42 protein-coding genes are annotated in these 57671 nt (G+C 35.6%); 17 read left to right on the top strand and 25 right to left on the bottom strand.

Features of this window, described 5'->3' with window-relative positions; genetic code table 11:
* Nucleotides 1–551: 551 nt before the first annotated feature.
* Together F6K18_RS24310 and F6K18_RS24305 are read right to left on the bottom strand one after the other, a co-directional pair.
* Nucleotides 552–695: a hypothetical protein gene (locus F6K18_RS24310; protein WP_287524906.1), complete on the bottom strand. Its 144-nt coding sequence runs from the start codon at nt 693–695 to the stop codon at nt 552–554.
* Between the two features lie 323 nt (nt 696–1018).
* The gene (locus F6K18_RS24305) at nt 1019–1222 is read right to left on the bottom strand and encodes a hypothetical protein (RefSeq protein ID WP_287524905.1); all 204 of its coding nucleotides are present in this window, start codon (nt 1220–1222) and stop codon (nt 1019–1021) included.
* A 161-nt stretch (nt 1223–1383) separates the two neighbouring features.
* On the opposite strand from F6K18_RS24305, the gene F6K18_RS24300 reads away from it, so the two are divergent.
* The 8 genes from F6K18_RS24300 (at nt 1384) to F6K18_RS24265 (ending at nt 11067) form a co-directional block, all read left to right on the top strand.
* A complete protein-coding gene (locus F6K18_RS24300; protein ID WP_287524904.1) occupies nt 1384–1587 on the top strand; it encodes a hypothetical protein in 204 nt (67 codons plus the stop codon).
* A 600-nt stretch (nt 1588–2187) separates the two neighbouring features.
* Complete coding sequence (locus tag F6K18_RS24295; RefSeq protein ID WP_287524903.1) at nt 2188–4428, top strand: YCF48-related protein; 2241 nt, start codon at nt 2188–2190, stop codon at nt 4426–4428.
* A gap of 45 nt (nt 4429–4473) precedes the next feature.
* A complete protein-coding gene (locus F6K18_RS24290) occupies nt 4474–4638 on the top strand; it encodes a hypothetical protein (RefSeq protein ID WP_287524902.1) in 165 nt (54 codons plus the stop codon).
* Between the two features lie 695 nt (nt 4639–5333).
* On the top strand, nt 5334–6314 hold the full coding sequence (locus F6K18_RS24285; protein ID WP_287524901.1) for a glycosyltransferase family 2 protein: 981 nt from the start codon (nt 5334–5336) through the stop codon (nt 6312–6314).
* 6 nt (nt 6315–6320) lie between these two features.
* Nucleotides 6321–8240 (top strand): glycosyltransferase family 39 protein, encoded by a 1920-nt coding sequence (locus F6K18_RS24280; RefSeq protein ID WP_287524900.1) that lies wholly within the window; start codon nt 6321–6323, stop codon nt 8238–8240.
* Between the two features lie 68 nt (nt 8241–8308).
* A complete protein-coding gene (locus F6K18_RS24275) occupies nt 8309–8734 on the top strand; it encodes a hypothetical protein (RefSeq protein ID WP_287524899.1) in 426 nt (141 codons plus the stop codon).
* Nucleotides 8735–9191: 457 nt separating this feature from the next.
* Nucleotides 9192–10682 (top strand): glycosyltransferase family 39 protein, encoded by a 1491-nt coding sequence (locus F6K18_RS24270; protein WP_287524898.1) that lies wholly within the window; start codon nt 9192–9194, stop codon nt 10680–10682.
* A gap of 253 nt (nt 10683–10935) precedes the next feature.
* Entirely contained in the window at nt 10936–11067 is a 132-nt protein-coding gene (locus tag F6K18_RS24265; protein WP_287524897.1) for a hypothetical protein, read from the top strand.
* A gap of 231 nt (nt 11068–11298) precedes the next feature.
* Here the strand turns inward: F6K18_RS24265 and F6K18_RS24260 are convergent, their stop codons facing one another.
* Nucleotides 11299–13149, bottom strand: coding sequence for a DUF6798 domain-containing protein (locus F6K18_RS24260; protein ID WP_287524896.1), 1851 nt, complete (start codon nt 13147–13149; stop codon nt 11299–11301).
* Nucleotides 13150–13861: 712 nt separating this feature from the next.
* Between F6K18_RS24260 and F6K18_RS24255 the strand changes: the two genes are divergently transcribed.
* A complete protein-coding gene (locus F6K18_RS24255) occupies nt 13862–15457 on the top strand; it encodes a hypothetical protein (RefSeq protein WP_287524895.1) in 1596 nt (531 codons plus the stop codon).
* A gap of 38 nt (nt 15458–15495) precedes the next feature.
* A complete protein-coding gene (locus F6K18_RS24250; protein ID WP_124146507.1) occupies nt 15496–16452 on the top strand; it encodes a lysylphosphatidylglycerol synthase transmembrane domain-containing protein in 957 nt (318 codons plus the stop codon).
* Nucleotides 16453–17137: 685 nt separating this feature from the next.
* Here F6K18_RS24250 and hpnH read toward each other — a convergent pair.
* The 3 genes from hpnH to F6K18_RS24235 all read right to left on the bottom strand — a co-directional run bounded on the left by hpnH (nt 17138) and on the right by F6K18_RS24235 (nt 20912).
* Nucleotides 17138–18166, bottom strand: coding sequence for an adenosyl-hopene transferase HpnH (gene hpnH / locus F6K18_RS24245; RefSeq protein ID WP_287524894.1), 1029 nt, complete (start codon nt 18164–18166; stop codon nt 17138–17140).
* A gap of 773 nt (nt 18167–18939) precedes the next feature.
* Nucleotides 18940–19551 (bottom strand): hypothetical protein, encoded by a 612-nt coding sequence (locus tag F6K18_RS24240; RefSeq protein ID WP_287524893.1) that lies wholly within the window; start codon nt 19549–19551, stop codon nt 18940–18942.
* Between the two features lie 311 nt (nt 19552–19862).
* On the bottom strand, nt 19863–20912 hold the full coding sequence (locus F6K18_RS24235; RefSeq protein WP_287524892.1) for a Fe(3+) ABC transporter substrate-binding protein: 1050 nt from the start codon (nt 20910–20912) through the stop codon (nt 19863–19865).
* Between the two features lie 1352 nt (nt 20913–22264).
* On the opposite strand from F6K18_RS24235, the gene F6K18_RS24230 reads away from it, so the two are divergent.
* Nucleotides 22265–25675 (top strand): ExeM/NucH family extracellular endonuclease, encoded by a 3411-nt coding sequence (locus F6K18_RS24230; protein WP_287524891.1) that lies wholly within the window; start codon nt 22265–22267, stop codon nt 25673–25675.
* 269 nt (nt 25676–25944) lie between these two features.
* The gene (locus F6K18_RS24225) at nt 25945–26496 is read left to right on the top strand and encodes a hypothetical protein (RefSeq protein WP_287524890.1); all 552 of its coding nucleotides are present in this window, start codon (nt 25945–25947) and stop codon (nt 26494–26496) included.
* Nucleotides 26497–26773: 277 nt separating this feature from the next.
* On the opposite strand, the gene F6K18_RS24220 is transcribed toward F6K18_RS24225, so the two are convergent.
* Nucleotides 26774–27526, bottom strand: coding sequence for a cobalt-precorrin-6A reductase (locus F6K18_RS24220; RefSeq protein ID WP_287524889.1), 753 nt, complete (start codon nt 27524–27526; stop codon nt 26774–26776).
* Here F6K18_RS24220 and F6K18_RS24215 point away from each other — a divergent pair.
* Nucleotides 27525–27716 (top strand): hypothetical protein, encoded by a 192-nt coding sequence (locus F6K18_RS24215; RefSeq protein WP_287524888.1) that lies wholly within the window; start codon nt 27525–27527, stop codon nt 27714–27716. The genes F6K18_RS24220 and F6K18_RS24215 overlap by 2 nt on opposite strands.
* A gap of 144 nt (nt 27717–27860) precedes the next feature.
* Here the strand turns inward: F6K18_RS24215 and F6K18_RS24210 are convergent, their stop codons facing one another.
* The 13 genes from F6K18_RS24210 to F6K18_RS24145 form a co-directional block, all read right to left on the bottom strand.
* The gene (locus F6K18_RS24210) at nt 27861–29879 is read right to left on the bottom strand and encodes an ATP-binding protein (RefSeq protein ID WP_287524887.1); all 2019 of its coding nucleotides are present in this window, start codon (nt 29877–29879) and stop codon (nt 27861–27863) included.
* Nucleotides 29880–30227: 348 nt separating this feature from the next.
* The gene (locus F6K18_RS24205; RefSeq protein ID WP_287524886.1) at nt 30228–30434 is read right to left on the bottom strand and encodes a hypothetical protein; all 207 of its coding nucleotides are present in this window, start codon (nt 30432–30434) and stop codon (nt 30228–30230) included.
* A gap of 53 nt (nt 30435–30487) precedes the next feature.
* Nucleotides 30488–30937, bottom strand: coding sequence for an extracellular solute-binding protein (locus F6K18_RS24200; RefSeq protein ID WP_287524885.1), 450 nt, complete (start codon nt 30935–30937; stop codon nt 30488–30490).
* An 86-nt stretch (nt 30938–31023) separates the two neighbouring features.
* On the bottom strand, nt 31024–31149 hold the full coding sequence (locus tag F6K18_RS24195; protein WP_287524884.1) for a hypothetical protein: 126 nt from the start codon (nt 31147–31149) through the stop codon (nt 31024–31026).
* Nucleotides 31150–31322: 173 nt separating this feature from the next.
* Nucleotides 31323–31463, bottom strand: a complete 141-nt coding sequence (locus tag F6K18_RS24190; RefSeq protein ID WP_287524883.1) for a hypothetical protein — start codon at nt 31461–31463, stop codon at nt 31323–31325.
* Between the two features lie 430 nt (nt 31464–31893).
* On the bottom strand, nt 31894–33444 hold the full coding sequence (gene lnt, locus F6K18_RS24185; protein ID WP_287524882.1) for an apolipoprotein N-acyltransferase: 1551 nt from the start codon (nt 33442–33444) through the stop codon (nt 31894–31896).
* Nucleotides 33445–33657: 213 nt separating this feature from the next.
* Nucleotides 33658–34545, bottom strand: a complete 888-nt coding sequence (locus tag F6K18_RS24180; RefSeq protein WP_287524881.1) for a metal ABC transporter permease — start codon at nt 34543–34545, stop codon at nt 33658–33660.
* Between the two features lie 1112 nt (nt 34546–35657).
* Nucleotides 35658–36200, bottom strand: coding sequence for a flavodoxin domain-containing protein (locus F6K18_RS24175; protein WP_287524879.1), 543 nt, complete (start codon nt 36198–36200; stop codon nt 35658–35660).
* Nucleotides 36201–36494: 294 nt separating this feature from the next.
* Nucleotides 36495–36719, bottom strand: a complete 225-nt coding sequence (locus tag F6K18_RS24170; RefSeq protein WP_287524877.1) for a DUF433 domain-containing protein — start codon at nt 36717–36719, stop codon at nt 36495–36497.
* 266 nt (nt 36720–36985) lie between these two features.
* Nucleotides 36986–37636 carry an SH3 domain-containing protein gene (locus F6K18_RS24160; protein ID WP_287524875.1) on the bottom strand — a complete coding sequence of 217 codons (651 nt, stop codon included), beginning with the start codon at nt 37634–37636 and terminating at the stop codon, nt 36986–36988.
* 684 nt (nt 37637–38320) lie between these two features.
* Nucleotides 38321–39538, bottom strand: a complete 1218-nt coding sequence (locus F6K18_RS24155) for a M20 family metallopeptidase (protein WP_287524873.1) — start codon at nt 39536–39538, stop codon at nt 38321–38323.
* 126 nt (nt 39539–39664) lie between these two features.
* Entirely contained in the window at nt 39665–40366 is a 702-nt protein-coding gene (bioD, locus tag F6K18_RS24150) for a dethiobiotin synthase (RefSeq protein ID WP_287524871.1), read from the bottom strand.
* Between the two features lie 1123 nt (nt 40367–41489).
* Nucleotides 41490–41705, bottom strand: a complete 216-nt coding sequence (locus F6K18_RS24145) for a hypothetical protein (RefSeq protein ID WP_287524869.1) — start codon at nt 41703–41705, stop codon at nt 41490–41492.
* 882 nt (nt 41706–42587) lie between these two features.
* On the opposite strand from F6K18_RS24145, the gene F6K18_RS24140 reads away from it, so the two are divergent.
* The gene (locus F6K18_RS24140; RefSeq protein WP_287524867.1) at nt 42588–42719 is read left to right on the top strand and encodes a hypothetical protein; all 132 of its coding nucleotides are present in this window, start codon (nt 42588–42590) and stop codon (nt 42717–42719) included.
* Between the two features lie 638 nt (nt 42720–43357).
* Here the strand turns inward: F6K18_RS24140 and F6K18_RS24135 are convergent.
* Nucleotides 43358–44482: a mechanosensitive ion channel family protein gene (locus F6K18_RS24135; RefSeq protein ID WP_287524865.1), complete on the bottom strand. Its 1125-nt coding sequence runs from the start codon at nt 44480–44482 to the stop codon at nt 43358–43360.
* 1082 nt (nt 44483–45564) lie between these two features.
* Complete coding sequence (locus F6K18_RS24130) at nt 45565–45726, bottom strand: hypothetical protein (protein ID WP_287524863.1); 162 nt, start codon at nt 45724–45726, stop codon at nt 45565–45567.
* Nucleotides 45727–45830: 104 nt separating this feature from the next.
* Here F6K18_RS24130 and F6K18_RS24125 point away from each other — a divergent pair, with 104 nt between their 5' ends.
* Nucleotides 45831–48071 carry a Cache 3/Cache 2 fusion domain-containing protein gene (locus F6K18_RS24125; protein ID WP_287524862.1) on the top strand — a complete coding sequence of 747 codons (2241 nt, stop codon included), beginning with the start codon at nt 45831–45833 and terminating at the stop codon, nt 48069–48071.
* Between the two features lie 468 nt (nt 48072–48539).
* Here F6K18_RS24125 and F6K18_RS24120 read toward each other — a convergent pair whose 3' ends face one another.
* Nucleotides 48540–49637 carry a PstS family phosphate ABC transporter substrate-binding protein gene (locus tag F6K18_RS24120; RefSeq protein WP_287524860.1) on the bottom strand — a complete coding sequence of 366 codons (1098 nt, stop codon included), beginning with the start codon at nt 49635–49637 and terminating at the stop codon, nt 48540–48542.
* A 448-nt stretch (nt 49638–50085) separates the two neighbouring features.
* Here F6K18_RS24120 and F6K18_RS24115 point away from each other — a divergent pair, with 448 nt between their 5' ends.
* Complete coding sequence (locus tag F6K18_RS24115) at nt 50086–50862, top strand: hypothetical protein (RefSeq protein ID WP_287524858.1); 777 nt, start codon at nt 50086–50088, stop codon at nt 50860–50862.
* 860 nt (nt 50863–51722) lie between these two features.
* Here F6K18_RS24115 and F6K18_RS24110 read toward each other — a convergent pair.
* The gene (locus F6K18_RS24110) at nt 51723–52076 is read right to left on the bottom strand and encodes an STAS domain-containing protein (RefSeq protein ID WP_287524856.1); all 354 of its coding nucleotides are present in this window, start codon (nt 52074–52076) and stop codon (nt 51723–51725) included.
* Nucleotides 52077–52205: 129 nt separating this feature from the next.
* Nucleotides 52206–52847, bottom strand: a complete 642-nt coding sequence (locus F6K18_RS24105; protein WP_124145447.1) for a helix-turn-helix domain-containing protein — start codon at nt 52845–52847, stop codon at nt 52206–52208.
* Between the two features lie 2690 nt (nt 52848–55537).
* Here F6K18_RS24105 and F6K18_RS24100 point away from each other — a divergent pair.
* Entirely contained in the window at nt 55538–57163 is a 1626-nt protein-coding gene (locus F6K18_RS24100; protein ID WP_287524854.1) for a SpoIID/LytB domain-containing protein, read from the top strand.
* The last annotated feature ends 508 nt before the right edge of the window (nt 57164–57671 follow it).

The raw sequence follows: 57671 nt of genomic DNA, 5'->3' as shown, positions 1-57671 counted from the left end.
GGCGATCGCTGTAGAGCTTCAAAAGCAGCAGATGGGTAGCAAAGAAAGGGCGTAGTATCTGGTGATGGTGCCTATGATATAGCTGCCGCACTTGCTCCACCAACAGCGCAATTGCTACCAGGAGGCCAAAAACAGAGGTGCAAAACCAATCATACCACCTCGTAAAGATGCCGTGCCACAGCACAGCATGGCAAGAGCAAAGCTTCACCCCATCCCAGGGATGAAAACCTCAGACAGATTCATTTTGTAAGGTGGGGTGAAAGAAATGGAAGCGCAAGAGTGGTTACTATCGACGTTCCCTATCTGTTTGCGCAGCATTCCGTAGGAAAACTATACTGAAACAAAAATGGTTATTCTTAAGTTGGATAGCAGTTTTTATTACCACCAGCTTTATATAAGCAGCGATTTTGCCGCGATTAAATACCGACTTTGTGGGATTTATAAATCATAAAACAAGATGCTTGTCAATCCCATAAAATCAACCCATTTTGAAAAAAAAGTACACCTTTCCTCTTAGACTTTAGACAGTAATGGATATGTCCCTTTTATTTCTATCGCAAGATAAATGTTCCTTTGGGGAGGGGCATAAATCCGTGAAAGTAACTTCCTGCCAGGCGTTCGCGCCTCGGTAAAGTAAAAAAAAGAGCGATCGCTTCTATCCTGGGGCGATCGCTCTTACTTATAGCGGTTTTCACAAAGGTAGACTACAGAAAAATATAAGTATGTTTGAAGTTTGATAAGTTACAAACTTGATAGCTGTATTCTATGTTAATGAAAACCGCTATAATAAGCGAAACAGGCGAACACTCCCCCAATCGAATCGGTTTCTCGGCATCACCAGCAAAAGCAAAGGCGATTGCTCCCCAATGCGATCGCCAGTTTGTATATCTTTTTTTCATAATCGCTGATACGGCGGTTATGATTCATCGCTTGTGACAAAAGAAAAGGTGGGTCTAAGATTGCGATTAGTAACCGTAACCTTGGGGTTTTAATGCAGAAACATAGCCTTAATTTACTTCTACTGAAAAGTAAGCAAATAACTCCGTACAAGTTGATGTACGTCTAAACCAATACACTCAGAATTGCTTTCACATAAGTTAGAACATTCTTGTGGGCCATAAACTGTAGTAGTATCAAGCTCTCGACCTCGGATAAATACATCAGGCGACAAGGGTCTCATGTCTGCAAGAGCTGGCGTTACATTATATTGGGTGTTTTTCAAAAAGGACTTCCAGGCCATTTTTACCTGTCCCTCAGATGAAGACCTTTTTCTCTAATATTTTCTTAATTTTTCCTTCTCAGCAGCTTTAGCAATCTAACAACTACAGACAATAGATGAGGGATTGCCGAGTTATATTGCTTCAAAGTAAAGCTTATTTATTGATGATAAATGTTATTCATAACGATGAATGTTTGGTAATGAAAAGAAGTCCCGAACCTTTGAGGAAGACAGCTAATATTTTAGATAAATTAGGTTTTTTGCAATCTGGTTTACTCAAGAGTAAAAATATTCAAGATATTGTACAACAGCCAAAATCAGATTTGGTTTATGGTTATTTTAATACAGCCAATCCAATTGATAATTAGACTTATATTGCTAATGGTTGGGCAATATTACCAGAAAAAGGCGAAGTTGCTGATGGAGTAATTTTAACTTATGAAAACTTTCTGGGTGACGCAATAATATTTAAGTTAATTAATCAAAGGATGCCGATACCTAGTGTCAGAGAATATTTTAATAATTAAACTTATTTATATTCTGGTTGGCAAAAATATTTTTCGGTTCAGGAAATTTCCCAAAGAACAGTTAAACTTCAAGCCTGGGATTTTGATACGGACACTGACAAAGCTTTTTTATTGAACAAATACTCAAATAATATTTTCGAGCAATTAACAAAGCAAAAGTCGTTATCGATCAAGACAGAATTCAGGAGGTAAGAGTCCATAGTCAGATAAGGATGCAAATAATCAGTTATACCAATGGGAAAAAAGTTTGGTAAATATTCGGAGAAGGGAATTGTAATAAGCAGAATTATCAGGCTTTCCTACTTCTGATTTCTGCCATTCCGCAAGCAGATAAGAGTCTTTGATCGAAATGGTATGATCCATAATATGTTAAGATAATGTTCTAAAAATAACTGTATTTTTGAGCAGATAACTTTTATGACTCAAAGCCTTTCCCGAATCATGAAATTTTTTAGATTAGTATTAGTTGCCTTCCTAATGGCAATACTTGTGAATATGGGTATCTCAGTGGCGCATCGCCCACATGATGTTGTCACACATGTTGAAGTATCACCAAATTATCAACAAGATCAAACAGTATTAATTGTTGTGAGAAATAACCTGTATCGTTCATCTGATGGAGGCGCTTCATGGCAGCGTATTACTAAGGGTTTAGATTATTCTAGTTTGTTTATCACAGATCTGGAATTGAGTCAGCAAAATGATGGTTTGGCATTTCTGGGAACACTTGGAGATGGAATCTACCGATCATCAGACAAAGGACTTACCTGGCAAAATACCAGTGAAGGTTTAGATGAACTTGCTATAGACCATATAATCGTTTCACCAACTTCATCAAAGATTGTTCTAGCAAGTATCTCTGATCGACTCTACTTAACTCAAAATTCTGGGGAGAGTTGGCAACAGGTCTTCCAAAGTAAAAGTCCTATTGAAGCTCTGGGTTTTTCTAATGATGGCAAATTAGTCATTGCTGCCAATACAAACGAACTCTTAGTCTCTCGCGACAGCGGAGCAACTTGGCAAGCTAGCGATCGCGCTGCATCTGGCCTACCACTAGATAGTCCAATTGTTGCTATTGAGTCTATGCCAGGTGGAGCAGTAGGTTCAATGTCGCTGGCGACTGAAACCCAGGGTATTTTTCAAACTACTGACCAAGGCAAAACTTGGACAAAACAGGCAATTCCGATCGCCAATGAGCTTATTAAAGATATCAAAATTATTCCAGGGTCGCAAAATGCACCACAACTGTTTGTTTCCACGGCAAATACTGGGTTATTTTACTGGGATGGCCAAGAATGGCAGCCAAGAACTCAGGGACTCATAATTGATTCTCAAGCTAAGGGTATGAAGCAACCTAGCTTTACTGAGCTAGAGTTCTCTCCAGATGGCAGCGTGAGTTTCCTAGCAGGTTTTGATGGTCTCTTCAAGTCTGAAGATCAGGGGCAAAAATGGCAAGACTTAGAAACCATACTCAGGAGTACGGTGGTTGCAATGGCAGTTTCTAATAATTCAACTTTGGCGACTGTGGACTACGTTGGTAACATTAATATCAGTAGCGATAGCGGTCAAACTTGGAAGATCGCTCAAAGAGGTCTCCAAGAACCTTGGTTTACTAGAAAGTGGGAATCACTACCACCCAACTACGATCCTCGTCGCTACTTTGATGTTGCTTTTTCTCCAAACTACGATCGAGATCAAACATTATGGGCATCATTCCTCTGGACAAAGGTAGCAAGAAGTCAGGATGGGGGTATCTCCTGGTCAATTGCTTCTATGCCTAAAGAAGAACGTGGACTCACAATAGGTGTTTCTCCAGACTTCTCAAACGATAGGACTGTTTACATCCTAGCTCAGAAGGGTAATGTCTATCGCTCTCAAAATGCAGGTAAAGACTTCTCAAAAGTTGGTCAGGTTCCATCTCTTCAAGGCAACAATGGTCCGTCTATTGCCATATCCCCTAATTTTGCTAGCGATAATACTCTCTATGTAACTGGAGAAAAGGGAATCTACAAGAGTACGGACGGTGGGAAAAACTGGGAAGCAATAAGTGAAAATACAGATTTAGAGAAAGCAATAAAAATGCAGATAGTTATTTCTCCAGACTTTGCACGGGATCAAACTTTATTTGTTAGTACCAGGAGTCGAGGTCTTTTTGAATCACGGGATGGAGGAAAAACTTGGAACCAGCGGCTAACTATACCTGGATTAGGTACTGACTCGCCTGAGTTGGAAGCTATTGCTATTTCACCAAACTATGAAAACGATCAAACACTTGTGTTGGGTGTGCTAGGTCTTGGGTTATACAAAAGTGAAGATGGAGGGCAATCATTCAAACAAATTGCAGATGGTTCATTACCCGTATCAAGAATAGGCAATGTGCCTTCATCAGGAAAGCCAATTGTTTTTTCACCAAACTATGTTAATGATAGGACTATCTACAGCTTTGGTTCAGCCAGTTTGGAAATATTCAAGTTAACAACAGATAATGGAAAGACCAAGGAAACTTTAGCTATTCAAAATTCTGAGTCAATGGCAGAACCAAATTTTCTCAGCAATATTCGGTTAGCTTTATATATCTATCAAAGTTTATTGAAAAAAGCTTTAGTCGTGTTAGTCGCGGTGGTAGGAGGGATAATTATTTACCTAAGGTTAATCAGAAAACATCTTCAAAAGAAACTTTAGCTACTCAAAATTCTGGTTGTTGCATTATTAAGGGATGATTTTGATATGTGGCCAAAAATTTGGCGTTGCTTAAATGTAATGATAATTAGACATTTACTCCATATGCGTGGAGTAGCGAGTAGGCAGCTTTGCTGTAGGGAACCCACCCCTCGCCCCTCCCCCTCCCTAGAGGGGAAAGAATTGATAATTTCTTTGGGATATAGATATTGATTTTTGATTCTTGGAGATGTCTATGAACGGAAGGTAAAATTGAAAAACTGATGTTTTGCGCCCAAAGTTAATCTCAAAATCATTACCACTCAGCAACGCCAAAAATTTAGCCTGATCGATCAAAAGTTTTAGCTTCTGCTAATTTAATTATCATCCCATTGAATACTTTACTTACGAGGAAGGAAGGCAGCTATGCTGAGGGCAGCTATGCTGTTTGTGCAGCATTCCGTAGGAAAGGGAATATTGGTTCAAAGGGAGAAGGTTTTTTGTTTGCTGGTGAATAACTCACATTAACGCGGAGCGCGGAACGGAGTTCTATCGCGCTCTTATCAGGACATGATATAAACCAGTTACAAAGAGAAATGCTATATCTTTCCATCTAGCTCAAGTTCATCAGTATCAGCAAACTGAACTCTTTATGCAGATTAGTGGGAAAGTTTTGATCGTTTTTATACTGGTATTGCCTATCTTTTTATCCTTCGCTAACTTAGATCAAAAGCCTGACAATGCTGATGAAGTTCAAAGCTTTGATCGAATGGCAGGTTAGACTCGCACTCAAATTAAAGAAGTTGATAAAAAGCAGAAAAAAGAGTAAACTTATATGTCAGGTAGCCATAGATGAGTTGAGCAAGTGGACTACTGAAAGCAGACAAACTAGGCTAGTGAGACAACATAAACAAAGGGAAAAAAGATTAATGACTAAACTAATTATACAAATCCCCTGTTATAACGAAGAAGCTACTTTAGGAATGACTCTAACTGAATTACCTCGAGAACTTCCTGGTATAGATAAGGTAGAATGGTTGATTATTAATGATGGTAGTATTGACAAGACCTTAGAAGTAGCTAAAGCCTCAGGAGTCGATCATATTGTTAATTTTGAATATAATCAAGGATTAGCAAAAGGTTTTATGGCGGGAATAGAAGCCTGTTTGCAACATGGAGCTGATATTATTGTTAATACCGATGCTGATAATCAATATTGTGCAGCAGATATACCTAAACTAATAGAACCAATTTTAGATGGAAGAGCAGAAATAGTAATTGGTGCTAGACCAATTCAACAGATTAAACATTTTTCACCAATCAAGAAATTTTTACAAAAAATAGGTAGTTTAGTGGTCCGTATTGCTAGTGAAACAAATATTGCTGATGCTCCTAGCGGTTTCCGTGCTATGAGTCGTAATGCAGCACTACAATTAAATGTTTTTAATGAATATACTTACACACTAGAAACTATTATCCAAGCTGGGCAAAAAGGAATGACAATTATTTCTGTCCCCATTAGAACTAATGGTTATTTACGACCATCCAGATTAGTTAAAAGCATTCCAGCTTATATCCAAAGATCGATTTTTACGATCGTTCGGATTTTTATGACTTATAAACCTCTAAAGTTTTTCTCAATTTTAGGGACTATTCCCTTGAGTTTTGGTTTCATTTTATGTGTACGTTGGTTCATTCTATACTTGAGTGGCACTACGAGGTCTCATGTCCCTAGTTTAGTCTTAGCTGCAATTTTAATTTTAACGGGATTTCAGCTATTTATTTTTGGTCTAGTTGCTGATTTGATGTCAGTTAATCGTAAGCTTTTAGAAGATATTCAGTTAAAGTTACGTCGTAATTTTTTGGCTAACTCATTAGAAAATAACCCTAAAAATTCTAATTTTGATTAGCTTTTTTTGGTAAAAATTTGCTGGACTTTTTCAAAAATATTTATTATTGAAATATTAAAAATGATAATTCTTCCTATCTTATCTTTCGTTTTAATTTTTGCTCAATTATTAACTCAAAAAAATGATTGGCGTGATAGTTTCTTTAAAGCAATTGTTTTATGGGGAATAATTTTAACAATAATAACTGAATTACTAAGTTTATTTGGTTTATTTCAGTATTTTTGGGTAATAGCAGCTTGGCTATTAATAAATTGTTTATATATATTTTTACTAACAAAATATTCGTTAAAAAAACATATAAACAATCTTAAAATATGGGGCAAAAGCTTACTGGGATTATCACCAATGTTAATACTTTTGCTCACCTGTATAACAATTATTGTGTTCTTAATTGGTATAAATGCAATAATCGCTGCACCCAATCACTCCGATTCAATGGAGTATCATTTACCTCGTATATATTATTGGATTCAAAATCATACTGTCGCTCATTATCCTACCTATAATTTATTTCATCTCTATCAAAATCCTTGGTCAGAATATGCCATGGCTCACTTTCAAATTCTCAACAAAAGCGATCGCTTTGTGAATACGATCCAATGGGGTAGCATGGTAATGAGTGTCTTGGGTGTTTCTATTCTTGCTAAACAGTTAGGTGGTAATATTCGCGATCAAATTCTGGCTAGTGTTTTTGCTGTAACTATTCCTATGGGAATTCTACAAGCTTCTGGTACTAATAACGATCTTGTAGTTACTTTTTGGTTAATTTGTTTTGTTTATTTTACATTTACAACCTTAGAAAACGGTATATCTAAAAGTAATATTTTGTTTTTAGGGTTTAGTTTAGGTTTAGCTATTTTAACAAAAGGTACGGCTTATATTTATGCTTTCCCATTTTGTATTTGGTTATTGTTGTGGGGAATTAAGAATTTAAAGTGGCAAGCTATTAAACCTATAGTTATTATTTTATTAATAGTATTAGCCATTAATTTAGGACATTATTTAAGAAATTATGCTCTTTTTGACTCGGTATTAGGGTTGGCGGCGACGGGAGAAAGAAATAAAGAATTCGGTGTATTGATTTCTATTTCAGGAATATTAAAAAATTTATCATTGCATGCTGATATTGTCAGGAATCTACAATTAGAAAAAATTATTTCTCCTACTACGGGTTTAACTAATAAAGTATTAGAAATTATTCACGGAGTATTAGGAATAGACTTATCCGATCCAGCTTTAACTAGCCCTAAAGCCAGGAAATTTTATGTTCCTGGCTTATCTACTAATGAAGATGTTGCAGGTAATCCTTTGCATTTATTATTAATAATAGGGTCATTTGTTGTATTAACTATTAATCAAAAAATATGGACAAATAAACTTTTAATTAAATATGGGATAGTTCTAGTTTTAGGTTTTGTTTTATTCGCAAGTCTTTTAACATGGTCTCCTTATCGTTGTCGATTACATTTACCTCTATTTATATTGTTTTCTCCTTTTGTAGCTATTGTATTTTCTAAATCTTTGCCGAAACAAATAAGCTATTTCTTAGCAATACTTGTTTTATTTCTTTCTTACAAATGGGTTCTATTTAATTCAGTCAGACCATTAATTGGGGAGAACAATATTTTTCAAAATTCAAGAGTAGAACAGTATTTTAAAACTCAACCAACATATCAACAATTTTATTTAGATGAAGTTGTGAGAGTAGAATCAAATCAATGCAAAAATATAGGGTTGACTTTTAAAAGTTCTTCTTTTGAGTATCCTTTATTAGTTCTATTAAATGAAAATTACGCTAAAGAAATTAAACATATAAATGTGGAGAATGAATCTCAAGTATTAATCAAGAAAGATTCTAACTCTAATTTTCAAAACTTAAATAATGATTGTATTATCAATATAGATAGAAATAAATTAAAAAATTAAGAGAATTAATAATGAAAATGAGCGACAAAAAGTTATGATTTTATTCATAATTTTAAGGTAATGGATGGATGAAAGATTATGCTCATTTTCTAAAAATATTCGGTGTAGTTGTTATTTCTCAATTAACAGTGGTATTTACTATCAATCTATTAGTAGATCCTGATAAAATTTATCGGATTATCAACATTGAGTATTTTAACCAAGAAAAATCTTTGATTGAAAAACAAGGGATGCGTAAAGTTAAGAGTCTTGATATTGAACAAGGTAACTATGAAATTCTCTTATTAGGAACATCAAGGGTACAGAATGGATTAAATCCTCGTTCTCAAGTTTTTGGTTCTAAGAAAACATACAATGCGGGATTACCTTTAGCAGGAATCTATGAACTTCATCAAATTATAGATTTTGCTCGAACTAGAAAAAACTCCAGTCTGAAAACAGTGATCTTAGGGTTAGATTTTTTCTCTTTTAATAAAAAAAACTATTGGTGGTGACTTTAAGGAATCAAGATTCGCTATTGAAGAAGGAGACAGGAGACAGGAGACAGGAGACAGGAGGAAAATTACATGGGGATTCTCACCCCAAGTAATTTTGAACACCGTGTAGACGGTGGGGTATTAAACCCACAAAGAAAATGATAAAAATGTTTTTATTACTAGTATTCCTGACTTACTTTCTCTGGAAACTTTACAATCATCTATTGATACTCTAAAATTTAATTATAGAGGAAATAAAGCTAATTATTACAGTGAAGTAACTTAAAAAAATTAACATAATCTACATTTGTTAATTATGTCTAAATATCATCGTTTTTTTTTGTATTAGACTTCTCCGGAAACTAAGTTTTAGCCTAGTAAATTTAAATATTTGAGATTAATTTTCCGAGAAGTCTATTTTACTCTTAACAACATGACAAGGACTATTTCACTTAGATATTTTCACCATATGAATTTGACTACAGCAGTAATTTTATTAATTGGAGCTACCCTAAGAATTTATCAGTTCATTTTCAACCGTCCACTTTGGCTAGATGAAGCAATGTTGGCGGTAAATGTAATTGATCGTTCCTATATTGACTTACTTGAGCCTTTAGATGCTCGTCAAAATGCGCCCATATTATTTTTGTTTCTGGTTCGTACTTCTATCAATTTATTCGGACCAAATGAATATGCTTTGAGACTTCCTACTTTAGTATTTGGATTAATTTCTCTTTGGCTTTTTTATTTAGTCTCTAAAAAATATAATAGTCCTAGGACTGTTCCATATGCTTTACTTTTATTTGCAATTTCTAATTCATTAGTTTATTATTCCTCAGAATTTAAACAATATTCTATTGATGTTTCAGTAACTCTATTTATATACATTCTTGCTCTAAAATTATACGAAAAAAAGATAAGTTACCCCTGGGCATTTCTTTATGGTTTTTTGGGGGCTTTATCATTATGGTTCTCTTTTCCGGCTATATTTGTTCTAGCATCTGTTGGTTTTTCATTGATTCTTTGCAGCTTACTCGAAAGAAAAAAGATTGATTTCATCAAGTACGGTATTATTGCTTTTTTAATCTTAATAAGTTTTCTATTGATATTTCATTTGGTTATTAATAACTCCGTCGGAAGTGATGGTCAGTTAGCAGCATGGGCGAGGAAAGGATATTTCGCTCCTAATCCATTGACCTCCTCGCCAAAAGATACTATTAGTTGGTATTTAGATGCATTCAAAAATATATTTATTAATCCTGGAAGTTTGGGGATATATGGTCTATCTTGGGTTCTTTTTATCTGTGGTTGCACACAAAAAATAGTACAACAAAAAAGGTTTCAGCTTTTTGTATTAGTTCTGCCAATTGTAATAGCACTGATAGCTTCTATTCTTCAAAAATACACGTTTACAACTTGGTCGAGCTTGGATTATATTTCAAGAGGAAGATCGCTTCTATTTATTGTACCATCCTTGCTTTTATTGGTTGCTGAAGGTCTAGATTATCTCAAGAAAAGGGTTCACAAATTTGTATATATAGGTATAGTTTTTGTCCTTTTTCTTAATCCAGTCTTAATCGGATTGAACAATCTCAAGAACCCGATAGTAGGAGAAAATATTAGGCCAGTTATTGAATATATTTTTGATAAGTCTAAATCCAATGACAAAGTCTATTTATTCTATAGAACAAAGCATCAATTTGATTATTATCAGCGTCGATTTCAGAATTCAAAAAATTTAGAAACTATTAGGGGAGTTGCAGGTAAAAATAGTTTTGTCCAAAACATCGAAAATTTACGCGGTAATTCAAGGGTGTGGTTTTTGTTTTCCTACAGCTGGGAAAGAAGCTTAAAAGTCAAAGAATTTACTTTAGATTATATTCAAAGCTTGGAGTGTTCACTGGAATTAGATCGTTTGGAAAAGAAAGGTGCATCAACTTATCTTTATGACTTGAATAGATGCTAGAAAGTCTCTGATACCTCAGGTTCATAAAAACACCTTTCATTAAAACAACCCAGTCAGTATGGTAAGCAGATGAATTTAGGCTTTATGTCAATGCTTGTATAGCTCTATAATAAGGTTTGGTGAAAAAGTCTTTTTAAGGAGAAGGAGTAGGAGAGTAGGTAGGGACTTTGCATGCAATGTCCCTAAAGGGGAATTGCCAGAAAACGATCTCTCAATTCTGGGATAGGACAATTCATAACGGTTTGTAGCGACTTTGAAGAAGGAGACAGGAGACAGGAGACAGGAGACAGGAGACAGGAGACAGGAGGAAAATTACATGGGGATAGTCAACGAAGGGCCGCTCCGCGTTTACGCTCCCCCAAGTAATTTTGAACACCCCCGTTGACGGTGGGGTATTAAACCCACAAAGAAAATGATAATAAACAGGACTTACGCAACGGCACTAATTACAGTGACAATATCCAGAAAAATGCTGAGATTATACAATAGTTGTACTGCGTAAGTCCTGATCAATCAAGATTTGTTAATAACAATATTTTTCTTAAGACTATTCCTGATACTATTCCTGACTTACTGCCTCTCCAAACTTTACAATCATATATTGATACTATAAAATTCAATTACACTTGTAAATAACCCATTTTTCATCTTCTATCAGTTTTTCTAATGGTAGATTTGAATGCCAATTAGTTTTAGTTAAGATATATTCAGCACCAAAATCTTTCGCAATTCTGATGATTTCTTCATTACTTAAATTCTGATATTTTAAATCTAAATTACGGGAAATAATTCTTTTTTTCCACTCTAAATCCACTAGAATATTATAAAGTTCAGACCATTGTTTTATTCCTTTATCAGTGTAGGGAAAACTTTTGAAACTAAAAACTACAGACCTTTGAGAATAAAGGCGAAATTTATGTTGAGAAGGAGGAATCAAAATTAAGGAATCTTTGGTAGTAAGATTTCTAAAATTCAATGCAAGACGATTGCTTGGGAGCTGAGAATAATTAATTTGGGGTAATCTTTTATGTAAGAGTTGGAAAAAACCTAAATAAAAATAGATCAGAGAAAATATCGCTGAAGTATAAATAGTTGCATTAATCCTTACATTAAGTTTTTTTAGTAGTAATTGCTTTTCTTGTAATAAAAAAGGAATTGATAAAATTCCTAAAGAAAGTAATTGTAGACAGATAATTTCTAATATTGTTGAAATTGATGTTAAAGGAGCATTGAAAATAATCCAACTTAATAAGCAAATAATTGCTAGAGAGGTAAATAATCTGGTTCTTGTTAACTTTAATAAATCAAAAGTTTCCAAAATTACAATTATTAAAACTACTGAAAAAAACAGCATTCCGTTATTCTTGGTAGTCGGAATAGTCGGAATAAAAAGAAGCAGTAAACAAATTGCTAGATTCCCTTTTTGATAGTATTGAGTAACTGCAACACTGATAACGATAAGTGTGACAATTTTTGCAAAAGGAGTTGTTCTAGCTAATTGCAATTTTGCAAATAAAGATAAGGGATAAACTTCAACAAAAACATAATTAACAGCAAGTGCCAACAAAGTTAAATATATAATGATACAAAGATTTTTTCGATCATCAGAACTTAATAAATCTGAGGTTTTAATTAATAAAAAAGTACCAATAATATAAAAAATAAAACTATTCCATTCTTGAATCAGAAACCGAGAAGGAATTATATGGTGAGGATGGCGAATATAACCATACCAATAAATAAATTCTGAGTCACTCAGAATCCCACTATTAGTTGCTCCTGTTAACTTCATGGGAACATAAACTAAACAAGCAAAGCCGACAAATATTACCAAAGAAATTATTAAAGTTTTCAGAGAATGATTTTTATGTGCATATCTCAATAATATAGGAATAAACAAACACCCTGGTAAAAAACCAACTAAAAATTGTAAAAGACAGGCCAATCCAAAAAATAAGTACCCTCTAAACCAGTTATTACAAAAGCAATAATAAATTCCCCAAATTGCCAATCCCATTGCGAAAATACTAGGAGTTGGTTCAGTTCTAAAAATGCTTGTATATCCAACTGTTGCTTCTAAGTTATGTGTATTTAAAACCAAAAAAGCCAGTAGTGCTCCTGATAAAATAGAATGACCAAACTTTTTCCCTATAAGATACAAGCCTGTTACAAGGGAGGAAAAAGCCATTATATAGTAAAGTAAGTAGGTCAAGGATAAACCTAAACCTAAGCTAGCTGTTAAAGATATTAATTTTTGATGGTAGTATCTTGGTGTAAAGTTTAAGAATTCTTGAACATAAAAATCTTTACTATAAATTTCAGGATCGATGAAAACTTGAACATATGGAACGTCAAGTGCTACATTTTGGGAAGAGTTAAAAGAATAACCATAAAGAATCAGTGAACCAGTAATTACAAATATATAGATAGCAACTTGTCTTGGTAAATTAGTTTTTGTGAATATCATTGATATATATGTGTCTAAATCTAATACAATTTTACTAAATGCCTGTCATACATAAAGCCTCTATTTGTGATATTTTTAAAGTAAAATGGTATAAAATAATGGATATTGTATGATAATATCATCTTAAATCTTGTATAAAACTCTGATGCTGATTCTCTAGTGCTAGTATTACTAATTGAGGTGAACAAAAATCTTTTGAATAGACAAAGCATCGATGTCCTATATTAAGCATTATCGCGCTGTTTAAGCCTCTAATCAGCTTTGTTTATGGTGAGCGTTATCGCTGGTGAACCGTAAATCTTACATCCAGATGATGCAGGGAGAAGCTCAAGAAGCAGAAAAATTAGGACGTATGAGAGTCATAGTATAGGATAATGGCCTAATACACAAATGTCAGGAAGTTCAAAAGTTATGGTTAAAGTAGAAATATTAGGGTTTATACATCTTTAATTTCTGCCTAAATATTGTTCTGAGATCAACCCAATTGAATTGGAGTGGCAATATCTCAAAAAAGAGAACTGTCGCGACAAATGTTTGACAACTAGTTAGACCTTGCTTATGGAATTTATGGATGGAGTGACTGCGAGGCTAGAAATAGGACAATACAGTAGAGAACCGATTAAATTAAACTCTAGTTCGAGAGTTAAATTTTTCGTCACATACTTATAAATTTCCCTGCCAACCTACTTAAAATTAGATTGATATATTATTAATGAATAGAAATATATTTGCTCAAGAGGCGATCGCCCAAATACCTAAAATATTGACTTTAATGGATCGAAATGTTCATAGCTATAATTATGGCTGTTTTGATCGAAATTTTTGGCAGTATAAAATTATAGATTTTCCCAGTGGAATGAGCCAAGAATTTGTTTTTCCTCTAGCTTTAGCTTATAAAACCAACATTCCTGAAAATCATTTTTATGGTCAAGAAATTATTAGAGATTGGGTAGAAGCGGGAATTTTATTTGCCGCCAAAAGTGCTCATAAAGATGGCTCTTGTGATGATTATTTTCCATTTGAAAGAGCAGGAGGAGCAGCAGCATTTTCTTTATTAGCTTGTATTGAGAGTTATAAGTTAATGGAATTAGATAATCCAAATGCTTTAAGATTTTTTGAAAAAAGAGCTGATTGGTTAGCACATCATCAAGAAAGTGGCAGACTGACAAATCATCAAGCATTAATTGTTTTATGCTTAGAGTTACTTTCTGATTTATTAAAAACTGATAAATGGAATCAAAGTAAACAAGAGCGTTTAGAACAAGTTTTATCATGGCAAAACCATGAAGGTTGGTTTCAAGAGTATGAAGGATGCGACCCAGGCTATCATACTTTAACTATCTCTTGTTTAGCATGGATTTATGAACTTAATCCTAATATCGATCTAAAAGGTGCTTTAGCGAAAGCTGTAGCTCTTGCTAGTCATTTTGTTCATCCAGATGGCTCTTATGGTGGAGAATACACCAGTCGTAATACTTATAATTTCTTTCCCTATGGCTTTGAATTAGTGGGCAAATGGATGCCAGAAGCATTGAATATTAACGATCGCTTTTTAAAGGGTTTAGAAAAAGGATTAAATCCTTGTTATGCGGACGATCATATAGTAGGACATCATACTTGGAATTACCTTTTAGCTTGGCGTGATTTTGTTGAAGTTCGACCTGATTTATCCCCTCGCCCTCAGGGAAGATTTCATTTAAAAGAAGGAGGTATTTTAATAGATAGGAGGGAAAATACTGAACTTTATCTTGCTCTTAATAAAGGCGGAGTTTTCAAACTATTTCGTGACAATAAATTAATTCTTTCTGATACTCAATTTTCTCTGTTAATCAAGGAAGGAAATAAAGTAAAAAATGCAGTAGCTCATTTAGTTAGCTCTCGTTACAAAATTGAACTAGGGGAAAATGAAATTATTATTCAAGGTTCTTTAGGTTGGGCAAAACAAAAACAAATGACTAGCTTTAATTTAATTGTTTTAAGAATAGTTATGTTTACACTAGGACGTTTTTTCCCAAATTTAATCCGTAAAACTCTGCAAAAAATACTGATTACTGGTAAGAAAAATGCTCCTTTTGGATTCTATCGTTCTTTACAGTGGGATAATGGCAATTGGGTTGTTTACGATCAATTAACTGCAGAATCATGGGATTCCGTTATTGCAGGGGGAATAGGTTGCGATCAAACTTCTATATATGTAGTTATGAGTCGAACTTTTCAAGAAGGACAACTACAACGTTGGCTCGATCTTACTCCACAAATAAAACAACTTGAACCAAAGCAAAATTTAACATTAGAAAGAAAATTATAAGTAACTAAATAGCCATAATTAATCATCTAATAAATCCCATGAAAAAATATATTTCGATTGCCGTAAGCGTTGCTATTCTACTAATTATTTACTCTAAAATTGACCTACAAAATTTAGCCAAAGTTTTTGCTAATTGTGATGGTTTAATCATGTTTTTATCCTTAGCCATGGTAATTCCTATTACTTTATTTACCTCATGGCGATTACAACAATTAATGCCTAAAGGAAGCAGTTTAGATTTTCTGGAAGCAAATCGTTTGATTTTAGGTGCTAGTGTTTTGAATATGGTTTTACCATCAAAAATGGGTGATATTGCTAAGGCTTATTTTATGAAAGATAGAGGACATTTAAGTGGTACTCTATCTCTCTCTTTAGTAGTCTTTGAAAAAGCCTGTGATATGTTATCACTACTTTTATGGTGTGTATTTGGCTTGATAGTTTATCCTGACAAGAATTCTCTTTTCTGGTTGATGACTATAGGAGTAGGAGTAGGTTTAATATTAGGTTTAATTCTCTTAGGTTCTAGAAAATTTGCTATTGTTTTTTTTGACATTGGGATTAAGATTTTACCTAAAAAAATAGGGAAAAAATTAGAGAGTTTAAAAGAATCATGGTTAGAAATGCACGATTATTTCTGGGAGGATAAAAGACAATTAATTAAAGTTTCTACTACTTCTATTTTTATTTGGTTTTTACATTTATTTCAAATCTGGTTATTTATTTTAGCTCTTAAAGCAGATGTTCCTTTCTTGACTAATTTAGCCTTATCTCCTCTAGCAATTTTAGCTGGTTTATTACCACTTACTTTTGCTGGAGTGGGTACTCGTGATGCTGCTTTGATTTTATTTTATCAACCTTATTTTGGAGAAGCTACAGGAGCAGCTTTAGGTTTATTATGCACTTCTCGTTATTTTCTTCCTGCGATTATTGGTTTACCCTTTTTAGGAGAAATGATGGCAACAGTTAAACAAATGAACAAAAATCAACAGTTTTGATATTTAAGATTGAGTCAACAATAAATGCGGTTAAAGTTTTTGAAATCATGGGGTGACAAGCAGCTCAAAACTATTGTTGGATAAGGGTTTAAAGAATATAAGCAGCGGTAAAAAATTGACAGGTTTTGTGAGAATGACAATCATTCTTGTTGGTGGTGTGGATGCAGCTTTTCCTATTAATTAATTAGGGTTTGCTGAAAAAGTCTTATGGGTGAGGGTAGGAGGACCGAGTCAGGAGAAATGGGAATTATAGAGGAGGTAGGAGGAAGAATAGTCCCTTGATTTTTCTGCGCAACTATGCGCCTAAAATGCTAATTTTTTGAACCTAAGCGACCTAAAAGCTGGGACTTTTTTTAACTAAAAAATGCTAAAACCTTTATATGTCAATACTTTTAGATTTAATCAGCAAACCCTAATTAAATCAAAAGTTGCCCGAATATTTGAAAAAGGCAGATAAAATTTATTATCGCTTGGGAGGTGATCACCACTTTAACGAAATTGTTGGGCGTAATTCTGGTTTTTACGCTCTTGACATTCCTCTGTTCCCTTACCACCAAAAATTATTGTCCTAACCAAAAGACGTAGTGCTATCCTTTTGAAGAAGGTTGTCAGTGGTAGTCGAAAAAAGTTTACCCTAATCCCTACAACTGCCAAAAAATCGGAGCGTAGACACAATAACTTTTATTTAACCCCCAATTTTCAACAAAGAACCCAAAACTTGAGGAATATTTTCTAACTCCATTGCTGCTATTGCTGCTGTCGGTTCATAACCACAATGAACCATACAATCAGCACATTTAGAATTCCCACTTTTATAACCGTAATTATCCCAATTAGTTTCTTCTAAAAGTCCTTTAAAAGTAGCATAATATCCTTCATTCATTAAATAACAAGGTTTCTGCCAACCAAGCACACTATAACTAGGACTACCCCAGGGAGTACAATCATAATCTTTATCTTTTTCTCCCATCAAAAAATCTAAAAATAGAGGATTATGATTAAAATTCCAATTCTTTTTACCAGTTTTAAAAGGAGCAAGAATTTCTCTAAATAATAACTGTGTTTGTTGGCGTTTGAGAAAATGTTCCTGGTCTGGTGCCCACTCATAACTATAACCAGGAGAAATCATCATTCCATCAATATTTAAACTTTCCAAAAAATCAAAAAATTCCTGCATTTGTTTCGGGTCTGTTCCCTCAAATACAGTAGTATTGGTAGTAACTCGAAATCCTTTTGCTTTAGCAGCGCGAATTGCTTTAACTGCTATTTCAAACACTCCTTGTCGGTCAACACATTTATCATGAGTTGCTTGTAAACCATCAAGATGAATACTAAAAGTTAGATAAGGAGAAGGTTTAAATTTATCTATATTCTTTTCAAGTAACAAACCATTAGTGCATAAATAAACAAATTTTTGGCGATCGACTAACCCCTGCACAATTTCAGCAATTTGTGGATGCAATAAAGGTTCGCCTCCAGGAATAGAAACCACTGGAGCGCCACATTCTTCTACAGCAGTAAAACATTCTTGAGGTGTGAGGTTTTGCTTGAGTATTTCCTTCGGATGCTGAATTTTTCCACAACCAGGACAGGCTAAATTACATCTGAATAGAGGTTCCAGCATTAAAACTAGGGGAAAACGTTTACGCCCTTTGAGACGTTGAGTCAGGAGATATTTTCCTACTTCTAGAGCTTGTTGGAGTTGAATTGCCATGAATAACATCTTAATGTAAGTAATCTATTTATTTTTACACAATAGACATCTCCAGAAAAGAAGGAGTAGGGAGTAGGGATTAGAGAGTAGGGATTAGGGGGAAAGAATTGATAATTTATGTGCCATAATTAATTTGATTTTTTATTATTGGAGATGTCTAATAGTTATTACTTATATCATTAAGAGAAGAAAGGCAGAGGGCAAAGGGCAGAAGTCAGAAGGCAGAAGGGAAAGAAAGGTTCAAAGGGAGAAAGTTTTTTGATCGCTGATTATCCGGACATGATATAAATACTGGCAATAGTCAATATAATTAAAACTCATGTTTTCTGGGGACTAAAGAATAATTTTATTCTCTAATAATTTAGAGATTTTGTGTAGTTGGTCATTACACTTTCTGATAATTTAGGTTAAGACAAGTCGTGGAATATTGTCACTGGCATGGAAGTCCTATTTATCTGGGAACGCAGAAAATTATATCTCAGCTCTCTAGTGTAGGCACAAAATACTAAGCTACATATAGCGTCTTTGAGTAAGTCCTGTTCATATTCAATTTCAATAGAACCTCTATTTTTCGCGATCGCGAAAAACAGGGTTTGCGGAGCAGTCCGGAACGGAAAGCAATCTCAAATCCTAGTTTTTCGGGTAGTCCTGCATAGTAATGGTGAGGATATATATTTTTTAATTTCTCCCACTCTCCCCATCCCCTCATCTCCCCAAACTACCGTTTTTCCTGCCTCATGCGTAAGTCCTGAAAATCCCAAAAACCCATCCATTCAAACAAGTCTAGCTAATAAAATCCTGATTATAACCTCCAATTCCTCAGTAACACGGTAAAGATTAATTCCTTCACAGATAGATTTTGCTTGACGATCTAAAACACCAAACTGCCAAATATTACCAGTAGTTACAGCCCCTAAAATTTCAGTTTGTGGAGAGTCGATCCATCGGTCGAGGGCAATCATTTCCGTCGCTAATTGAGTAAAACCTCGATTAATATCCGCTTGTTTAGCTTCAATAACAATCAAATTCGTTGTCGAACGTAACAAGTAATCTAATTTTCCTTGCAATCTGTTATCAACTTGAATGGAATATTCTATTCTTAACTTAGCGTGAGAATAATAAATTAAATCTGAGATCATGGGCGCAATGAGCATTTCCCTACGGGTAGCCTCATTCTCTAAATCTACATAAGGTAATATCTCCTCAATACGCTCTTTTAAATCAGTGATTCGGTCTAATTCATCAGGATATTGTGGTAAAGTGAGAAATTTTCGCTCAAATGAATAACCAAATTCAGCAACCAAATCATCTACCGTAAATCCCAACTCAAAATAATTGCTGAAAGTATAAGAACGATTAGGATCAAGTAATGGCTGACGAGTCATTGTTTTTCTCCATTAAATAATATCCAATCCGTTTAATTCGGTATAAAAAAAATTTTCATCTTCACCCATTAACAAATCTTTCTAAATTCTCTTCCCTTCTGAGTCCTGACTCCTGAGTCCTGAGTCCTGACTCCTAATTAACTATCTAATTATACCAATGCTACCGGATTTGATATAATCTAGGACTTACGCAGTAAAACGTATTTCCGTCATTGCAACCCACAGGGTTTGCGGAGCATTCCGGGACGGAAAGCAATCTCAAACGCTACTTTTTCGTGCTTCGTGCGTAAGTCCTGATGATATTATCGTTACTATTTCCAGCCCACACGATCCATTAATTTAATCGCTTCAGCATTCAACTTGCCATAAGTAGCAACATTCATAGAATCGCTCTTGAAGTTGCCATAGGTTGTCAACACGCTAGGAACACCTACACCTTCAACTACAGGATATTCATTGTTACCCTCAGAGAATATTTTTTGAGCTTCTGGGCTGGCCAAATGTTCGAGAAACTTAATTGCACCCTCTTTATTAGGGGCAGTTTTAACTACGCCACCACCACTAATATTAATGTGAGTACCCCGCCCATTTTGGTTAGGGAAAAACATTCCTATTTTCTGAACAACTGCTTTGTCTTCTGCTTTGTCAGATTTTGCTAAACGGCCTACATAGTAACTATTAGCAATACCAATATTACCGATACCTGCAGCAACACCTTTTATTTGAGCAGTATCATTTCCTTCTGGAGGTCTGGCAAAGTTGCTAACAAAGTCTTTTGCCCAATTTTCTGTGTCTGATATTCCATGAATTTCAATTAAAGATGCTATTAAGGACTGATTATAAATGTTATTGGAGGAACGAATCAGAATTTTGCCTTTCCATTTATCTGTGGCTAAGTCTTCATAAGTTGATAGCTCAGATGGTTTAACTTTGTCTTTATTATAAACTATTACCCGTGCCCGCTTAGAGAAACCAAACCATAGGTTTTCCGGACTGCGGAGATTGGCTGGAATTTTACTGTTGAGAGTAGATGAAGAAATGGGTTGCAAGATTCCTGCTTCTTCAGCTCGTCCCAGACGACCTGCATCTACTGTAATAAAAACATCTGCAGGACTGTTAGCACCTTCGCTTTTGATACGTTCGATTAACTCATCTCCTTTGCCTTCTATTAGATTAACTTTGAGGCCAGTTTTTTTGGTGAAACTGTCGTAGAGAGCTTGGTCAGTGTCGTAATGGCGAGAAGAATAGAGATTTATCGCGCCACTTTGGGCTAATCCTTGATTACTTTTACCAAGTTCGGCGATCGCCACACTTGCCATTGCTGTGCCTGTTGCTAAAAATATACGTCTAGTAATTTTCATTTTCAATTTTCTCCTCGTTTTTGATCGATAAATTAGGTATCGCTAATCACTTAATTTTCGCTGATTAATTTTAATGATATTGCAATTTATTCTTGATAATTTTTATCCTTTATCAGGATTAATTTATAGAAAATTAGACTCTACCTTTGAAAACTTGCGATCATTTGACCTGATTTTATCTATAATAAGTAGTGACTTTGACAGTGACTTTGACAATGTATAAATTGTTTCCAGACACTATTTAAGTTTTACTCACAAATTTGTTTTATCTCATAATTAAATATATTTGTCAAGTAGTTATTAATTTATTTTTCTATACTGAGAAATTTTATAGAAAGCAGCCTGGCTTTATGACAAGTGTCTGATTTTAATAGACATTCTTGAAAACTTAGGGCTTGCTGAAGAAGTTGACACCCTGTTGGTTTCAGCCAGCCGAATTCAGTAATAATACTTAAAGATCGGCTAAAGCAGCGCAAAACCCTTGTATTATACCAAATTCACGCAAAGGCAGTTACATCTTAATTTGTGATTTATTCCTAAAAGAAAAAATTATAAATTCCATAAATTCTCAAATTTCCACCTTTTTTCCTCTTTAATATTTAATATTTATGTTTTTCTTTCCCTGTTCCCTGTTCCCTGTTCCCAGTTAAGTGTTCCCTGTGTCGTCACGCTTTGCAATATTTTATGAAATTGGTATTAGTTAGTGGGTTCGCACAGCGTTGCGTCAGTATCTCAGAAAATGGAGGTAAATTGACATTTATAGATACCACCTGTTTCTCTGCCAATATCAGCATTTTCTATTAACGTTTAGGAATAATATCAAGTCCGGATAATTAGTGATGAAAAAACCTATTTTCTTACAGAGGGCAAATATCCCTGTTATCCCTACTCCCTACTCCCTTATTTATAAGTATTCAACCAGACATAATATTATTATTGGGACTTACACAAAATAAAGTAAAAAAATAGGCTCAAATATAGATGGGCAGAGGCTTTAACGTCAAAAAAGCATAAATCCTGAATAAGCACGGGTTCTAGTCATTTTTAAGGCATCGACGTAATTCCCTTGTCTAGACTGACTTTACACAATCTTCACAAAACTGTTAGGTAATATAAAGTTTCTACAAAGATATCTAGTTCTTAACTTAGACTTAACCCAAGATTGGATGACATTTGTTTAGATTAATTAAGTAACTTACAAATTACTAAGAAGTTGGGCATCAGCTCGCCGATAATATCTTAATTTTGTGTGTAATATGACTCACATATGAGAATAAATCACAAAGAATTATCAAACCAATACTAATTAGTCAAATACATTAACGGATCGTCAAATTAATTAGGAAATAAAAATGGCTGCAACTACACTATCATCAGGAGATATAGCCATTATTGGCTTTAACTTTGATAACCCAGATGAATTTGCCTTTACACCATTAGTAGATATTGGTGCAGGTACAGAAATTAATTTTACCGATAACGGTTGGCAAGCTGCTGGTAGTTTCAGAGCTAATGAAGGCACTTTTACTTGGACAGCACCCACAGATATTACTGCCGGAACAATAATTAATCCTACTGTCAGTAGTATTGCATTCTCAGTCGATGGCGACCAAATTATTGCTTATCAAGGAGATAGTAGCAACCCTACCTTTATTTATGGCCTCAACAGTCAAGGCAACCCCGGAGTATGGCAGTCTGACTCTACGAGTCCCAATACATCTGCCCTACCCACAGGTTTAGTCAATGGTGAAACAGCAGTAGCTTTAGACGAAATTGACAATGCCGTTTATACAGGTATCACTTCTGGTACCCAAGCAGAATTACTAGCAGCGCTCGGCGATAATTCTAATTGGTCTGGAAGCAATAGCACCAGACAGACAATGCCAACAAACCCTTTCAGTGTAAGTGGGGGTAGTGACTCTAATTTAGTCATAAATGAAGTGTACGCTAGCCATACTGGAACAGACGACACTGAATTTATCGAAATATTTGGTACACCAGGTACATCATTGGATGGCTTAAGTTTAATTGTTGTGGAGGGAGACAATGGAAATTCTGGTACAATTGACCGTCAGATTAATTTCGACTCTACTAATGTTATTGGCGACAATGGTTTTTTTTTAATTGGAAACCCCATAGGTTTAGCAAATAACTATGCAGTTGCTCCAAATCTTGATATCAGCAGCAACTTCCTAGAAAATAGTAGTTTTACAGTAGCTCTAGTTGAAACCACTAGCGTTTCTGGTACTTCTGTTACAGGTAGCGAAGTTGTTATCGATACTGTTGCTCTTACAGATGGTGGCGCAGAGGATACCTTCTTCTTTGATGCTCCTGTTATCGGTCCAGATGGTTCATTTTTCCCTGCTGGTGCCCGTCGAGTCACCGATGGAGTCGATACAGATACAGTTAGTGACTTTGCAATTAGTGACTTCTTCCTAGGTGCAGAAAATACTCCTACTGCTGGAACCTTTGACAATGGTGGTGGTGGAGGCGGAGGAACAGGACCTTCAGCCTTTATCCACGAAATTCAAGGTAGTGGTGCATCCAGTATCCTAGATGGTCAAACAGTAACTATTGAAGCGGTTGTTGTGGGAGACTACCAGGATGGTGCTAGCGGAACAAATGGAGATTTGAACGGTTTCTTTATTCAAGAAGAAGATGCTGATGCTGATACCGACCCTTTAACTTCTGAGGGTATATTCATTTTTGATGGTGACTCTCCCGCTGTAGACGTGAATATTGGAGACGTTGTTGAGGTTACAGGAACAGTAGATGAATTCTTTGGTTTGACTCAACTAACTGATGTCTCTGTTTCCATTCAAGGTACAGATACTTTACCAACTCCTGCTACTGTAAACTTCCCTGTGACTACAGTTGACGATCTAGAAGCTTTTGAGGGAATGGGAATAACAATTCCCGATACCCTATTTGTCACTGAATATTTCAACTTAGACCGCTTCGGTGAAATCGTCCTATCCTCTGATGGAGCTAGTAATGAACCTGGAACTGACGGTCGTCTGGAACAATTTACTGATTTCAATGCTCCAGATGCAGCAGGTTTTGCAGCTTATCAAGAAGCGATCGCTACCCGACGCATTGTTCTTGATGATGGTCAAACTGTTCAGAACCCTAGTACAATTATTCATGGCCGTGGTGGCAACCCTCTCAGTTCTACCAATACTCTGCGGGGTGGCGATACTGTTGATAATCTCTCTGGTGTTCTCAGTTTTGGTTTTGGGGACTACCGAATTCAACCTGTTAACCCTGTAGATTTCCAAGCAACTAATCCTCGTCCAGAAACACCTGAAGATGTTGGCGGAGATTTGAAAGTTGCTAGTATCAACGTTCTCAATTTCTTTACTACTCTAGATGAAACAGGTAATCCTGGTAGCGGTCCTAACGGTCTTTCTCCTCGTGGTGCTGATAACCAGACTGAATTTGACCGTCAAGTTGAGAAGTTGGTGACAACTCTGGAAGATCTTGATGCAGATGTTGTCGGTTTGGTTGAGTTAGAGAACGAATTTGGTGGAGACCAAAACGGTGACGGTCAGTTTGCTATTGAGACATTGGTTGATGAGCTTAACGAACGAGTCGGTGCAGGGACTTATGCTTATATCGATCCGGGCGTTCCTTTTGTGGATACAGGTGATGCCATTTCTGTTGGTGCAATTTACAAAACCGACAGCGTTCAAGTTGCTCCCGGAACAACTGTGGAAGTTCTCACAGATTCCGATCTACCTGCTCTTGGTTTAGGTGGCACAGTATTTGATGGAGAGGATACTAACCGTGCTCCTCTTGCTGTCACTTTTGAAGAACTAGCTACAGGCGAACGCTTGACTGTATCTGTTAACCACTTTAAATCTAAAGGCGGTACTGGAACTGGTGACGATGCAGATGCGGGTGACGGCCAGGGTAACTTCAATGGTACTCGTTTACGAGCTTCTGAAGCTCTAAATGCTTGGTTAGAGACTGACCCTACTGGAAGTGGAGATAGTGACTTTTTGATTGTAGGAGACCTGAATGCTTATGCTCAGGAAGACCCAATTACATTCTTGGAAGCAGAAGGTTACACAGACCTAATTGAGGAATTTGTTGGCAGTGACGCTTACTCTTTCGTATTTGATGGTCAATTTGGCTATCTGGACTATGCTTTAGCTAATCAGTCACTGTTATCCCAGGTAACAGGAGCTACAGAATGGCGCGTTAATGCTGACGAACCTGATGCTCTTGATTATAATCTTGATTTCGGACGCGATCCAAGCCTGTTCAACGGTCAAGATCCATTCCGCAATTCCGACCACGACCCCATAATAGTTGGTTTGAATTTGGAAAGCTCAACTCCTGGAGAAGTGATTGAGGGTACTCGGCGTCGGGATAATTTGATTGGAACCGATGGCGATGATACTATTACTGGTTTCCGAAATCGAGATATTCTTACTGGTGGCGGTGGTGACGATACATTCGTTTACGCTAGCATTGTAGATGCAGGGGATATCATTGCCGACTTTGAAGTAGGTAGCGATAAAATTGACCTAGCTGGAGTATTGGATGGTGTTGGTTTTGTTGGAGTAGACCCCATTGCTGATGGTTATGTTGGTTTACGTTCTCGTGTTGCAGATACTATCCTGACTATCGATCCTGATGGTGCTGCTGGTGCTGGTAGCGCTCGCTCTTTCTTGTTAGTGCAAGATGTTAATCCTGCGGAATTGAATAATCCAGAAAATTTCATTTTTCCAGATATAGTTCCACCTGAGCTAACCTAGTGAATATGATGGCGATCGCTTACTCAGGCGATCGCTCTTTCTCTGAATCTTCAGACTATGAAAAAAACTCAAAGTTTAAGTTCTTTCACTCAATTACTGCATCTTAATTTTCTTTCAGACATCAGTATTATCACTATTGCCATTGCTAGTAAAGTCTTGTACATTAGTAAAAAAATAAGCAATTTTTCCACCATATTCTAGAAGTTATAGGGTGTTTAACAACTTTTAAATCTACGAAACCAACAAACATTATTTTACTAAATAAAACCATGAATAACATCTTTCAAAAGTTATCTTTCGTTGCTACAAGTGTAGTTCTTGGCCTCGCTGTAATTAATACTAATCCTGTTAATGCTGCTTCAATTATTTATGATTTTGAAGTTAGTATAGATTCAGGTGTTTTAGATGGTGAAACATACTCTGGATTTTTTGAATTTGATGATTCTGCATTAACAGGAATAGGTGAAGAATTTTTATCTGTATCAGAACTCAGTTTCGATTTTCTGGATGTTAACTACACTGAAACTGATGGTTTTCCTAAAGTTGTATTTCTTGACGGTGACTTTCTGGGATTGAATTTTGAGACAGATGCTGAATTCTCTTTTATAGCAGATTTCTTTGACCTTAGTGAAGCTTTCTTTGCATACAATATTCCTGGACAAGGAGCAGGTGCAGGAGACATTGCATACAATTTACGTCCAGATATCCCAGTATCTACACCTGAACCAACTGCTGTTTTCAGTTTATTAGCTTTAGGTACTGCTGGTTGTAGTGGTGTTTTGAAAAATAGAAAAACATCATCATCAAAAGATGCAGCATAATTTTTTCAAAGTATCTAATAGACATCTGGTGAAAATAAACTTGCCCTTTATTTGCTATAAACTAGAGTGTAATAACTCAAAAAATAATTTTCTGTGTTTTTTTCCTAAAAACATCTTCCCTGTTCCCTATTCCCTACTTTTACAAAAAGTCTATATCTTTTTCACGCCTATGTCTAATAAACAAGAATTTAGGGGTGTTCGATGGAGCATCCCTATTCTAGTTTTAGAAGATGTCAAAACATGACGTTTTGTATTAGTTTGATGAAGCAGAAAAGACTCAATCACTATAAATTCTGAGCCAAGAAACTGCACTTTCTACATCAGTTACCTGTTTTCCATCAGGAAGAGGAGGGCGTTGGATCATTACTACTGGAATACCTAATTCCCGCGCCGCAATAATTTTAGCATAGGTAGCATCGCCACCACTATTTTTACTAACGATCGCTTCAATATTATATTTTTGTAAAAGCGACCGCTCTTCTAATAAGGAAAAAGGTCCACGCTTAGTCAATAGTTTTCCCGGGGGTAGTAAGGTATTCAGTTTAGGTGGATCTATAGTCCGCATTAAAAACCAAAGGTTTTGGAGATGAGCATAACTTGTTAACTCTTGACGACCGATGCTCAGAAATACTCGTTGGGCTAATTTTGGTAAAATGTCGATAACAGTTTGCTTATTTTCAACTTCCACCCAGCGATCGCCTTCTGTTTTTTCCCATGGTGGGGAGATGAGCATCAAATGAGGAATATTCAATTCTGAAGTTGCGATCGCTGCATTCCAAGAAATTTGTACTGCAAAAGGATGAGTTGCATCAATTAGCAAATCTATTTGTTGTGCCTGTAGATATTCTGTTAACCCTGGCACACCACCAAAACTCCCTATTCGCGTATGGGTAAATTTGATCGAAGGTTGACGAGTACGACCTGCCAGAGAATTTATTACCTCTAACCCCGGTATTGTAGTAGCTAAAGCTGCCAGTTTCCATCCATTTCCAGTGCCTCCCAAAATCAGCACTCGTTTTTGTTTTGTCATGTTATACCAAATTGATAAGTTTTTGCTACAAATAGCTAGGATATTTCTTAGGAGTCAGGAGTCAGTCCTCAGGAGTCAGGAGGAAATAAAGAAGGAGACAGGAGACAACCCACCCCTAACCCCTCCCAGGAGGGGAAAGACAGGAGACAGGAGGAAAATTACATGGGGATTTCATCCCTGGGAATTTTGAACACCGTGTAGACGGTGGGGTATTAAACCCACAAAGAAAATGATAAAGAAGAACAAAGAGGAGGAGAAGGAGAAAGTTTTTTTATCACTAATTATCCGGACATGATATTACTGAGGTACAATTGTTTTTCTTCTTTTCTACTTCCTACTCCCTAAAATCAACAACTGGCAATTCAATCACAAATTCTGTACCCTGACCGACTACGGAATTACAGTAAAATTTTCCCTGGTGTTTTTCAACTATAATTTGATAACTTAAAGATAATCCTAAACCCGTACCTTTACCCACAGGTTTTGTTGTATAAAACGGGTCAAATATTCGGTTTTTCACTTCTTCTGGCATTCCCATTCCATTATCAGTAATATGGATAGCAATCCAATATTTATTTATAAATTTAGTCTGAATTTTAATATAGGGTTGAATATTACAAAATAGAGAATTTGATTTTTCCCAAGACATTTCTAAAGCATCAATAGCATTAGCTATTATATTCATAAAAACTTGATTAAGTTGACCTGCAAAACATCTGACTAATGGCAAATCACTATATTCTTTAATAATGTTAATTTTGGGAAATCCGATTTTGGGCTTGAGGCGACTTTGCAAAATTAGTAAGGTACTATCAATACCTTTGTGAATATCAACTTGTTTTTGCTGAGATTCATCGTGACGGGAAAATTTTCGTAGGGATAAAACTATTTCTTTAATTCTTTTAGAACCTTCTTCCATGGAAATAAGCAAATCAGGAAAGTCTTCTTGGATAAATTCCAGGTCTATTATATCTTGTTTTTCTGTGATTTCATCTCCTGGTTCTGGATAATATTGATGATAAAGCTTGAGTAAATCTAGTAAATTTTCAGCATAATTTTTAGCAGGTTTAATATTGCCGTAAATAAAGTTAACAGGGTTATTTATTTCATGGGCAACTCCGGCAACTAACTGACCTAAACTCACCATTTTTTCATTCTGAATTAATTGAGCTTGAGTTTCTTTTAATTTTTGAAGAGTTTGTTCTAGAGCGGCATTTTTTTCTGTTAATTCTTGGGTTCTTTCCTCAACTTTAGTTTCTAAAACATGACTGTAATCAGATAATTGTTGATATGAATTTTTTAACTGTTGAATCATTTGATTAAAAGTTTGGGCAAGGAAACCAATTTCATTTTTAGTTATTACTGGTACTTTCTGGGTTAGATCCCCTGCACTTACTAATTTAGCTGTCTGAGCGATCGCTAAAATTGGTCGTACAATTTGATGGCCTAATAACAACATAACTACTGCCATTACTAAAGCTAATATCAAACCTACTAATAAAATTGAAGTAGCTAGATGACGAGCAGGTGCAAATGCTTCTGTTTGATGTATTTCTGCTAGTAATGCTAAATTGTGTTCTTTTAGCCACCGATAAACACCAATTACTGGCACACTTTTGTAATTTTGATATAACCCTTTGCCATTATTACCATTCATAGCAGCATTAATAGCATCACTTTCAATACCATCAGGAAATTCTTCAGAACCAAATTTTGTGGCTGAAACTAATGCATGTCTCTTTGATAAACTACTACCAATATTCCCCACTAAATAGGTTTCAACAGTATCTCCTAACTCTGATTGTTTGCGAATAATAGTATCAATTCTTTCCAAGTTAAGATTGGTAGCTAACATTCCTAATTGTTTACCATTTTTACTTAGAATAGGAGTAGCAAAATTAATCATTGGTTGACCTATTTCAACAGAGAGGTAAAAATTTGATATTAAGTTATCTGTGAGAGGTTTTGTGACTTCGCTATATTGTACTATAGGTTGATATTTGCCGATTTTATTAGGATTACTAGAAACTAAAATTCTACCATCTCTGGTTAAGATAAAAATTTCTTGTAAACTGTCAATATTAGTGGTAAAAGATGTTAAAGAAGTTTGCAGTGAGGTTTGAGCATATTTATATTCTGATGTAGATTTTTTGGTTGTTAGTAAGATTTTTGCTTGGTGATTAATTTCTGGTAATTCGGCAATCGCTAAGATATTTTTACATTGGTCTAAAATCCAACGATTAAGTTCATTTTCTTTAAGTTTGGCAGCAAAGCTAAGGCGTTCAAATACTGATTCTTTTAAAGATGCTCTTGCTTGACTAAAGGTTGTATATCCGACAATTGATATTGTCATTAGCGACAATATTAAAAAAGAACCTACAATCTGAATTAGGAGGCTTTTTTTCCAGAAATACATGATTCTAGATCCTCATTTTTTCATCTAAAATTTTTCTCTTTTGAAAGAAGTAGTTATACCAATTCCTAAAAGTAATGCTATACTTAGGTAACACTTCATTCATTAAGTAATTAACACAGGTAAAATATTTTTTTTGTTAATTTGAGTCAAGTTAATTTTAATTATTCTTATGTTTACTTCTCCTCCACTCCCCTACTACCCTACTCCTCTACTCAAGAAAATGTAGAAAAGTTTTTGAGAAATGGTATTAGTTAGGGGAACTGTCGGTAAGACTACATACAGAACCTAAGCAGAAGCTGTAAAATCGCAAATTTCCATTAGAATTTGCTGCATCGCCTTACTCCAAATATTTTCTATATGTACTTGAGAATAAACATGGTTTACAAAATTATCAAATAAGTGAGTTTGACCTTCAGCAAACTGTTGAGATGCTACGGAAATATGAGGGTCTTTTTGATCGTGCCAAAATTGTTCTTCCCATAGTTGAGGCATAATCATTTTCTTTGTGGGTTTAATACCCCACCGTCAACTGGAGTGTTCACGCATTACTTGGGGGAGCGTAGACGCGGAGCGGCAGGTCGTTGACTATCCCCATGTAATTTTCCTCCTGTCTTCCCCTCCTGGGAGGGGTTAGGGGTGGGTTGTCTCCTGTCTCCTGTCTCCTTCTTCAACGGAAAATAGCGACCTTTACTACCTTTAATGTAAAGTCCTAAATTATCTGTTTGTATTAGATATGATAAACATTCTTTCGCTAGCTTAGAATTAGCAGAAGATGTAAAAATTATAGGTTGTTTAATAGATATTAAATATCTAGGTTTGTCTCCATTAGGATTATTTGGAAATTCTATAGTTCTCATTTGATTTAAGTAAATTTCTTCGTCTTCTTTTTGATATACAGGAATTGACATAGTTGAATTAATTGTCATTAAAGTCTCGCGATTGAGGAAATTAGTATGATTATCAGAATTTAGCCAATTAACTGCATTAGGTGGCACATATCCATTTTTATAAAGCTAGTGTACCAATCTAAAATTTCAATTATTTTTTGTCTTATAGCTGGTTTATCTACTTGTAATTTGCCCTATTTATCTACTATTTGTAAATTGTTGGCCTCCAAAATTTGTTCAAATATAACATAACTATCTGAAGCATCGATAGACATGGGCAAACCCAAAGCATAAATATTACTGTCATTTTGTTGAGGCAAAACTTTTTGTGCATTCTGCCAAAATTGCCAAAAATCATTCCATTGTTTTGGTCTTTATTCACCTAGACCAGCATCACGAATTAAATCATGCCAGTAGTGAATATGGACAGTTTCCTGCATTATCATTTTCTTTGTGGGTTTAATACCCCACCGTCAACGGGGGTGTTCACGCATTACTTGGGGGAGCGAATCCCCATGTAATTTTCCTCCTGTCTACTGTCTTTCCCCTCCTGGGAGGGGTTAGGGGTGGGTTGTCTCCTGTCTCCTTCTTCAATGGTACAGCATAATATATTGTACAAATAAGCAGATTTCAAAGCAGTATCACTGTATAAATTTTTTATAGGTTTAATTACATCTGAAACATCTACTAATTTTCCTTCTGATGCCCATTGAGGAATTAAAGTATGTTCTGCTTTTTTAGAGAAAAAAATATCAGGTGGTTTACCTGCTGCTAAAGCATCAATACCTACTTGTTAAAATATATATATCCACAATTTTTTATTCATTTGTTTTGATTAATTATTGTTTGATAGCAACTGCCATTACTACTCTTGACTTATAGAATATCTAAAACAACGGAATATCAATAATCAACCTTCCTTCTTCTCTTCTAGATAACTAAATGTTCTTCTAGATAACTAAATGTTCTTCTAGATAACTAAATGTTCTTCTAGATAACTAAATGTTCTTCTAGATAACTAAATGTTCTTCTAGATAACTAAATGTTCTTCCTTCTTACTTCTGTTATATTTTTGACCAGATAATTATTTTTATTAAAATTACCCCCATCACTAATATTGGTGTTAACAAATCACCCCATTTTACATATAAAGTTTGGGTATTTCGCCGATAAATTGTGGTTGAATAAGTTTCATAAGTATTAATTCCAGATAGCCAAATTGTTCTACCGTGAGGGTCTACAATTCCAGAATAACCTGTATTAGTTGCTCGTACCGTCCATCTATCAGTTTCAATTGCCCGCATTACATCTTGAGCATGATGTTGAGCTGGCATTGTAGAACTATAATGAGCATTATTAGCTGCTGTTAAAATAAATTCTCCCCCTGCTGCGGTTTGTCTTTGAAATACTTGGGAAAAAGCTGAGTCATAACAAATTCCAACTATTGCTTTGCCAAAGGGTGTCTCAAATATTTGGTCTGTTTTTCCAGGTACTAAATGAGCGTCTAAAGGCGAGAGTCTATCTATTAGTTTTCCTAAGACTTCATTGAAAGGAATAAATTCTCCTAGAGGTACTAATTTAATCTTGTCATAACGACTAAAAATTTCTCCTGTATTATCTATAGTAAATAAACTGTTAGTCAAATTATTATCTTGTTTGCCATAACCACCGACCCAAGCTACTACTTCTTTGTCTAAAATTGCTTGATAAAAAGAAAGGAATCTACGATTATTTTGATTTGTCCACAAAAAAGGTAAAGCTGTTTCTGGTGTTAATACAGCATCAACATTTTGGTCTGCTAATTTTTTATATCCTGTGGTATAACCTTCCACAGCACGATACCAACCGGTAGAATTGAACTTAATTTCATTAGGAATATTACCTTGAATAATTCCCACTTTTAATGCTGTTTCTGAATCTGGATTTAAAGGAATATTATATAGACTAAATCCTACTATGTGGAAAAATAGAAAAGTTGCAATTGGAAGGAAGAAGGAAGAAGGAAGAAGGAAGAAACAACAATCAACTTTTTTTTGTGGCAATTTTGCTTTAATGAAGCCTTCCCCAATTAAAGCATTTACTGTAATAATAGCTGCCGTAACTGTAATTGGTCCTGATAATTGACTAAGGTGTAAAATTACTAAATTATAGTTGCTCTGAGTCAAAGATAAAGAAGTCCACCAAAGACTTCCTAAACTCCAGATTTTCTCTAAACAACACCATAAAGTTATACCTAATAAAACTCTGGCGAATGAGAATATTTTCTCTGAGAAAGATGTAGGAGTTAAAACCCCAAATAAATAAGCCCAAATAGCAACTAAAATTGCTCCCCAAAGAGTGATAAAAATCCAACAAAATATAGCGATCGCTAAACTAGCTAACCAAGGAACTCCTAACCAAGTCATGGGATGAATTCCGGTTATCCAAAATAAAGCTACACCGTGATAACCTACTCCCCAAACTAAACCTAATAAAAATTTATCAAAGTATTTTTCTTGTTGAATTACTAACACCCACAGAGGAGCTAGAGCTACCCATCCGAGAAACCATGCGTTTACTGGTGCTGTGGTCATTCCCATAAAAATGCCACTAATAAATGTTATGAATAATATCATTTTTATAAATGTTTGCTACAAATACTTAAGATGTTTTTAGTAGTCAGTAGTTATAGCAGGGAACAGGCAAAAGCGGTGCGACCCCGTGTCGCCGACAGACGCACCTAGTAGCGGACTTAGAGAGGCAATAGTGGGAAAAGTATTTCTGTATCTAAGGTTCATCATTAATCTATGTCCTAACCAACTCGTTCCTTGCTATAGGAGAAATCAAATTTACTTAATTAAATTTTTCAACTCCCGCCAAATAGAGGGTTGACTAGAAATTGATGTTGGATAAGTTAAAATTCCTTGAGTAGGACTGAACAAAAAAGCTAATATAAATAACCCAAATGATACTAATACAATTGCTGGACCTGATGGTAAATTATAGAAGTAGCTAATATACATTCCACTAATACTCGATAAAACCCCTATTCCTACCCCCCAAATCATTACTTGATACAATCTTTTAACTAATAGATAAGCTGTGGCTGCTGGTGTAATTAATAAAGACAAAACTAACACTACTCCCACTGCTTTAAGACTGGCTACAATTGTCAAACCAATTAACATCATTAGCCCCAGATTTAATAAATTTACAGGTAAACCTACTGCTTGAGCGCCGAGGGGGTCAAATGTGTAAAATAATAGTTCTTTATACAACAATACTACTACTAATAAAACAATCGCAGCAATAATTAATGTATCTCTCACATCCCCAATAGTTACGCCGAGAATATTGCCGAATAAAAAATGATTTAGGTCAATTTTATTATCTTTCTGAATAATTGTAATTAGTGTAATTCCTAGTGCAAAGAAGGCAGAAAAAACTATCCCCATTGCTGCATCTTCTTTGATTGGCGATCGCGTCCTAATTAAATTAATTAAAATAGTACTAATTACTCCGGCAATAAATGCTCCAATAAAAATATTTGCCCCTACTAAAAAAGCAACAGCTAATCCTGGTAAAACTGAGTGACTAATGGCATCTCCCAATAGAGCTAATCTTTGTACCATTAAATAACTACCTACTACCGCACAGATAATCCCAACTATTACTGCTACTAAGAGCGATCGCTGCATAAAACTATATTGTAGTGGCTCGAGTAATGTTTCTAACATTAGTGTCAATTTTTCCTATTTTGTCTGTTTGATTATTTTGATTTTAAGGTGTTTGTAGTGTTTCTACTTTTTGGACAATAATCTGAGTAAAAATTCCTATTCCGTATAGAGCAATAGAGATAAATTAAATTTGAATTTTTAATTTTAAAAAGATAGAAAGATTTTTTCTGGGAATAATTTGAGTAAAAATTCCTATTGCGTATAGAGTAATAGAAGTTTTAGGTTTAGATGCTAAATCTGAAGCAAATGTAGTCGATACTAATGGTACTTAGACATTTTTTTGTAGGAAAAATGCTTCAAAGTCAGTCAAGAGTTGGGAATTACGTCGATGCCTTAAAAAAGGCTAGAACCTGTGCTTATCATTTTCTTTGTGGGTTTAATACCCCACCGTCAACGGGGGTGTTCACGCATTACTTGGGGGAGCGAATCCCCATGTAATTTTCCTCCTGTCTCCTGTCTCCTGTCTCCTGTCTCCTTCTTCAATCAGGATTTATACCTTTTTGACGTAAAAGCCTCTTCCCGTCTGTATTTGAGCCTATTTTCTGGCTGGATTTTGTGTAAGTCCCACTAATGGTTTTGATGAAGCAAAAATTCTGAGACTGATTCAACAACAAACTGAAGCGTAGAAAGGATGTAAATTATATCATATTTAGAGAACAATTACAACAAATGGGAATTACTTCAAGCGATCGCTCATTAGGTGAAACGAATATTGTTTGTTGAAATAAAACCCAAGCTCACCGGCGGCAATGGAGTGCAGTAGAATAGCTGTCCGTTGCAGCACCTCGTTATCTGAAATCAACTGTTGAAGCTAAAAAATTACTCATCATGTTTTATATCATGTCCGGTTGAATAATTAGACTTTGGTGGAAGGAAGGCAGCTATGCTGGAGGCAGGAGGCAGAAGGTTTTATCCTATTGTCACCTTGATTTTATACACAAACGATGCTACCGGACATGATATTACTACAATATCAAAGTGTAGGACATCTTACCGCACACCCCCAACTTTTGTATATAGCTCTATTGCAGGGTCAAAAGGCAAAAGTTTAACAGTAAGAACTTTTCACTGATTGGCTTTACCTATAATTTTAAGCTAGACGCGCTACTGTATTAAGTCTTCATTAGTTTTTCCGAATATTGCGCAACTTGCTGCCAGTCAGTATACTCATAGTCTTTCGATATATCAGTTCCTTCTCCAGCCTTTTGGGCGATGCGTTTCATTATCCATTTGAGTGGAAAGGAGTATTTTGAGTACATCAATGCCCCCGCAATCATTTCAACATCGTGAAATGGAACTTGTATTTGCTCGTCCATCTTTTTTCGGGCATCTTCAAGCCACTTAGCTCTCAGTTCTGAGTCTTTAGTAGCTGCGCTAAGAAGCACTAGGAAAAATGATCGAATCTTTTGTTTAATTTGTTCTTGATAACTATTAATGAAAGTAACCAACTCTTTTTCTAGACCTCCGGCGTGCATTGAGGCTCCAAAAACAAGCAGGTCAAAAGCTTCTAGATCGATATTTTCCGTTGCCGTTTTATCTTGGGCATTGGTGAGTTGTACACTTGCACCTGCTTTTTTTAAATGTGTAGAAATCTGTGCTGCTACCTTTTCCGTTTGCCCCTCTCTAGTAGCGTAGAGGATGAGAATATTCTTCATATTAGAAATCCCTTGGACAATATTATGGACAGAAAGAAAAATTATAAAGGCACAGGGATCTGTAGGGGATAAATTTGATAAATTTGACCTAGTTCTACCCTATATACAATGATATCAAGAATTGTTCTGAATATGGTTCCCTGGAAATACCTCCTAAAAAACTGCTTGAACAAGTCAGCATTCTGTAATAATTAAGCAACTTGCTTTAGAGATTCTGAAAAGAAACCAACTTTCTAAAAGTGTTGCTAATCCAAGTTGCGATCGCAGGCGACAATTGTGCATCTACCCAAATTGTCATACGACTAGCACGGGATGATTAAGTTTACGGGAGGCATATAGAAGTGCTGCCTGTAAATCATTTGTCTGTAGATCGGGCATTTCTTCTAAGATTTGCTCGGCACTCAGTCCAGTCGCAAATAGATCCAGTACATCTGATACCCTAATTCTCATACCTCGGATACAAGGGCGACCACCACACTGTCTGGGATTAATCGTAATTCTTTTCAGCAATTCTGACATATGAAAAATCTCAAAAATAATATTTTCAGTCTTCTAGTCAACTCCAACAAACGGTTCATCAAAACAAAAAATATCGGCTTCCTTAATCAATGACCGTACCAAAAATGCTCGTTGTTGTTGACCGTCAGACCTTCTTATAAATTGGACATCTCCAAAAATTAAAAATAAAATCAATTATTATCTAGAAATTATCAATTACTCCTCCCTGTTCCCTGTTCCCTGTTCTCTGTTCCCTCTTTTCTGGAGATGTCTATTACTTAGCTAACTTAATTACATTGAATATAAGGTCTCCATACCCACCCCATTTGTTGAGGAGTTTGTACTGATTGAACATAAACCCACTTTGACTGAGACTCTTGTCCTGCTGGTGGTTCAGTAACTCTCAGTTGAGTATTTTTAGCAAAATTGAACGGCATATTATAACCTTTGGCATTGGGAAAATCTCGCACTGGAATATTCGGATATTCGGGGGAACCTATTGCCTGACAAATTGTTCCTACTGGTACTCCACCTGTTCTATCTCCTGTATCGGGTAGTTGTGAGGCAGAGCGTGTATTGCAATTTTGCAGATAGGGAGTATATACCCAACCTTGAGAATTATTCGGTCCAGTTACTTGTGTCCATTGTCCATCATTAGACCTATTGATGACTGTTACAGAAGTACCGTTATTAAAAAAGGCAATATTTCTACCTCCATTTGGCTGGTCTCGGAAATCTACACCTGCACGACTATCTGCTGGTGAAGACTGAAGCTGACAAACTTGTTGTTGAGCAAGTAATATTTCATTGCTCTGCTTAACCCATAGAGTCCACTGGTCTGCCATGGCAATAGTTGGTATTTGACTTCCTAATAAAGATAGAGAAGTAATTGTTAATATTCTTAGGTAATTTAGCTTTTGCTTGATGTTATTTTTCATAAATATTCTGAATTATTTGTAATCACAAGTTTAGCTACTGACTATGTAAGTCTATATTTCAGATGTTTTGATTATTCTTAATACTTTATTTAGATAAAAACATCTTTTTTTTTTAAGTAGCGTTATCTTTCTATTTTTTATATTTTAATATAAATAAAAATTTTTACAAGGGAGATTTACTAAGTTAACAAAAATCCTTATTTCCGCCAATAAACCTATCAACTCAAGAACAGGGAAATAAGGAATTTAAGCCAGCTTAAGAATGTAGTAAAAGCTTAAATACTTGTAACAAATATTGAACACGCCTGGTATCAAAGAAAAGTAACAAAGAGACTTCATAATTACGCACTCCTTTTTTAATTGTGCGTAGCGCTATATTACAGTAAACATAATATTAAATAAACCGGACTTTCTCATAAAAATCCGGTTAAAAATCAAAACGTTATTCGAGCAAAAATAAATGTAAGCATTTCTTGCAGAATGCTGCGCAAACAGCTATTAGCATTTCCTACGGACTACGCAAACAGATGCATGAACGTACAGAACTTACTAAGGTTACCTTGTTACCTTTTTCTTTTCTACGGAATGCTGTGCAAACATAATTTTGAATTCTCCTTCTCAGATAATAAGTTGATAACTGATAGCTGAATGCTGAATGCTGAATGCTGAATGCTTACAAAAAAATTATCCCTGACTACAAAACTTATCCACACAACGCACAAACATTTCTACTCCCATTCCTAGAGCAGTTTCATCAAAATCAAATCTAGGATGATGGTGCGGATAAGCTAAATTTTTCTCGGCATTTGCCGAACCCAAAAAGAAATAACAACCAGGTACTTCTTGCAGAAAAAATGACATATCCTCACCACCCATAGTTTGACATTCTGGTACAACACCCGCAGGAGTTTCTACTAATAATTCAGCCACACTTCTAACCAAATCTGCCATTTTTTGATCGTTAATTAACGGGGGATAAAGAGGAATATAATTAAATTCATAATTCGCCCCATGACTTTCACAAACTCCAACAATAACCTGCTCAATTCGTTTAGCAAAATAATCTTGATAAGCCAAATTAAAATAACGTACAGTACCACCCATTCGGGCAGTATCAGCAATCACATTAAATGCCCGACCTGCATTTAATTCCCCAACCGTCACAACCGCTGAATCTATAGGATTAATATTCCGAGCTACTATTGTTTGCAAAGCATTAATAATTTGAGCTGCAACTACCACAGAATCTACAGTTTGATGAGGCATTCCTCCATGCCCACCTTTACCCAAAATTGTGCAATTAAATCTTTCAGTAGCTGCCATTAAAGCACCACTGCGGACTCCTACTGTGCCGAGGGGTAGATTATTCCACAAGTGCAAACCAATGATGGCATCCACATCAGGATTTTTCAATACCCCCGCTTCAATCATTGGTTTAGCGCCTCCAGGTCCTTCTTCGGCAGGTTGGAAAATGATTTTTATGATCCCATCAAAATCTTGGCGATGGGTAGCGAGATAGTAGGCAGTACCTAGAGCGATCGCTGTATGTCCGTCATGGCCACAGGCGTGCATCACACCATTATGTATTGACCTATATGGCACATCGTTTAATTCTTGAATTGGCAAAGCATCTAAATCTGCCCTGATAGCTAATACAGGTCCTGGTTTACCACTGTCAATAGTTGCGAGGATACCTGTTTTAGCAACTCCTTTTTGATGTTCGATGCCCCACTCTTGCAATTTTTGGCAAATAAATTCCCCTGTTAAATATTCTTTGAAACCTAGCTCTGGTCTTTTATGGAGATGTCGTCGCCATTCAACTAACAAAGGTTGTAGTTTTCTAATTTCTGGACGCAGTTGAGATTGAGCGACAGAATTTGAGGTCGGAATAGTTGAAACCATACTTTTTATACTGAGTTATTATTTCCCTTATAGGTTTAATACCCCACCGTCTACACGGTGTTCAAAATTGTTTTGTGTGAAAATCCATAAGCAATTTTCCCTTCTGCCTTCTGCCTTCTTCCCTCTTCAATAATTTTTGATTGTGGTTGGTAAGGGCAAAAATTTCTCTAAATCTAAATTAGAAGCTGCTGCTGCTAATTTTTCTAAGTTGTTAATTTCTGGCAAATGTGGTATAACTCCACAGACTTGTACTTGAGTTAAGGATTGAATTAGCTCAACAGGAGTCCAGTCAGCAATTTCTTGCTCTGAGCAAGGTTGAACGCAGTTAAGGATAATTCCTCGGAGGTTAACCTTCATTTGACGAGCTAGAGCAACATTCGCTACAGTTTGAGCGATCGCGCCTAACTTGATTGGTACAACCAAAATAGTAGGTAAATGCCAATCCCTAGCTATGTCTGCCACCGTCAGTTCGTGAGTTACAGGAGAACCTAGTCCCCCTACACCCTCGACTAACACAAAATCTTTTTGTTGTCGTAATCTTGCAAAGGTTGACCATACCCGATCTAATTCTACCAGACGACCTTCCCGTTCTGCAGCTACAGGAGGAGCTACTGGTGTTTCGTACCATAAAGGGTTAATTTCGTCAAGAGATTGGTCTAGAGAAAATAATTGAGTGTAAAGTTCGCGATCGCCTATGCCAGTTTGAATGGGTTTAAATAAGCCTAAGTTCCGGTCTTGATGGTAAGTTTGCCAATAAGCAGCAAGAGCGAGGGTTAATATCGTTTTACCAGCGTCGGTATCGGTTGCAGTAATCAAAAGTTCTTTCAAAGCATTTACCCTGGAATATCATTTCTGGATCTCTCCATTGTAATATCTTCAGGACTTCCGTACCAAGTTCTACCTGTAGTGGACTGACACACCTAATTTTGTGCGGGGTGTGTCATATCAAATCCGTTTAATTGGACATAAAAAAAATCTTCAATCGCCATAACTACGTTTATCTTTGTAATTCTTTCTCCTCCTGACTCGGTCTGATTGACTTCCCCTCCTGGGAGGGGAACTCAGGAGTCAGGAGGGAAGAAAGAAGAAAAGAAGGAGAAAGTTTTTTGATCGCTAATTATCCGGACATGATATTATCATTTTCTTTGTGGGTTTAATACCCCACCGTCAACGGTCGTGTTCACGCATTACTTGGGGGAGCGAATCCATAAGTAATTTTCCTCCTGTATCCTGTCTCCTGTCTCCTGTCTCCTTCTTCAAATCAAATCCGGTAGCATCGGTATAAAATCTTTTGAAGTAGGAGTCAATCCTCAGTCCTCAGGAGTCAGGAGGGAAAAAATTTATGAAGATTTGGTAATGGTGAAGATCAAGAATGTTTTTATACCGAATTAAACGGACATGATATTACGCATAACCACCACATACAGAACGGCCGTTTGCTGACGCATAGCTGAAGCTTTATATGTTGCGGAGCAAAACGCCCCTACAGATGGTGTATAACTTTGTATTTTGTTTTGCGTAAGTTCTGTGAATCTAATTACACTAATGCTACCGAATTTGATATTAGGGGGTGTGGAGCGAGTATTTTTCTACCTCCACAGAAATTATCAATTATTTCCCCTCCTGGGAGGGGGAGGGGCGAGGGGTGGGTTCCCTACCCCCTACTCCCTACTCCCTCTTTTGGTGGAGATGTCTATTTAGGGTTTGCTGAATAAATATGAAAGTCTTTACAGATAAAGCTTTTGGCATTTTTAAGTCTGGAGGGGGTGCGCTTATTTGAGTTGAAAAGCCTCAAAAAGTTAGTATTAACAGCAAGATTTGGACAGAGAAATTGAGGAATAATTCTAACTCCTGCCTTCTCGCTCATTCCCCATTCCTCCTGTCTCCTGTCTCCTGTCTCCTGTCTCCTGACTCCTACCCTTGCTCATCAGACTTTTTCAGCAAACCCTATTTATGGATCGGCACGATTTTCTAGATCCTTTACAGCATCTTCTGTACGTTCATTAGTATTCTTGGGCCTCAACCAATCAGGCCATAGCCCAACTATAAATTTTCGACTTTGCAAGCTGGCATTTTGGACAGGTTGAGGCACAAATTCAAAACTGTCACCAGCAGTTACAAAAACTATACTCACGATGACAAATAACCATATTAGATTTTTATTCATAAGCTGATATGAATTGGATTTATTTGTTTAACTTTAGTCTTCCCACTACTCACAAAAATACTTCTAATACCAATTTCATCAAATATTGCTACATTCATGGAAGAGTGAGCAGTAGGGAGATTGCATACAACGTCCGTAAGTCTTAGACAAAGGGAAGTATAGAACCCCCGATCGTATCTTCATAAATATGCGCGTTTTTTGAGCTAGGAGACAGGAGACAGGAGACAGGAGACAGGAGATAAGAGGTAAGAGGTAAGAGGTAAGAGGGTAGATGTGGGGAGAAATAATATAAAAAATTCAACACTCCTTGCTGATGATTGTTCCTCACTCATTGATGCGCGAAAAGACTTGACTACCATAATTATATAGACCTCAAATGGGTTCTATAGAACCCCTGAGCGTATCTTGATAAATACCAAGTTTTTTGATCTAGGAGTCAGGAGACAGGAGACAGGAGACAGGAGTTAAGAGGGAAAAGGGAAGAGGGAAGAGGGAAGAGGGAAGATGTGGGCAGAGATAATACAAAAAATTCAACTCCTTGCTGATGATTTTCGGTCAAAATTGATGCGCGAAAAGACTTGAGAACCATAATTATATAGATCTCAAATGGGTTCTATATGAAAAAAGATCGAAAAAAATTAAATATTTACAATATCTGCGAACGATAAAATTGTAGATTTAAGACAAAAAATTATAGATTAATACATAACTACCTTTGCGTCAATTCGGTATAAAACTGATTTACTAATTGAAGAAGGAGACAGGAGACAGGAGACAGGAGACAGGAGGAAAATTACATGGGGATTCGCTCCCCCAAGTAATGCGTGAACACCCCCGTTGACGGTGGGGTATTAAACCCACAAAGAAAATGATAATTAGGGTTTGCGCTCAAAAGTCTTATGGGTGAGGGTAGGAGACAGGAGACAGGAGACAGGAGACAGGAGGAACGGGGTACTTAGAAGAAGTAGGAGTAAGAATTGTAAGAATAATTTTTCTGCCCAGCTATACGCCTAAAATACTAACTTTTTGAGCATTAAGAGCTGAAACAGGCGCACTTTTTAAAGGCCCCAAAAAGGCTAAATTCTTTATATGTCAATGCTTTGAGATTTAATCAGCAAGCCCTAATTATTGGCAGATATATTGGATTAACCAGATTCTCCATTTTTAACAGATGAATTTAATTTACTAAAAAATCGTCTAGGGGAGCTACGAATTGCGGACGGGTCAGTTATAAATAAAATTTAAGGACTGACAATACCGACAGTACCAAACAAATACTGAAATTATCAATACCCCCAATACCAATATTTCCTCTTTTTCTCCTTTCTTCTCTCCTGAGGACTGACTCCTGAGGACTGACTCCTCACAACAGTTATTTATAAGTATTCAGCGGAAATAACTGACCAGTTACAAAATCGCGCGAACAATTACAAATCAAAAATGATTGACTCTCAGATGTGCGTCTTACATTCTGGAGCGGCTGTGTGCGGAATTACTTCCGCACAGTAGGCGCCCCGTAGGAGACCTCGCCAATTAGCACTCGCTTTTAAATGCATGACTTTTAATTTCCGCGTAGCGACACTAGAAGGTAAACCTCAACAATAACTACTTGTTTACCATTACCAAAATATTAACTTATGGATATTTAGCACTCAATTCTTGCTTGCCATTTTCATATTTTTTGTATAAGTTTCTTGGTCAGTAATGATATAAACATTCTGAGCAGCAATACCCTCTTTTTCCATCAACCTCATTACCCTCAAATGAAATTCATTGGCAGTACGCCCGTAACCAGCAGGAGGATGATATGAAACATATTTAATCTTGCGAGCATTACCTTCAAGACCTTGGAACATTATATAATGTTCCAGAATACCTTCCATACTTTTAAATATTTCATCAAGACCAGCCATTATCCTCTCTGCTTGCTCTGCTGTAATGCCATCAATTTTTAAAGTTCCTGTTATCCCCCACTCTTCAAGATCAGTTCTGTTTTGAGACCAGTTATCTACAATACCACCAACCATTCGAGAATTGGGCATTTTAATGATTGAACCCCATTCAAATGAGTACAACTTTGTTGTTCTTAAACCGATTTCTGAAACCTGGAAAAAACCACTTAATCCTGTAACTCCTATCCAATCACCAGGTCTATATAATCCATCAGTATAGATAATTATAGCACAACACCAATCATAGATAATGTCTTTGAACAATAAACCTAAAGCAACACCAGCACCACCAAGTAAACCAATCAAAGCTCCTGCAGATGCTCCCAAAAATACTTCTGCTCCTTTAATACATACCACAACAATTGCTGCAATCCGAAATAGTCTAGGGAAATAGGGAACCAGCAAATCATCGAGGTCTGTCTCAGTGTGAATAGTTAGATATTGTAGTAGTTGACCTAACAAAGGAGCTGAACGATAAATCACATTTGCTACCAGAGCAATAGCAGCTAAACCGATAATCTCAGTTATAATTTTGTTTAACTCAGGACTGATATACTCTATTAAAATTATATGCACTGCCCAAAACCCAGCAAGTAAAACTAACCAGTTTAAGGGTTCTTTAATGATAAAAATTAATTGATCGTCTAAGTCAGATTTAGTGTTAGAAGCCAGACCTTCAATACTTTTAATAATTACTCCAGCAATAAATCCCTGGAGTATTAGTGTTAATAGCAACACCCCAAGTGCAAATAATAGTTTATATGCCGATAGGCCAAAAATAGAGATTTCTCCAAGACTATTCCAAATTTGTTCTAATAAGTCCATTTTTTTTACTCAACTTAGAGATTTATTATAAGAATAATGTACTTTCCTAGTCTACAGAAACTGAAGTCTAGAGTCTAATACAATGCAAAATTTAGATCGTTCTTACAGTAGCAAAAAAACAGTCGATCAAGTATTGTTAATATAATATTTTAATATTGGCATTGCATGATCATGGAATTATCAGAGCAGGGATTGGAGAGAGGACAAATTAAATTTAAAATAATCAGGCATCATCCTGCAAATTATAGAATACCTTAATTTTTTCTGAAAATCTCTTTTGGCTGATGCAAATCAAACTTTACCTTGTCAGACTTTTAAAAAAATAAAAAATCACTTGACTTTTTTAGTTAGTTGTCTAGTTCATATATACAGAGCCTACAAAGCTATGCTATATATAGTGTTAGGACTTACGCACCTGCAAGGTATTTTCGTCCGAAGCGACCCACAGGGTTTGCGCAGCAGTCCGGAACGGAAAGCAATCTCAAATCCTAGTTTTTCGTACCTCATGCGTAAGTCCTGAATGTATTATTTGAGTAATAATCGGAGAACGAAGACTACAGATAAGTAAGTTGGTAGAATAAAATCGATGTATATTTAGTTGTGTAAAAAGTTTGAAATAAGGTATTGATAAACTGTCACCTAATTTTGACGTTTTGATTTTTTAATGCTTACCTACTTAGTATTATTGTGTAACTCAAGAGAAAGAAAATATATTAAGATTAAACTATTTTTCTCAAAAGTGTTGTAAGAGCTAGGAACATTTCAGATTGATCTTCCTATATTTGTCGCTCAAATATCAGATGAACTAGAGTTGATATTTTGAGACAAAATTTATAGCAATGAGCGCTGGTATATTTACAAATTGCAGGAGGGGCAAAATAGCTAAAAGTCTTATATTATTCCTTCGGAATGCTGCGCAAACGGCAATTTATGCCCCCTTCCGGAGCTGTTGCCTGTTGCCTGCGCACAGCGCTATAGATAGCACAATTCTCGGCGTTGGTGATTTGAGGTATGATATGAGATCAGGATAAAAGCGCGATAGAACTCTGTTCCGCGCTCCGCGACCAAAAAACTTTTTCCTTCTACTCCTCTTTCTTCTTCTTTACTTCCCTCCTGACTCGGTCCGACTGACTTCCCCTCCAGGGAGGGGGAGGGGCGAGGGGTGGGTTTACTCCTAAGTAATTAAGATGAATATGATACACTAATTCACCAACGCCCAATTCTCCTTTGGGTAATCTTGACACTCATAGATTTTGATCTAGGAAGCTTAAAAAAATGTTAATACTCTCCATTTTTTTGCCAAAAATCAAGATATTATTATGTACTAAAATCTACAGAAAAAAAAATTATGAAGATTGATAAAAAGATTCAAAATGATGTCATAAAAGACGAGAAAAAAATTCAAAAAAAAGCTAAAATAATCAAACAAAAAATATACAAATTTTTACATAAAACATTAACTATTAATAATGCTAGTAAGCCACAAATAATCGCATTTTACACTTCACTAACCCTTGGTGGAATTAGTTTAACATTAGCTATATTAGGGTCTTTATTGTACACCCTAGAACAAAAAGAGAGATTTGATAATGCTAAACAGCAAGCTCAAAGGGAAACAGCTAGAGTTGCTCTGGAGATTGACCGAAGACTGTATTTTGCCCAAAAATCAGCTATTTCTGTAGCCAACGACCTCACTTCTGGTAAATTAAATGATGGGGAATTATTGGAGCGACTTAAATCAGAAATTGAGACAAATACAGAACTTTTAGATATTGGGGTTGCTTATCAACCCTTTGCTTATCAACCGGATGTAAAGTTATATGCACCATATTATATCAGGAGAGACGACAAAGTAGAACTATCTGAAACTAAAATTAACTATACTAAACCCAAATATGCTTGGTATACTAATACCGTGAACAAAGGACCAAATTGGGGACAGCCATATTTGTGGAGTGACACTTCTCTAGTCAGTGATCCAGTAGTCGGATTTTATACTCCTTTTTATAGCCCAAATACTCCAGATAAATCCCCACGAGGTATCGTATATAGCGAATATTCATTAGGGCAAATTCGACAGGTGATGGAGTCTCTAAACTTGGGTAGAACAGGTTATGGATTTATCCTTTCTAAAACTGGAACTTACCTTTATCATCCTAATGAAGAACTTTTTAAAGCTCAAGAAAATGTCTTCGATCTTACATACGAACAGAAGGATGAAAAGCTGAGAGAATTAATTATTAAAGCGCTTAAAGGTAGGCCAGTAGAAGCAAATTTAACTGATGACGTAACAGGTCAAAATTCTTGGTTATTTCTGCGGACAACCAATCGAAATGGATGGGTAGTAGGAATAATCTTTATTCAAGATGAAATTTTACCAGATTCTGCTGTCACAAGACGTAAACTAATCGCTCTTAGTATCGCCTACCTTTGGTTTGCTGTTTTTCTCTCAATTCTACTATTTAAAGCTTACCTGGGAGGAGTAAAACGAATTGCATTAGTATCATTTATTATTACGACATTCTTTGTAGCAAACATTGCTTTTGTTTGGAGCTTAGTGTTGAGAGCGAGAACTTATACCGCAACTAGAAATCTTTTGCTTAGTGATACTGGTGTAACACAATTATTAGCTCCTCAAATAGAGTTAAGCAAAGAATTAAATCAAGAACCACCCCTAATTGTTCCTACAGGAGTTTTTATTCAATCATTTGATTTTACCAGTGCAAAAGATGCTTTTGTCACAGGTTATATATGGCAAGAATACCAAGATGGTGTACATGATGATTTATCTCGTGGCATTATACTTGCTAATGCTATTGAAGATAGTGATTATGAATTAAGAGAAGATTATCGACACAAAAAAGATGGTTTAGAAGTTATCGGTTGGTATTTTGCTTATACTCTCCGGATGGATTTTAATTTTGATTATTATCCTTTTGATGATAAAGATTTGAAAATCCGGATTTTGCATCAAGATTTCAATAATGGAAACTTAAATCGTCGGGTGATTCTTGCTCCTAACTTAAGTAGTTACAATGTAATTAACCCTCGAACCACACCAGGGATAGATCAAGAAATGGTACTCGGAGAATGGTATCTCAGGGATAGTTTTTTCGAGTATGCATTTAAGACATACAATACTAATTTTGGTCTGATAGATTCTGTACCAAAAACTAATTTTCCTGAACTTCAATATACTTTTATTTTGCAAAGGTCTTTCTTAGGTCTGTTTATTTCTAAACTAGGACCAATGATTGTAGTTTTGACTTTGTTATTTGCAGTACTACTGGTTTGTGACAAAGAACAAACTATGGAAGTTTTGGGAGCTTCTGCGGGTTTTGTATTTATTGTTATCTTAGACCAGGTAACAGTCAGACAACAAATTATTACTAAAGGAATTGTTTATTTGGAGTTCTTTTACTTTGTTGTTTATTTATACATTTTCTTAGTAACTTTGAACTTTATTCTCTGGAGTTTGAAGCCAAATCTTCCGATTTTTAAGTATAAAAATAACTTTATCTTTAAGGCACTTTATTGGCCGAGTATGATGAAGATTTTACTGCTAATCACTATTTTGGTATTTATTTAAAGAAGGAATTTACGATAACTAATTAGGGTTTGCTGAATAAGTTTTTTGGTATGAGGTAGGAGTCAGGAGTCAGGAGTCAGGAGTCAGGAGTCAGGAGGAATGGGGAATTTAGAGGAGTTAGTCGGATATTTTATTCCTTGATTTTTCTGCAATTATTCTGCCTTTTATCCTAACTTTTTGGTCGCTCAAGCTGAAAAAGTTGCAGTTTTTTTCGATCTTTAAAGGCTAAAACCTTTATCTGTAAATGCTTTTAGATTTAATCAGCAATCCCTGGAACACCTCTAAATTAGACTTGTCGCTTTATAACTTAAAACAATCCCAAAAACCCTGTTATGTAAGGATTGTAGCTATTTGATAGCAAAAATGCTGGGAATTATTTCTCTGTCTAGGTTAGAGTGATTTTTCCCTTTATTTAGCGACAACTCTATTCTTTTTCATACCTATGTCTATTGTGTCAGCTCAATTAGATTAACTACCACTGATTTTATTCCTTTCTTTTTCAGAGAAAAGTTTATCGATCAACTTAACACCAACAGCAGATTCTCCATCAAAAACAGAACCAGTAGTCAGTTTTTCAACACGCTCTCGTACTTTCCCTTGTAACAATCCGGGTAAAGGTACATATCCCACTTCTGAAATTACCGCTTTATTCGCAACATCTATTTGGTAATCAATAAAAGCTTTGACAGGGGGTATTGTTTCTAGGGAATTCTTATTCACATATAGAAATAATGGACGAGATAGGGGGCTATAAGTACCGTTAGCGATAGTTTCACTGCTTGCCTCCACACATTGATCGTTACCATTATCAATAGCAATTAGTTTCACAAAATCTTGATTTTTTTCGTAGTAGGTAAAGCCTATGAAACCCAAACTACCCCAGTCAGATTCGATACCCTGAATAATCAGATTATCATCTTCACTGGCCTGATAGTCTTTGCGACTTCTACCTTCTTCCCCAGTAACAGCATCAGTAAAGTAATCATAACTACCAGAGTCAGCATCGGGGGCAAAAAGACTTAGAGGTTCTTCCGGAAATTCATCACGAATTTGCTTCCAGTTTGTTATTTTATTCTTATCATCATTATTAGGTTGCCAAATTTTTGTTAACTCTTCTAGGGTCAGGCAGTCTGCCCAATCATTGTCGCGATTAACGATTATAGAAATACCATCGAAAGCAATGGGAATTTCAACAAATTCTATTTCATTTGCCTGACAGAGGTCAATCTCAGACTTTTTAATGGGACGGGAAGCATTTGCTATATCTGTGTCCCCAATACAAAACTTTTTTAGTCCGTTTCCAGAACTAGATATTCCTATAATTACTTGATTTTCCGGATTATCATTCATAAATTTTTGAGCCATTGTCTCAGATAGGGGAAAAATTGTACTTGAGCCATCAACTAGAACATATTGTCTTTCCTCAGTATCTTCTTCCTTTACTTGTGGAGATATTTCGGTAGTGGAAGTTATTGTTTCATTATTGCCGCAAGCACTTACAATCAGAAGTAGAGCTATTGCAAAAAAACGGAGAGATTGGTTTTTCAATTGTATTACTAAATTCATAAATTTTAGAGTAAGATTTTACTGATAACCTTGATAATTTTACCACTTACCAATATTCAATCTTGAGATAAACTCTCTATTCAGCTAATATTTTTAGTTTGATTTTGTGGGAAAATTATTATCTTTTTCTTTATGGGTTCAATACCCCACCGTTTACAGGGTGTCTACAATTGGTTGGGGATAGTCAATGACCTGCCACTTCATGTCTACAAACCCCATCCACTTTTTTCTTCTTCCTTCTTCAAAATAATTATCCAATTACTAAGGCTGACAAAACTATCCTGTGTAAACTTGTTTAAATCTACTTAATCTACCTCTAAAAATTTATACTCTAGTCCGAAATAATATTTATACCTTAACCATTTGAATAACTGTCACATTTCAAATATTTTTCTGTGCAAAGCTAAACCATCATCAAGAGGTATCCATCATTGGAGGAAGTAGAAGAATGAAAACTTCTGTAAATTTTGCTAGCTTTACTGTTGGACTAGCTTTAATATTACTTTTGACATTTGGTATTTTACAATGGCTACATATTTCGGTTGGTAGTTTTTTAGATTGGGTAATTGGGGGTGCTTGTTTTTGGTGGTTATTGTTAATTGTTACTGTTCCCTGGAATATACATTTTGAAGCTAAAGAGGTATTAGCTGAAGCTGCTGAGTCAAAGCAAAAAGGTATAACAGTTGATGCTCAACAAGTTGATTATGTTGCTAAGTTAGCGCGTTTTTCTTTGTGGATAGCTTTGGCTTTACATTTTCTTTCTACAGTTGGGCTTTATACTTTAGCTATTACTGGTATTAGTGTATTTGGTTATGTGAGTTCTGGCGCAGCTTTATTGTTAACTGTTTTACGTCCTGCTATACGTTTATATCAATATTTAGTGGTACGATTATCGATGATTCGTCGAGAATTATTGCATCCTCGTGCAGATATTATTGAACTTAGAAATCGCTTTGTAAATATCGAAAAAACTGTTGAATATCTAGGAACACAACTAAGTATTGAAAATCCAGAATCTTTTAGATCGAAACAACAGCAACACTCCGAAATAACAAGAAAAGAATTCAGTCGTTTAGCAGTGACAATAGAAGATTTAAGAAATACAAACCAAGCAGAACATCATCAGTTAACTAGAGATTTTGAAAAAGCAATATCGAGACTTTCAACAGACGGGAAATTTCTTAATCATGTGCAGGAAATAATTCGGTTTATCAAAGAAGCTTAATGAGATATTTATTTTCAATCTTTTCCGATCCCGATCTTCAAGAATTAACAATTAACAATTAATAATTACCTCTCCTGAAAACGAATAGGATTGGCAAACAGGATTTTTTTGATTTATTTTTTCTTCAAAGAAGAGGCTTTATATAGCAAGGAAAGAGTTGGTTAGGACAGAGATTGATGATGAACCTGAGACAGAGAAAAGCTTTTACCACTGTTCCCTGTTCCCTGTTCCCTGTTCCCTGTTCCCTGCTATAGTACTCGAAGGAAAGGGCGCGGACATATCAAAAGCTTACAACTCAGACAACACAATATTTTTCCTTCTTTCCTAGATAACTAAAGCCTTCTTCCTTCTGCTTTAAACCTTAATTATTCAGTAAATTATGGAGTTTTTAATCATATACTCAAACTATTAAACTTTATCAATAAAGCCAAATAATCGTAACACTTCTATCTGAGAAACAGGGATTAAGCAAAAAAAAATCTTAATCTATTACAGGAAAAAGGTTTACCACAAAAAAACTAAGTCTAGCTAACTTAATATATACCTAAATCTGTCCTGATTAAGACCAACTGATTTTGACTTTAATCTATATTTAACTTGTCATTAGACTTCAGATAAGCTGAAGCTTTGTTGCAAAATTTGGATTTAATTTTCTTTAGTAAAAAATTCTAGATTTTATTTGAAATCAGAAACTTCTTCCTGATCATTTTTATTAGATACACCCCTTTGGATCTAGTTGGATCTAGAAAATATTTGAAAGAAATTTTAAATTAATCAGGAACCTATGGAAGAAGATTTAATCTACCACTTAAAATACTTGAATCCAAAATCTTAAAATACTAACTCTAAAATTAAAAATTTTAGTTTTTGCTTTGGGCCTGAAGATTTGTATTAGATTCAATAGGGGCTTTATCAAATTCTTCTCGGTTAGGAAATATGTCAAAAACTCGATCCATACTTGTTAACTCAAACAGAATTCTAACTTGTTCATTAATAGAACATACAACTAATTGACCTCCAGCAGCTCTAACAGTTTTGAGCGCTAAAACTAAAGCACCTAAGCCAGAGCTATCCATAAAAGTTACATCTTTAAAATCTATCAAAATAATATCTGCTCCAGCTTCAACTTGCTCATTAATTTCTTGGCGAAATTCAGTAGCCTTAGTGCCGTCTAAAATGCCATTAGGTTGAATATACTTAACCACAGTACTCATATTTTCTAGAAGCTATGACTCTAACTATTAACAAACCTAGCCTAGTATACCTCATTACTGAGATTAAGTCCAAGTATATTGATAAGTAACTCAAAAGTAATTACCATATAAGCTTTTCTGTTGTTTGATTTAATTGATAGGACTAACTTTGGCACGGAATAGTAGTTTACCTCCCTGTCGATAGCCAGTATAACGAACTTTTACCAGTTCTCCCTCTTGGGCAGACCCTTCCATTAGTTGATGTAACTGAGGGTCAAAAGGAACTTCTACTCCCACAGGAACGATAGATTCTACATTCCATTGTTGGATCAATTGCTCTACTGGACGTAACAAAGGTAATATCTTTGTTGCTGGTAAACGAGGATTTTGTTTAACCTTGTATACAACAGTGGGCCATTGTTGTAACCAAGATTCTAAAATTTGCAAGCTAGACTGCTGAAACTCCTGTGTTAAAAATTGTTTTTGTTGCTCAAAGTTTGCCTGGAGATTGCGATATTCTTGTTCTAATATTGATGTGGAAGTTGGTACTGATTTTTTGACAAGTTCGGGGGCAAAATTATCTAATAATTCTGTTAATGTTATTCCTAATGCTTGACTAATTTTGAGTAGAATATCTACTCGCATTTGTGACCCTAACCCACGTCGCAACCGAATAAGCTGCAATTCCGAAACCCCTGCTTTTTGACTTAATTCTTTAAAGCTAGAAATACTTGCTTTCTTCATCAGGTTTTGTAATTGGGAGGCATAGTTTATTGGAAAAGACTGATTCATTTCACCGGATATTAAAAGAAAAGAGTAGACTTTTGTGTCTGCTCTAGAATATATCACAATTACTCATTATCATTAAGTAGGTCAGCATTAAAAATTATCCTGATGATCAAGCACAAAGTGTGGGGTAAAAGGAATAAAATAGTAGTGTGTTTGAGGGACTTTACTTTTCATTACATACTAATTTTTTTCACCTTCTTACTGGCTAAAAAATTACTAGCATCTTAAGTATTGAACTTACTCAAGATGATTTTATGAAATATTTTGAGTGAGCACCATCAATTTTTTAGACCAATTTCAATTTAAAGTTAGCAAGATTCATTGTGATTGTATGCTAATTATGTTTATTTTTTAATTAATAAAACAACTTTATTTTGATTGTAAATGTGCTTCTAGGAACCACAAAAGTTTATCAATAGTCCGAGAAACTTCGGTATACAAATCGGATGTATCCGCATCTCCTAATTTATATGTTTTATCTATTCCATATTGGACTAATTTTGCATAAGTTGCGAAGCGGTCTGCTAATGCTATTTAAATAATCTTTTTCATCAATGATTTTATCAGGATATTCTTCTTAAATTGATTCAGAAGCAGCAATTCGAGCTGTCCCCATTGCTATCCCTCCCAAAGCTCTAACTCTTTCTGCAAAAATATCAATATATTCTTATAGTTCACCAGCCATTTGATCAAATAATTCATGTAATTGATCAAAATCCATTCCTTTAACATTCCAATTTCCTTGTTATACTTGAGTTTTTATACCGAGAATTGTTGCTAATGTATAGCGCTGTGCGCAGGCAACAGGCAACAGGTAACAGCTCATCTGGGGGAATAAAAAATCTATTCTATAATATCAGACTTTTAGCTATTGGACACCTCTTGTAATTTGTAAATATGCCAGCGCACATTGCTATATTGTTAAGAATACCCACTATTTTAGAACGTTTCTCTCCAGGTAAATCTATCCAATAATAGTAAATATTTTGCTTTCATTTTTCCTGATTCATATCGATTTATAATAATTAACTTCAACTAAAGGATAACAATGGAAAAATTTGATTTTTTAAAATTAATTATTCTTGTTAAAATTAACAAACTTATGCAAAATATTCCCAAGTTTAACTATATAGTAAGGAATAGAAAATAGGCAAAATTGGGAAAAAAATCAGACCGTATTTGATCCATCATTAGCATCAGTCCTCGGCAACTCTTTTCCGTGCTATACCTTGAAGTTCATCAAAGGATGAGAAAAAAAGGTTTAAGGTTTAAATTTATTTGATAGACTTGATTCAGGTGGCCAATTCAGCTATAGCAAGCAACAACCAACAGTTGTAAGACTCTCTAAAGGGTTCGCATTTTTGCCACAAGTCGGCGTGACCCCAAGACCGTACTAACTTATCGCGTCGGCGACCTCTGTCGGAAAGAAGCGCCACCAGGTCGCATATTCACAAACCTACCTAGCGTCTGGTAGTGCACTCGGTGTGAGTAAATAGACATCTCCTCCAAAAGAGGCAGTAGGCAGTAGGGAGAAAGAATTGATAATTTATGTGTGAGAATTGATTTGATTTTGAATTTTTACCAGATGTCTAATAGTTAAGAAAAAGATTTCCCTGTCTAGGGTTCATTATCAGTCTATGTCCTAACTAACTATTTCGCCTGTTATAGCTATTTATTTCTTGGCAAAGGTCAATAAACTTTGGTCTACTAATTAATTTGTTCATAATTAAATCATACTAATAGGGACTTTGCTCTCAAAAGGGGTATGTTAAGAGGTAATATCATGTCCGGTTGAATACTTATAAATAACGACGGAGGAGGACCGAGTCAGGATGACCGAGTCAGGAGGAAAGAAGAAGGGGTAGTGGTACATTTTAATGGTATAACCAGTGGGAGTATCTTGCTCCCGTTCTAATTATTTTTGTCACGGTATAGTCAGTGGGATCATTTTACTCTCTTTCTAAGTGTTGCTTGTCTCCACCTACCATTACTATGCAGGACTACCGAAGAAGGAAGAGGAGAAGAAAATTTTTGATCACTAATTAAACGGACATGATATAAAAGTTGTTTGTTATATCTACAGAGTCTTGATGTGATTTTATCAAGTATAGAACCCATTTGAGATCTATATAATTATGGTGTAAGAGTCTTTTCGCGCATCAATGAGTGAGGAAAAATCATATGAAGGAGTGTTGAATTTTTTGTATGATCTCTCCCCACATCTTCCCTCCTGTCTCCTGTCTCCTGTCTCCTGTCTCCTAGCTAAAAAAACTTGATATTTATGAAGATACGCTTAGGGGTTCTATAGCGCTGTGCGCAGGGAACAGGGAACAGGGAACAGGGAACAGGGGGAATAAATTGCCGTTTGCGCAAGCATTCCGTAGGAATCATATAAGACTTCTAGCTCTTTTGCCCCTACTACAATTTGTAAATATACCAGCGCTCATTGCTATATCTCCCGATGAGGGGGGGGAAAGGAAAAAAAGTGATAATTTATTTATCTACCTAAGAAGTATTTTTATTGATGAGAATTGTGCATTTATTTTGTATAGTTTAAACCAGAAATTTAAAATATTTATTTGACTAACTCTTAAGTTTGAGGGTCGCTCAAAATAATTAAATTATAAGTTTTTTCAATCTAGCTATTTTTAGCTACAATAGCTATAAAATAAACACTGTGGAGGTAAATAAAATTGCAGACTAAGATATATAAAAAATATTTCACTCACAAATTAATTCCGATTACAATATTGATAACAGCTTTACTGCTAGGATTATATAAAAGACCAGCAGAAGCTTTAGAAGAATCTAATAGATTGCTAAAAATAGGAGTCATACAACGATTTGGTACTAAAACTACAGATAAAATCACCCTGAGAGCTACTCCTGGAGATAAATTAACTTTAAGCTTTAAAACTCCAGTAGGAAAAGAAACTCTTACTACTGAAAAAGTTGAGTTGAAAATTAAGATGAGACCGCAAGAAAAAGCATTATTAAAAGAGCGGTTAGTTCTCAGTAGTCACCGCAGTTATGAAAATGCTGAAGAAGATGCTCAATTATGGAAAAATAAAGGAATAGATGTAGAAGTAACCCAACCCGGAAGATGGAAAGTTTGGGCAAAAAGAGAAGTTTATAAAACTCCTTTATTGCGACGCTGGTTACTAGAAAGTCTACAAGCTAATAGTAATACAAATGTATATCTCGATTTGGAAGTTCTCAAACAAAGACCCACAGCTTATTGGGAAATGAATGGCTATACTTATCATCGCCATGAATTAGATATTACAGCAGGAAAAGATATAATTCTCGTTAATAATCAATTTAACCAAGATACAGCAATACCAGAAGAACGACGTTATGCTGGCTCACTCAAATTACAACCGAATGCTTATGGAAGCTACACATTAGTAAATAATGTCCCAATAGAAACTTATATTCGGGGAGTAGTACCCCACGAATTAGGAGCTTGGCCACCAAAAGCATCCCTAGAAGCTCAAGCAATTTTAGCTAGAACTTATGCACTACGGAATTTACATAGGTTTGTAGCAGATAATTATGAGTTGTGTGCCAATACTCACTGTCAAGTCTACAAAGGATTAGATGTATACCCAGAAACAGATGAAGCAGTAGCAGCAACTAGAGGGAAAGTCCTGACTTATGAAGATGAGCTGATAGATGCTGTTTATTTTGCTGTTAGTGGTGGTGTGACAGCAGATTTTAACGATCTATGGAATGGCACTGAACGTCCATATTTACGACCTGTAGTTGATTCAGCTAATAATATCTGGGATTTATCTACAAATAGTTTAGCTGATGAACAAAATTTCCGTAAGTTTATGAGTCTTCAAAAAGGATTTAATGAAGAAGGTTGGATAGAGTTTCGTTGGCGCGAGGTAGTTAGTTTACCTGGTATAGTTAGCTATTTAAAGAGTTATTTTCGAGAGAAAAAAAGTCCTTTTGCTCAAATTGAAACTGTAAAAAATGTGGAAGTGACAGAGCGATCGCTAGCTGGTCGTGTTCTGAAAATGACTGTGGAAACTGATAAAGGAATTATAGACTTAAATAAGGACGAAGTACAAAATGCCTTTTGGGTGCCTTGGAGTACACTGTTTTATTTAGACCCTATATACAAACCCGATAAAACTTTGTGGGGCTATAGTTTTGTTGGAGGGGGATTTGGACATGGGGTAGGTTTCTCTCAGAAAGGGTCTATTAAGTTAGCTGAGTTAGGTTGGAGTAGCGATCGTATTCTCAGTTTTTATTTTCCTGGAACAGAGCTCCAACCTCTCAGCGAGTCCGTCACTTTTGGACAAAAATAATAGTAGCGATCGAGGCAACATATAGCGGTTTTCACTCATGTTGACTACAAAACTTCTGCCCTCTGCCTTTCCTAGATCATGCTGCACAGAAAGCATAGCTGCCTTTAAGCCAAAATCTCTGTATTTTACGTTAATGAAAACTGCTATAAGTGGCGTTGCTGAATAAATGTATGATTTCATACCAAATCTGGTTATCATGCACCACGTTTTTCGCCCTTCCTCTCTAACTCTTCAGAATAGCTGCCTCCACTATAGCTGCCTTACCCTGCTGTGGAGGAGGTGCGTTACGTAAAACTAACGCACCCTACTGGACTGTTTCATCTAAAATGGTGCAATAGAATAGTCAGCTAAAAGTGACTATTGGACTCACAAGCGATCGTTAAAAACAGACAACCAAAAACAAGCGATCGTTAAAAACAGACAGCCAAAAATAGACGTTCTGGACGCTCCACAACTAAAATAGTGGAATAGAATAGCCAGCAATATGAGGACAATAATTATGGGAAGA

It is taken from the genome of Okeania sp. SIO2C2, assembly GCF_010692625.1.
GTDB classification, from domain to species: Bacteria; Cyanobacteriota; Cyanobacteriia; order Cyanobacteriales; family Microcoleaceae; genus Okeania; species Okeania hirsuta.
The sequence above is the reverse complement of the archived record's forward strand: the minus strand, read 5'-3'. Positions and strand labels throughout refer to the sequence as shown.

Excerpts from the sequence above, each read along its gene's own strand:
- F6K18_RS24210 (WP_287524887.1), bottom strand. The coding sequence starts at position 29,879 with ATGACAATATCAATTGTCGGATATACAACCTTTAGTCAAGCAAGAGCA.
- F6K18_RS24290 (WP_287524902.1), top strand. The coding sequence starts at position 4,474 with ATGTGGCCAAAAATTTGGCGTTGCTTAAATGTAATGATAATTAGACAT.
- F6K18_RS24125 (WP_287524862.1), top strand. The coding sequence starts at position 45,831 with ATGAAGATTGATAAAAAGATTCAAAATGATGTCATAAAAGACGAGAAA.
- F6K18_RS24120 (WP_287524860.1), bottom strand. The coding sequence starts at position 49,637 with ATGAATTTAGTAATACAATTGAAAAACCAATCTCTCCGTTTTTTTGCA.
- F6K18_RS24230 (WP_287524891.1), top strand. The coding sequence starts at position 22,265 with ATGGCTGCAACTACACTATCATCAGGAGATATAGCCATTATTGGCTTT.
- F6K18_RS24135 (WP_287524865.1), bottom strand. The coding sequence starts at position 44,482 with ATGGACTTATTAGAACAAATTTGGAATAGTCTTGGAGAAATCTCTATT.
- F6K18_RS24250 (WP_124146507.1), top strand. The coding sequence starts at position 15,496 with ATGAAAAAATATATTTCGATTGCCGTAAGCGTTGCTATTCTACTAATT.
- F6K18_RS24260 (WP_287524896.1), bottom strand. The coding sequence starts at position 13,149 with ATGATATTCACAAAAACTAATTTACCAAGACAAGTTGCTATCTATATA.
- lnt (WP_287524882.1), bottom strand. The coding sequence starts at position 33,444 with ATGATATTATTCATAACATTTATTAGTGGCATTTTTATGGGAATGACC.
- F6K18_RS24225 (WP_287524890.1), top strand. The coding sequence starts at position 25,945 with ATGAATAACATCTTTCAAAAGTTATCTTTCGTTGCTACAAGTGTAGTT.
- F6K18_RS24115 (WP_287524858.1), top strand. The coding sequence starts at position 50,086 with ATGAAAACTTCTGTAAATTTTGCTAGCTTTACTGTTGGACTAGCTTTA.
- F6K18_RS24275 (WP_287524899.1), top strand. The coding sequence starts at position 8,309 with ATGAAAGATTATGCTCATTTTCTAAAAATATTCGGTGTAGTTGTTATT.
- F6K18_RS24285 (WP_287524901.1), top strand. The coding sequence starts at position 5,334 with ATGACTAAACTAATTATACAAATCCCCTGTTATAACGAAGAAGCTACT.
- F6K18_RS24295 (WP_287524903.1), top strand. The coding sequence starts at position 2,188 with ATGAAATTTTTTAGATTAGTATTAGTTGCCTTCCTAATGGCAATACTT.
- F6K18_RS24205 (WP_287524886.1), bottom strand. The coding sequence starts at position 30,434 with ATGCCTCAACTATGGGAAGAACAATTTTGGCACGATCAAAAAGACCCT.
- F6K18_RS24220 (WP_287524889.1), bottom strand. The coding sequence starts at position 27,526 with ATGACAAAACAAAAACGAGTGCTGATTTTGGGAGGCACTGGAAATGGA.
- F6K18_RS24110 (WP_287524856.1), bottom strand. The coding sequence starts at position 52,076 with ATGAGTACTGTGGTTAAGTATATTCAACCTAATGGCATTTTAGACGGC.
- F6K18_RS24160 (WP_287524875.1), bottom strand. The coding sequence starts at position 37,636 with ATGAAAAATAACATCAAGCAAAAGCTAAATTACCTAAGAATATTAACA.
- F6K18_RS24170 (WP_287524877.1), bottom strand. The coding sequence starts at position 36,719 with ATGTCAGAATTGCTGAAAAGAATTACGATTAATCCCAGACAGTGTGGT.
- F6K18_RS24175 (WP_287524879.1), bottom strand. The coding sequence starts at position 36,200 with ATGAAGAATATTCTCATCCTCTACGCTACTAGAGAGGGGCAAACGGAA.
- F6K18_RS24155 (WP_287524873.1), bottom strand. The coding sequence starts at position 39,538 with ATGGTTTCAACTATTCCGACCTCAAATTCTGTCGCTCAATCTCAACTG.
- F6K18_RS24145 (WP_287524869.1), bottom strand. The coding sequence starts at position 41,705 with ATGAATAAAAATCTAATATGGTTATTTGTCATCGTGAGTATAGTTTTT.
- F6K18_RS24180 (WP_287524881.1), bottom strand. The coding sequence starts at position 34,545 with ATGTTAGAAACATTACTCGAGCCACTACAATATAGTTTTATGCAGCGA.
- F6K18_RS24255 (WP_287524895.1), top strand. The coding sequence starts at position 13,862 with ATGAATAGAAATATATTTGCTCAAGAGGCGATCGCCCAAATACCTAAA.
- F6K18_RS24105 (WP_124145447.1), bottom strand. The coding sequence starts at position 52,847 with ATGAATCAGTCTTTTCCAATAAACTATGCCTCCCAATTACAAAACCTG.
- hpnH (WP_287524894.1), bottom strand. The coding sequence starts at position 18,166 with ATGGCAATTCAACTCCAACAAGCTCTAGAAGTAGGAAAATATCTCCTG.
- F6K18_RS24215 (WP_287524888.1), top strand. The coding sequence starts at position 27,525 with ATGTTATACCAAATTGATAAGTTTTTGCTACAAATAGCTAGGATATTT.
- F6K18_RS24235 (WP_287524892.1), bottom strand. The coding sequence starts at position 20,912 with ATGAAAATTACTAGACGTATATTTTTAGCAACAGGCACAGCAATGGCA.
- F6K18_RS24300 (WP_287524904.1), top strand. The coding sequence starts at position 1,384 with ATGATAAATGTTATTCATAACGATGAATGTTTGGTAATGAAAAGAAGT.
- F6K18_RS24240 (WP_287524893.1), bottom strand. The coding sequence starts at position 19,551 with ATGACTCGTCAGCCATTACTTGATCCTAATCGTTCTTATACTTTCAGC.